Raw genomic sequence first — 57,035 nt, 5'->3', positions numbered from 1 at the left:
GCTCAATCCGAAACCGTGCCCGATCATCGGCATGTCCGATGTCGGCAGTCCGCACATTCCGGCGCTCGGCGCCGATCTCGACATCCGCACCGACGTTCCCCGCTACCGCGTCTGGCGCGACGGCGAGGTGGTGGACGAGCCGACCGACGTGACTAGCTATTGGCGCGACGACCTCGTGACCTTCGTGCTCGGCTGCTCCTTCTCGTTCGAAGAGGCTTTGCTCGATGAAGGCATGCCGATCCGCCACATCGAGCACAATGTGCGCGTCCCGATGTACCGCACCAACATCGCCTGCGGCGAAGCCGGTCCGTTCGCCGGTCCCATGGTGGTGTCGATGCGTCCGTTCAAGCCGGCGGACGCGATCCGCGCGGTGCAGATCACCTCGCGCTATCCCGCCGTGCACGGTGCGCCCGTGCATCTCGGCCATCCGCACCTGATCGGTATCAAGGACATCGCCAAGCCCGACTATGGTGATCCCGTGCCCGTCGCCGACGACGAGATCCCGGTGTTCTGGGCCTGCGGCGTGACGCCGCAATCGGTGATCAATGCCGCGAAGCTTCCGTTTGCGATCACGCATTCGCCTGGCCTGATGCTGGTGACGGATCTGAAGAACAGGACCATGGCCGTGATTTAGGAGGCAGCGTTTGCTGCTTCTTCGGGCTTTACGCTAACCGCCAATCGCTTCATTCGAACAGTCGAAATTCGTAACAGGGGACTTTGCCATGACGATCACTCGCCGCGACGTGCTGTTAGGTGCCACCGCCACTGCTGCGCTGGTGCCGCTCGCCGCACGCGCCCAGACCTCGGAAGTCGTGATCGGCGTCATCTATCCGTTCTCCGGCGGCAGCGCGCAGCAGGGCGTCGACGCGCAGAAGGCCTATGAGACCGCGCTCGAGGTCATCAACAAGGACACCGATTTCGATCTGCCGCTGGCCAAGGGCGAGGGCCTGTCCGGCCTCGGCGGCGCCAAGGTGCGCCTCGTGTTCGCCGACCACCAGGCCGATCCGCAGAAGGGCCGCGCCGAGGCCGAGCGCCTGATCACGCAGGAGAAGGTCTGCGCCATCATCGGCACCTATCAGAGCGCGGTCGCCGTCACCGTCAGCCAGATCTGCGAACGCTACCAGATACCGTTCGTCTCCGCCGACAATTCCTCGCCGAGCCTGCATCGCCGCGGCCTCAAGTACTATTTCCGCGCCGCGCCGCATGACGAGATGTACTCGGCCGCGATGTTCGACTTCTTCGATGCCATGAAGAAGAAGGGCACCAAGATCGAGACGCTGGCGCTGTTCCACGAGGACACCATCTTCGGCACCGACTCCGGCAACGCCCAGGCCAAGATCGCCGGCGAGCGCGGCTACAAGATCGTCTCCGACATCAAGTACCGCGCCAACTCGCCCTCGCTCTCGGCCGAGGTGCAGCAACTCAAGACCGCCAACGCCGACGTGCTGATGCCGTCGAGCTACACCACCGACGGCATCTTGCTGGTCAAGACCATGGCCGAGCTCGGCTACAAGCCGAATGCGATCGTGGCGCAGGACGCCGGCTTCTCCGAGAAGGCGCTGTACGACGCCGTCGGTGACAAGCTCGAAGGCGTGATCTCGCGCGGCACCTTCTCGCTCGACCTCGCGCAGAAGCGCCCGATGGTCGGCAAGATCAACGAGATGTTCAAGGCGCGCTCGGGCAAGGACTTCAACGACCTCACCTCGCGCCAGTTCATGGGCCTGATCATCCTGGCGGATGCGATCAACCGCGCCAAGTCGACCGACGGCGAGAAGGTCCGCGATGCGCTGGCGGCAACCGATATCCCGGGCGAGCAGACCATCATGCCCTGGAAGCGCGTCAAGTTCGACGAGATGGGCCAGAACAACGACGCCGACCCGGTGCTGCTGCAATATATCGGCGGCAAGTTCGTCACCATCTTCCCGCCGCAGGCCGCGATCGCCGAAGCGACCTGGCCGATGAAGTAAGACTTCGGAGAACGGGAGCAACGACGCTAGCTCCCACCCTCATCCTGAGGAGCGGGCGCAGCCCGCGTCTCGAAGGACGAGGGTGGGCCATCCTTCGAGACGCGCGCCGGGGGCGCGCTCCTCAGGATGAGGTCTGAGTGTGGGGGACGATGCAGTGACAGCCCAAGCCATTATCCAGAGTCTCGCGAGCGGCCTTCTCATGGGCCTGCTCTATGGACTGATCGCGGTCGGCCTCGCGCTGATCTTCGGCCTGATGGACGTCGTGAACTTCGCCCATGGCGAGTTCCTGATGATCGCGATGTATGCGAGCTTCTTCCTGTTCGCGTTCTTCGCCATCGACCCCTTGCTGTCGGCGCCGTTGGTCGCCGCGGCGCTGTTCGTGTTCGGGGCGGTGGTCTACCTCCTGATTGTACGCTTCGCCATGCGGGCCAAGGCCAATGCCGGCATGGTGCAGATCTTCTCGACCTTCGGCCTTGCCATCGTCATGCGCGGCCTCGCGCAGTTCTTCTTCACGCCGGACTATCGCAGCATTCCGCAGTCCTGGCTCGGCGGCAAGACGGTGTCGATCGCCGGCATCTTCCTGCCGGAACCGCAGCTGATCGGCGCGCTGGTGTCGATCGCGGCCTTCGCCGGCCTCTACTTCTTCATCCACCGCACCGATTTCGGCCGCGCACTGGAAGCGACGCGTGAAGATCCCGGCGCGGTCGCGCTGGTCGGCATCGACAAGAACCGGGTGTTTGCGCTCGGCTGGGGCCTCGGCGCCGCGCTGGTCGGCCTCGCCGGCGCGATCATGGCGGTGTTCTTCTACATCTATCCCGACGTCGGTGCATCCTTCGCGCTGATCGCCTATGTCACGGTGGCGCTCGGCGGCTTCGGCAGCGTGTTCGGCGCCTTTGCCGGCGGCATCATCGTCGGCCTGGTCGAGGCCACGACCGCGCTGGTGCTGCCGCCCTCGCTGAAATCGGTCGGCATCTATGCGGTCTATCTGCTCGTCGTCTTCATCCGGCCGCGCGGCCTGTTCGGGTCGATGTGATGGACAAGAATTTTGCCGCGCGGCGCCGCCGCGACCTCATCATCGCCGCGGTGCTGGCAGCCCTCGCCGCGCTCGCGCCGCTGTTCATCAAGGACGTCTACGTCCAGAACATCCTGATCCTGACCCTGATGTATGCGGCGCTGTCGCAGAGCTGGAACATCCTGTCCGGCTATTGCGGTCAGATCTCGCTGGGCCACGCGCTCTATTTCGGCATCGGCGCCTACACCACGGAGCTCTTGTTCACCAAGTTCGGCGTGCTGCCCTGGTTCGGCATGCTCGCGGGCGGCGTGATCGCGGCTGTTATCGCGATGGGGCTCGGCTATCCCTTCTTCCGCCTGCGCGGCCATTACTTTGTGATTGCGACCATCGTCATCGCCGAGATCGGCCTGCTGCTGTTCCAGAACTGGGAGTGGGCGGGCGCCGCGATGGGCATCACCATTCCGGTGCGCGGCGACAGCTGGCTGAAATTCCAGTTCCTGCGCAGCAAGCTGCCGTACTTCTATTTCGCGCTGGCGCTGTGCAGCCTCGCCTGGTTCGTCACCTGGTGGCTGGAAGACTCCAAATGGGGCTTTTGGTGGCGCGCGGTGAAGGACAATCCGGAAGCTGCCGAAAGCCTCGGCGTCGTCGTGTTCAACTCCAAGATGGGGGCGGCTGCGGTCTCGGCTTTCCTCGTCGCCATCGGCGGCGCCTTCTACGCGCAGTTCCTGGCCTATATCGATCCTGAAAGCGTCATGGGCTTCCAGTTCTCGCTGCTGATGGCGCTGCCGGCCGTGCTCGGCGGCATCGGGACCCTCTGGGGTCCGGTGCTTGGCGCCGCCATCCTGATCCCGATGACGGAGCTGACGCGGTCCTATATCGGCGGTTCCGGCCGCGGTGTTGACCTCATCGTCTATGGTGCGTTGATTGTGGCGATCTCGCTGGCCTTGCCGCAGGGACTCGTCAGCCTGTTCTCCCGCGCAAAAGCGAAGGGAGCCACGCGATGACCGCGCTCCTTGAAACCCGCGGCGTCTGGCAGCGGTTCGGCGGCCTCGTCGCCAACAGCGATGTCTCGATCTCGGTCGGGCGCGGTGAGATCGTCGGCCTGATCGGCCCCAACGGCGCCGGCAAGTCGACGCTGTTCAATCTCATCGCCGGCGTGCTGCCGCCGACGCAAGGCTCGATCTGGTTCGACGGCGAGGACGTCACCCACATGCCGGCGGCCGCGCGCTGCCAACGCGGCGTCGGACGCACCTTCCAAGTGGTCAAGAGTTTTGAGACCATGAGCGTCATCGACAACGTCATCGTCGGTGCGCTCGTGCGCAACACCGTGATGCGCGAGGCGCGCCGCAAGGCGCATGAGGTGCTGGAGTTCACCGGTTTGGCTGCGCGCGCCGACGTGCTCGCGAGCGATCTCGTGCCGGCCGAGAAGCGCCGCCTCGAAGTCGCGCGCGCGCTCGCGACCGAACCGAAACTGCTGCTGCTCGACGAGGTCCTCACCGGCCTCACGCCGACCGAGGCGCAGACTGGCGTGGCGCTGGTGCGCAAGGTGCGCGATGCCGGCATCACCGTCTTGATGGTCGAGCATGTCATGGAGATCGTGATGCCGCTGGTCGACCGCGCCATCGTGCTCGACCTCGGCAAGGTGCTGGTCGAGGGCAAGCCCGTCGATGTCGTCCGCGATCCCAAGGTGATCAGCGCATATCTGGGAGATCGTCATGCTCAGCGTGCATGAAGTCACGACCGCCTATCAGGGCCTGGTCGCGATCTCCGCGGTCTCGATCGAGGTCCAGAAGGGCGAGATCGTCTGCGTGGCCGGCGCCAATGGCGCGGGCAAGTCGACGCTGCTGAAATCCATTGCCGGCGCCGAGCGTCCGCGCTCGGGCACGGTGACGTTCGACGGCAAGCGCCTCGACGGCATGGCGCAGCACCACATCACGGCCACCGGCATCGCCTATGTGCCGGAGAACCGCCGCCTGTTCCCGCGCCTGTCGGTGCGCGACAATCTCCGCCTCGGTAGCTACCTCTATCGCGGCGAGGCGAATCGCGAGGGGCCGCTCGACCTGGTCTTCAACCTGTTTCCGCGTCTTTCCGAGCGTCTCGAGCAGCGCGCCGAGACGCTCTCCGGCGGCGAGCAGCAGATGCTCGCCATCGGCCGCGCCCTGATGACGCGTCCGCGGCTGTTGATGCTGGACGAGCCCTCGCAGGGCATCATGCCGAAACTGGTCGACGAGATTTTTCAGGCCGTGAAACGCATCCGCGACGCCGGCATGACCGTTCTGATCGTCGAGCAGCGCATGGCCGAGTGCCTCGAGATCGCCGACCGCGCCTACATCCTGCAAACCGGCCGCGTGCTGATGCAGGGCCCGTCGGCCGAGATCAAGGGCAATCCGGACGTGCGCAAGGCGTATCTGGGGCTGTAGCCGCGGAACGTTGGGCGCGCTGGCGCAACATGTTCGGTGTCATCGCCCGCGAAGGCGGGCGATCCAGTATTCCAGAGACGTCAGAGGAATACGGAGAGGCCGCGGCGTACTGGATTCCCCGCCTTCGCGGGGAATGACAGCGGTGGGGGCGCGGCGTTAACCCGCCCATGACACCACGGCGCTAGTGCTCGTGCCCATGCTCCGGCAGGCTCACCCCGAACACCTTCACCAGATCCTTCACCTGCTCCGGCGACAGATACCGCGGGTTCATCCCCCGCAGCAGCAGGTACAGCTTCGCCGTCTCCTCCAGCTCCTCGGTCGCGAACACCGCCGCTTCCAGCGTGTCGCCCGCGACCACCGGGCCGTGATTGGCGAGCAGCACGGATGAGTATTTTCCCGCCAGGCCCTTGATCGCATCCGCCACCGCGGGATCACCGGGGCGGTAATAGGGCACGAGCGCGGTAGCGCCGCATTTCATCAGGTAATAGGCCGTCATCGGCGGCAGCGCGGCGCGCGGGTCGATCTCGGGTAGCATCGAGAGCGCGACCGAATGGGTGGAGTGCAGATGCACGATCGCGCGTGCGCTGCCGCGCGTGTCGTAGAGCGCGGTGTGCAGCGGAACTTCCTTGGTCGGCGCATCGCCCGATACCAGCCGGCCCTGATCATCCAGCCGGGACAGTTTTGCCGGATCGAGGAAGCCGAGCGAGGCATTGGTCGGGGTCACCAGCCAGCCGCCGCCGTCCAGCCTCACGCTGATATTGCCGGAGGAGCCCGGCGTCAGCCCGCGCTCGAACAGGGACCGTCCGAACCGGCAGATATCCTCACGCAGCCTTGTCTCGTGGCTCGTTTCAGTTCTCATGGCCGTCATGCCCGCTTGTCTCACGCTTTGGCAGCGCGGCCAAGCCGTGTTATTCGGTTGCCAAGTCGCCGCAAAGGGCGGCTATTCGGGAAACGTTCAAGGGTCAGTTGCATGTCTGCCTCCACGTCACAAAATCAGCGCATCGCCGTCATCGGGCTCGGCTCGATGGGATTTGGCATGGCGACCTCGCTGAAGCGCGCCGGCCACACCGTGACCGGCTGCGACGTCTCGGCGGACGCTGTGGCGCGTTTCGTGAAGGACGGCGGCGCGGGCGCTAAGACGCCGGCCGAGGCGGCCAAGGGCGCCGACATCGTCGTCAGCGTGGTCGTCAATGCCGCGCAGACCGAAGCGATCCTGTTCGGCAAGGACGGCGTCGCCGAGACCCTGCCAAAGGACGGCGTCTTCATTTCCTCCGCCACCATGGATCCGGACGTGGCGCGGCGCCTCGCAAAGCAGCTCGAGGCGACCGGCCGGCACTATCTGGACGCGCCGATCTCGGGCGGCGCGCAGCGCGCCGCGCAGGGCGAATTGACGATCCTCGCCTCCGGCAGTGCGGCGGCCTTCGCGAAGGCGCGGCCGGCACTCGATGCCATGGCCGCAAAACTCTACGAGCTTGGCGATGCCGCAGGGCAGGGCGCCGCCTTCAAGATGATCAACCAGTTGCTCGCCGGCGTGCACATCGCCGCCGCGTCGGAAGCGATGGCATTCGCGGCCAAGCAGGGCCTCGACATCCGCAAGGTCTACGAGGTGATCACCGCCTCCGCCGGCAATTCCTGGATGTTCGAGAACCGCATGCCGCATGTGCTCGACGGCGATTACACGCCGCGCAGCGCCGTCGAGATTTTCGTGAAGGACCTCGGCATCATCCAGGATATGGCGCGCAGTGCCAGGTTCCCGGTGCCGGTCTCCGCGGCCGCGCTTCAGATGTTCCTGATGACGGCAGCCGCCGGCATGGGCCGCGACGACGACGCCTCGGTGGCGCGCATGTATGCGCAGGTCACCGGCGTCAAGCTTCCCGGCGACAAGTAAGAGGATCTCCAATGCCCCGTTTCGCCGCCAACCTCTCGATGATGTTCACCGAGGTGCCGTTCCTCGACCGCTTCGATGCCGCTGCGCAAGCGGGCTTCACCGCCGTCGAGTTCCTGTTTCCCTACGAGCATCCGGCCGAGGTGGTCGGCGAGCGGCTCAAGCGCAACGGCCTGACCCAGGCGCTGTTCAACCTGCCGCCGGGCGACTGGAATGCCGGCGAGAAGGGCTTTGCCGCGCTCCCTTCGCGCTTCAATGATCTCAAGGCGAGCCTCGAGACGGCGCTGCCTTACGCCAAGGCAACCGGCGTCAAGCGCCTGCATTTGATGGCCGGCATCGCCAACCGCGGCGAGCGCGTCGCGATCGAGGCCTTCTACAAATCGGTGGCCTGGGCCGCGGAGTTCTTCGCCCCGCACGGCATCGATATCGTGCTGGAGCCGATCAACTCCCGCAACGTGCCCGGCTATTTCCTCAACGATTTCGGCTTCGCGCGCGACCTGATCCAGGAGTTGAGGCTTCCGAACCTGAGGCTCCAGTTCGACATCTATCACTGCCAGATCATTCATGGCGACGTCACCATGCGACTGCGCGAGATGATGCCGATCATCGGCCATATCCAGATCGCCAGCATCCCATCGCGCAACGAGCCCGACGGCGAGGAGCTGAACTATCCGTTCCTGTTCGAGGAGCTCGACCGGCTCGGCTATCCCGGCTTCGTCGGCTGCGAATACAATCCGCGCGGCAAGACCACGGATGGGCTCGCCTGGTTCAAGCCTTACGCTGGAGTGAAGCCGTGACGCTTTCGCTTGGCTGCATCGCCGACGACTATACCGGCGCCTCCGATCTCGCCAACACGTTGACGCGCGCGGGCCTGCGGACCGTCCAGACCATCGGCATTCCCGCCGACGACCTCGCGCTCCCCGATGTCGATGCCGTCGTGGTGTCGCTGAAGAGCCGCTCGATCGAGGCTGGCCTTGCCGTATCGCGCTCGCGTGCGGCGGAGGCATGGCTGCGGGGCCGCGGCGCGAGCCATGTGCTGTTCAAGATCTGCTCGACCTTCGATTCCACCGATGCCGGCAATATCGGCCCGGTGATGGATGCCTTACGCGCCGATGGCGGCGAGGGCGTCGTGCTGGTGACGCCGGCCTTTCCCGAGACCGGCCGCACCGTCTACCAGGGCAACCTCTTCGTCGGCGCGGTGCCGCTGAACGAGAGCCCGCTGAAGGACCATCCGCTCAACCCCATGCACGATTCCAACCTGGTGCGCGTGCTGGCGCGCCAGAGCCGGACCCAAATCGGCCTCGTCGATCTCGCCACCGTGACGCGCGGCGCGGATGCCGTGCGGGCGCGGCTGGCCGAGCTCGCGGGCAAGGGCATTGGGGCAGCGATCATCGACGCCGTGTTCGACCGTGACCTCGAGACCATCGGCCTCGTCGCCGCCGGACATCGGCTGTCGGTCGGCGCCTCCGGCATCGGCCTTGGGCTGGCGCGGGCGCTGGTGTCGACCGGCAAGGTCAAATCGGCAGCGACGAGCGCAGAGGCCGGTGCCGCGGTCGGCGGACCGGCGGCCTGCCTTGCCGGAAGCTGCTCGCAGGCGACGCTTCGGCAGATCGCGAATGCCGAAAAGGTCATGCCCGTGCTTCATCTCGATCCGGACCGTATTCTTACGGAAGCGGGCGAGGCGCAGCGTGCGCTGGACTGGGCAAGGCCGCGATTGGCCGAAGGTCCGGTGCTGATCGCATCGAGCTCGACACCCGATCAGGTCGCCGCGCTTCAAGCGCGTCACGGCCGCGACGCGGCGGGCCATGCCATCGAGCAGGCGATGGCCGATATCGCCGAAAGCCTTGTTAAATCAGGTGTCCGGCGCTTGGTCGTTGCCGGTGGCGAGACATCCGGCGCGGTCGTTGACCGGTTGAGAATTCCCGGGTTTCTCGTGGGAGTGGAAATCGCCGCGGGCGTTCCGGTGCTGCGCGCGGTCGGTGCTGGCGGCGATATGCTGCTCGCGTTGAAGTCCGGAAATTTCGGCGGCGCGGAGTTTTTCTCCGATGCGCTTAGGCTCATGCGCTGAGCGCAGAGCATTCTTAGCCCCTCGTTCATTTCTTTCGGTTTCCGTACTTGTGCGGAGTCGTAGTTAACCACTGCTCAGTCGCCTTGTTGTTGGATATCGGCGCCGCACCGTTTGGTTGATGACCATTTCCGGACGCGCCGCCGCGCCAACGCAAAGAGACCGCTTATGCTCGCCAAGATTTCCATCCGCGCCAAGATCATCAGTGTCGTGGCGTTCCTGCTGGTCGCGATGGCCGGCATGGGCCTGCTCGCCGTCATGAAGATGCGGTCGATGAACGCCAATACGGTCGACATCACCATGAGCTGGATGCCGAGCGTACGGGTGCTGGGCGATCTGCGTGCCGGCGTGATCACCTACCGCAACGTGATCCGTGAGCACATGTTGTCGGAAACGCTGGAAGAGAAGCTCGCGGCCGAGAAGACGCTTGCGACCGTCGTCGAGTCCAACACCAAGTTCCGCAAGACATATGAGGCGTTGATCACCTCGCCGGAGGAGCGCGCGCTCTACGACCAGTGGTCCAGGTCTTGGGAGGCCTACAAGAAGGGTACCCAGGAAGTCATGGCGCTGTCGCGCCAGGAGGCCGGCAAGATCCCCCACGAGGCGCACGAGCTGAACACCAAGACGGTCAACAAGATCGGGCTCGAGGCTGACTCCATCCTGGCCAAGGATATCGAGCTGAACACCAAGGGCGGCGATCAGGCAGCGCAGGACGCGGGCGACAGTTATGCCTCCGCCTTCATGCTGCTTTCGATCATCCTCGGTGCTGCCGTCATCGTCGGCATCGGCGTCGGTTTCTATCTGGTCCAAGACGTCTCCAGCGGCATCAACTCGATCACCCTGCCGATGCAGGCGCTGGGCAAGGGCGACCTCTCCGCCGAGGTCCCGCATCGCGGCGAGAAGACCGAGATCGGCGCCATGGCCGACGTGCTCCAGATCTTCAAGGAGGCACTGATCGCCAAGAAGGCCGCCGACGAGGCTGCCGCGGCCGATGCCGAAGCCAAGATCGAGCGCGGCCGCCGCGTCGATAACATCACCCGCGAATTCGAATCGATGATCGGCGAGATCGTCCAGACCGTGTCGTCGGCCTCGACCCAGCTAGAGGCCTCCGCTTCGACGCTGACCTCGACTGCCGACCGCTCCCAGCGGCTTGCGACCACGGTTGCCGGAGCTTCGGAGGAAGCCTCGACCAACGTGCAGTCGGTGGCTTCGGCGACCGAGGAGATGGCCTCGTCGGTCGGCGAGATCAGCCGTCAGGTGCAGGAATCGGCGCGGATGGCGGGCGATGCCGTCGGCCAGGCCCGCGCCACCACCGAGCGCGTCAGCGAGCTCTCCAAGGCGGCGTCCCGCATCGGCGACGTCGTCGAGCTGATCAACACCATCGCCGGCCAGACCAACCTCCTGGCGCTCAACGCCACGATCGAGGCGGCGCGCGCGGGTGAAGCCGGCCGCGGCTTCGCCGTGGTGGCGTCCGAAGTGAAGGCGCTGGCCGAGCAGACCGCGAAGGCGACCGGCGAGATCGGCCAGCAGATCTCCGGCATCCAGGCGGCGACCAACGACTCGGTCGGCGCGATCAAGGAGATCTCCTCGACCATCGAGCGCCTCTCGGAGATTTCGTCGGCGATCGCGGCTGCGGTGGAAGAGCAGGGCGCCGCGACCCAGGAGATCGCCCGCAACGTGCAGCAGGCGGCGCAGGGCACCCAGCAGGTTTCGTCGAACATTACCGACGTGCAGCGCGGCGCCACCGAGACCGGCACGGCCTCCTCGCAGGTGCTGTCGGCGGCGCAGATGCTGTCCAACGATTCGAGCCGGCTCAAGACCGAGGTCAGCAAATTCCTGACCAACGTCCGCGCTGCCTGAGGCGCGAGGCCGTGGAAATCGTGGAAGCGGCGCCCGCGGGCGCCGCTTTTTTACGTCGGGGTAAGCCGTTTCGATCTTCTTCCGGGCGAGCGCTGCATATCTGGAATGCGATTTCGCTGTGCGATAGCAGGGAAGTGACCGCCTCGTAACGCGCCGTGGTTAGCCATTTCGGCGGTGTTCAGGTAAATCAGCGCTAGGAACCGTAGGGGCGTGTTCCCGTGTCCCCTGATTTGGAATTACCTGAGAATGATTGCTCTGGTCCGTATTGCCCTGAGCCGACCCTACACGTTTGTCGTGCTCGCGCTCCTGCTGCTCATCATCGGGCCGCTGGCGGCGCTGCGGACGCCGACCGACATCTTCCCTGATATCCGCATCCCCGTGATCGGTGTGGTCTGGCAGTACACCGGCCTGCCGCCCGACCAGATGTCCGGCCGCATCACGACGCCGTTCCAGCGCGCGCTGACGACGACGGTCAACGACATCGAGCACATCACCGCCAACTCCTATAACGGCTTCGGCATCATCAAGATCTTCTTCCAGCCGAACGTCGACATCCGCACCGCCAACGCGCAAGTCACCGCGATCTCGCAGACGCTGCTCAAGCAGATGCCGCCGGGCGCGACGCCGCCCCTGATCCTGAACTATTCCGCCTCGACCGTGCCGATCATCCAGGTGGCGCTGTCGGGCGAGGGCCTCACCGAGCAGAACCTTGCCGACATCGGCATCAACCAGCTCCGCACGCCGCTGGTCACCGTGCCGGGCGCGGCGATCCCCTATCCGTTCGGCGGCAAGCAGCGCCAGGTCCAGATCGACCTCGATCCCACCGCGCTCCAGGCCCGCGGCCTGTCCGGCCAGGACGTCGCCAATGCGCTCGCAGCCCAGAACCTGATCACGCCGGTCGGCACCCAGAAGATCGGCCAGTTCGAGTACAACATCCAGCTCAACAACTCGCCGCTGAAGATCGACGAGCTCGGCAATCTGCCGATCCGCACCGTCAACGGTGCGATGGTCTATGTCCGCGATGTCGCGACCGTGCGCGACGGCAATCCGCCGCAGACCAACATCGTCCATGTCGACGGCAACCGCTCCGTGCTGATGATGGTGCTGAAGGCGGGCGCGACCTCGACGCTCGACATCATCGCCGGCATCAAGCAGAAGGTGATCGAAGTCAAGGATCAGCTGCCGGATGCGCTGAAGATCGGCTTCATCGGCGACCAGTCGGTGTTTGTCCGCGGCGCGATCGAGGGCGTCGCCTTCGAAGGCGTGATCGCCGCGCTGCTCACCAGCGTCATGATCCTGTTGTTCCTCGGCAGCTGGCGCTCGACCATCATCATCGCGGTGTCGATCCCACTCTCCGTTCTCGGCGCCATCATCATGCTGTCGGCGATCGGCGAGACGCTGAACATCATGACGCTCGGCGGCCTTGCGCTCGCGGTCGGCATCCTCGTCGACGACGCCACCGTGACCATCGAGAACATCAACTACCATCTGGAGCAGGGCAAGCCGGTCGAGCAGTCGATCCTCGACGGCGCCAACCAGATCGTGACGCCGGCCTTCGTCTCGCTGCTCTGCATCTGCATCGTGTTCGTGCCGATGTTCTTCCTCACCGGCGTCGCGCGCTTCCTGTTCGTGCCGATGGCGGAAGCGGTGATGTTCGCGATGATCTGGTCGTTCATCCTGTCGCGCACGCTGGTGCCGACCATGGCGAACTACCTCCTGCAGGCGCATGTCCATCATGAGGGCGAGCCGCCGAAATCGCGCAATCCGTTCGTCTGGTTTCAGCGTGGTTTCGAGAAACGGTTCGAGCGCATTCGCGGCGGCTATCATGATTTCCTTGGCCTTGCGCTGGCGCACCGCGCGGTGTTCGTGATCGGCTTCCTCTGCGTGGTCGGGGCCTCCTTCGCGCTGGTGCCGTTCCTCGGCCGCAACTTCTTCCCGGCCGTCGATGCCGGCAACATCCTGATGCATGTTCGCACGCAAGTGGGCACCCGCGTCGAGGAGACCGCCAACCAGCTCGCCGACGTGCAGAAGGCGGTGCGCAAGCTGATCCCTGGCGAGATCGAGACCATGACCGACAACATCGGCATGCCGATCTCCGGCATCAACATGACCTACAACAACACCGGCGTGATCGGCCCGCAGGACGGCGACATCCAGATCAAGCTCAAGGAAGGCCACAAGCCGACCGAGGAGCACGTGAAGATTCTGCGCGAGCAGCTGCCGCGGCTGTTCCCCGGCGTCAGCTTTGCGTTCCTGCCCGCCGACATCGTCAGCCAGATCCTGAATTTCGGCGCGCCGGCACCGATCGACCTGCAGATCCGCGGCGCCAACATCAACGCCAACTTCGCCTATGCCAACAACCTGCTGGCCAAGGTCCGCAAAATCCCGGGCGTTGCCGACGCGCGCATCCAGCAATCGCCGAACAATCCGACCTTCAACATCGACGTCGACCGCACCCGCGCGCAATATGTCGGCCTGACCGAGCGCGACGTCACCAACAGCCTCGTGGTCAATCTCGCCGGCTCCTCGCAGGTCGCGCCGACCTACTACCTCAACCCCGACAACGGCGTGTCCTATTCGATCGTGATGCAGACGCCGCAATATCAGATCGACTCGCTCAGCGCGCTGCAGACGCTGCCGATCACGGCAGCAGGCAATTCGCAGTCGCCGATCCTCGGCGGCATCGCCGACATCAAGCGCTCGACCTCGAGCGCGGTGGTGTCGCAATACGACATCCAGTCGATGGTGCAGATCTTCGCGACGACCTCGGGTCGCGATCTCGGCGCGGTCGCCGCCGACATCCGCAAGGTGATCGCCGACACCGCCAAGGACGTGCCGAAGGGCTCGTCCGTGGTGCTGCTAGGCCAGGTGCAGACCATGAACAGCGCCTTCACCGGCCTGTTGTTCGGCCTGTTAGGTGCCGTCGTGCTGATCTACTTCCTGATCGTCGTGAACTTCCAGTCCTGGTCCGATCCGTTTGTGATCATCACCGCGCTGCCGGCCGCGCTCGCCGGCATCGTCTGGATGCTGTTCATGACGGAGACAACGCTGTCGGTGCCGGCGCTCACAGGCGCGATCATGTGCATGGGCGTTGCCACCGCCAACAGCGTGCTGGTGATCTCTTTTGCTCGCGAGCGCTACGAGGAGCTCGGCGATCCCGTCGCGGCCGCGCGCGAAGCAGGCTTCGTCCGGTTCCGCCCGGTGCTGATGACCGCGCTGGCCATGATCATCGGCATGGCGCCGATGGCCTTAGGCCTGGGCGAGGGCGGCGAGCAGAATGCGCCACTTGGCCGCGCCGTGATCGGCGGCCTGATCTTTGCAACTTTCGCCACGCTGATGTTTGTTCCCGTGGTGTTCAGTATGGTAAACAAGAAACAAGGCGCCAAAGCCGCCGCCTCATCGGAGACCCCGCATGTCGCCCACTGAACCTCGCTCCCCGGTGTCGCACCGGAAACTGGGCATCTTCGGCGTGGTGGCGCTGATCGCGGCAGGCCTCGCCGTCGGCACCGGCATCCGGGCCCGCGAGGAGCAGGGCTCCAAGCTGAAGGAATGGACCGACGACCAGGCCGTCCCCAGCGTTGCAGTGACCCTGCCCAACGCCAAGTCCCTCAATGCGACCATCGATCTGCCAGGCCGGCTGGAGGCCTATTACCGCGCTCCGATCTTTGCCCGTGTCCAAGGTTATCTGAAGAGCTGGAGCGCCGACATCGGCGCCCGCGTCAAGGCAGGGCAGGTGATCGCCGAGATCGAGGCGCCGGACCTCGACCAGCAACTGCTCCAGGCCCGCGCCGACCTCGCCAGCCAGCAGGCCAGCGCCAGGCTGTCGGAGGCGACGCTGAACCGGCGCAAGACGTTGGTCGCTTCCAACTTCGTCTCCGCGCAGGAGATCGACGAGCGTACCGCCGACCTCTCCAACAAGAACGCCGCGGTCAAGTCGGGCCAGGCCAATGTCGAGCGGCTCGAAGCGCTCGCCGGCTACAAGAAGATCACGGTGCCGTTCGACGGCGTGGTGACCTCGCGCGACACCGACGTCGGCGCGCTGATCAATGCCGGTGGCGGCTCGGGTCCGGCGATGTTCGTGGTGTCCGACATCACCAAGCTGCGCGTCTATGTCAACGTGCCCCAGAACTACGTGCCGGCGATCAAGATCGGCGCCAAGGCCACCATCGCGCTGCCGGAGTATCCGAACCGGACCTTCCAGGCGACGGTGGAAGCCTCATCCCAAGCGGTTGATGTTGCTTCGGGCACCACGCGCATGCAGCTCGGCCTCGACAACTCCTCCGGCGAACTGATGCCCGGCGGCTATGCCAGCGTGAAGCTGAACCTGCAGCGCGACACTGCGCCGCTCAGCATCCCCGCCAGCGCCCTGATCTTCAACGGCAGCGGATTGCGGGTTGCGACCGTCGGCGCGGACGACAAGGTGCTGTTCAAAACCGTGACCATCGCCCGCGACCTCGGCCGCGAGATCGAGCTCGCCTCGGGCATTGCCCCTGATGACCGCGTCATCACCGCTCCGCCGGACGGCCTCTCCGACGGCGATGCGGTGCGGGTCGTGGGCGCCGGCGGCAAGCCGGCCACGGCGTCGGAGAAGCAGCAGCCGAAGAGCTGAGGCGGTCTCGTGCCCCGGACGCCAGTCTCGTAGGGTGGGCAAAGCGAAGCGTGCCCACCATCTTATGTGATCCGGAAAGAATGGTGGGCACGGCGCAGAGCGCCTTTGCCCGCCCTACAAGACCTACGCCACCCGCCACTCCGGCACGCCATCCGCGGCTATCGTGATTTCGCCAATCGAACCCACCGGCGTGCGATCCATGTTCAGCAGATGGGTCAGCGTCGCGCTATCGCCCGCCGGAATCCGCGCCAAGGTGCGTCGGTCGTCTTCCGTCCGCAGCATCACCACGCCGTGCTCGACCTCGCCGCCACGGCCGTAGAGCACCGTAAAGCTCTCGACCTTGCCCTTGCCTGAGGCCTCCGTCACGAACTCCGGCACCGCGCGCTTGTTGCGATCGGCTTCGCCTTGCACGCTCGTCTCCTGCGCCAGCGCCTCGCGCGGCGGCGCCTTCGACACCACCAGCGCGTGGTGCTTGGTGACGAAGCCACCCTGGCCATAGAGCAGGCCGAGACTGGCGCCATCGCGCACCCGCCGCACCATCGCGCAGGCGGCATGCGTCATATAGGTGTTGAGCGGCGCGCCGAAGAAGGTGAGGCCACCGGTCACGGTCGGCTGGACGTCGTCGGAAAGACCCAGCGTCCGCCGCGCCATCTTGGGCACGCAGGGGAAGCAGCTGTAGAGCTCGATCGCGTCGAACTTCTTGCCGTCGCCGCCGGCGAGGTCCATCACGCTCCTGAGCACCGCATTCTGCGGATGGCTCTCGTAAAACTGGTCGCGCAAGAGATAGTCGCGCGGTTCTTCCGCGGAGGCGCCGCCGAGCGGATAGACCAGCTTGTCTTCCGCGACGCCTGCCGCGCGCGCCTTGGCAAGGCTGGTGAGCAGCAGCGCACCGCCCATGTTGACACTGGGATTGGCCACCATGAGCTTGTTGTAGGGCCACGCGATCAGGCGGTTGTCCGCGGTCGGCGTCGTGATCTCCTCAGGCGCATAGCGCCGCTTCAGCCAGGCATTGGGGTTTTGCGCGGCCGCTTCCGAATAGCGCGACCACAGCGTGCCTGACTCCGCCATCGCCTCGCGCGGCGTCTGGCCCCAATGCGCGGAGGAGGCGGCCTCATAGAACGGATAGACCGTGACGGGCCGGAACACGCCGAGCTTCACCGCTAGCGGCTTCTGGAACGCCGCGCCGCGCTTGGGCTCCTCGACGTCATGCGCAAACGGCGTCCATGGTAGCTTTGCGCCCGCGCGCTCGGCCTTGGTCGCGGTCGACTGCGCCTCCGCGCCGCACACCGCCGCCACGGTGCATTCGCCGCGCGCGATGCGCTTGGCCGCCTCGTGGATGTAACGGATCGGGCTCTCGCCGCCGACCGGGCCGTAATAGCAATGCGCCGGCGAGACGCCGAGGCGCTGCGCCAGCAGCTTTTCCGGATCGCGATAGCGCCAGCTCAAGAAATTGACGACGTCGAGCGACTGCACCTCACCGAGCAGCCTTGCGCCGGCATCAGTTTCTGCGCGTCGCAATGCCTGTTCGAGGAGATCGAGCGGCTCGAGGCCTTCGGTTATTTCTTTCGGGCGGTCGACGATCTCGCCGATGCCGACGATGACGGGGATGCGCTCTTCGGGAGTAAGGGAATTGGTCATTTCTTCTTGCTTTACGTTTCGGATCTTGGGCACGCCGTCGCCCTTCGTGGCTCGCTGCGCGGCGCTACGCACCGCGCGGCTCGCACCTCAGGGTGACGGCTACGGGGACAGCGTCATCCTGAGGTGCGAGGTCGGCCGCGCATTTGCGCCGCCGGCCGAGCCTCGAAGGATGGGCCGCGGGCGCTGCTCTGGCCACACACACCATCACTCCGCCACCAGCGCATTCATGTGCTCGACGGCTTCGGCGAAATCTTCCTTGAACTCCTGCACCACGGCGCCTGCCGACTTCACGCTGTCGATCAGTCCCACGCCCTGGCCGACGAAATAGCTGACGAGATCACGCGCCTTCGCATTGCCGCTTGCGGCCGCGCGATCGATCGAATTGAATGCATCGCGGCTGATGATGCTTTGCAGCGGCATCGGCAGCGCGCCCGGGCTTTCCGGCGCGCGGTCCCAGGCATCGGTCCAGACCGAGCGGAGCTGGCGCGCCGGCTTGCCGGTGCGGCCCTTCGAGCGGATCGCATCGCGCGAGGACGCAGCGATCATCTTCTCGCGAAAGATCTCGCTGGTCTCGGCTTCGACGGTCGCGAGCCACACCGAGCCGGTCCATGCGCCCGCGGCGCCCATCGCCATGCAGGCGGCCATCTGCCGCCCCGTCATGATGCCGCCGGCCGCCAGCACTGGTACGTCGCGGATTTTCTTGATCGCCTTGATCACCTCGGGCACCAGCACCATGGTCGAGACTTCGCCGCAATGGCCGCCGGCCTCGGTGCCCTGCACCACGAGGATGTCGACACCGGCCGCGACCTGGCGCAGCGCGTGCTCCTTGGCGCCGACGAGCGCGGCCACAGGGACGCCGTGCGTCTTGCCCATCTCGATCATCGCCTTCGGCGGCACGCCCAGCGCATTCGCGATCAGGCGGATCGGATGATTGAAGGAGACTTCGAGCAGCTCCAGCGCCGTCTTGGCGTCGAACGGCTGCGGCCGGTTGTCGGCGACATCAGTGGTGGTCAGCTCGATATCGTATTTCTTCAGCAGGTCGCGCGTGTAGGCACGGTGCTCCTGCGGCACGCGAGCTTCCAGGCTCTTCCAGGTGACGTCCTTCTCGCCGGCGGTCGAGATGTTTTCGGGGATCAGCACGTCGATGCCATAGGGCTTGCCGTCGACGTGGTCGTCGATCCATTTCAGCTCGCGTTCGAGCGTATCGGGCGTGTGCGCGGTGGCACCCAACACGCCGAAGCCGCCGGCGCGGCTGACAGCGGCAACGACATCGCGGCAATGGCTGAAGGCGAGTAGCGGGAACTCGATGCCCAGCATGTCGCAGATCGGCGATTTCATGGCTCTCTCCCGGCAGCCGCCTTCGTTGCTGTTGTCGCTTTGCGTGCGAGATTGCGCGACGCTAGCCCATCGTCGCCTGCGATGCCATGCCGGATTCGACCCCGCATCTTGCGTGCAGGCGCCGCGCAGTGGACGCACCATTCCGCTCTACAAAATAAGCGGACCAGCGCCGTCCGATTTGCCCCTTGCGCTTTCGTCTCCTTGAGAGAATGCTGGCTCGCAGCAACAGAAAACAAATCAGGGAGCGCCAAGAGATGTCGTCAGCGCAAGCGAATCCGGCTCAGGGTGCGGAAGCCTACGACGTGGTCGTCGTCGGTGCAGGCTTTGCCGGCCTATACATGCTGCACCGGTTGCGCGGGCTCGGCTTCTCGGCACGCGTCTTCGAGCAGGGCGGCGGCGTCGGCGGCACCTGGTACTGGAATCGCTATCCCGGCGCGCGTTGCGACGTCGAGAGCATGCAGTATTCTTACTCCTTCTCCGAAGAGCTCCAGCAGGAATGGGACTGGAGCGAGCGCTACGCGCCGCAACCGGAGATCCTGAAATACGCCAATCACGTCGCCGACCGTTTTGACCTTCGCCGCGACATCCAGTTCAACACCCGCGTCGAGCGCGCCGTGTTCGATGAGCGTGCGAACAGCTGGTCGGTTACGACTTCCGACGGCAGGATCGTTCAGGCGCAGTTCGTCGTGCTCGCCACCGGCTGTCTCTCGAACGCGCGCAGGCCCGACATCAAGGGCATCGAAAACTTCAGGGGGCCCGTCTATCACACCGGCAACTGGCCGCATGAAGACGTCGACTTCACCGGCCTGCGCGTCGGTCTCATCGGCACGGGATCGTCAGGCATCCAGTCGGCGCCCATCATTGCCGAACAGGCGAAACATCTCACCGTGTTTCAGCGCACCGCGAACTTCTCGATTCCCGCCCGCAACGCCGCGCTCACCGACGAGGAGCGCGATGCGTTCCGCAAGAACTATCCGGAGATCCGCCGCTTCGCCCGCGAGGTCGCTCGCAACGGCATCTATGCCGAGCAGCCCGACCGCGGCGCGCTCGACGATGCCGAGGACGTCAGGCGCGCCAAATACAAGGCGCGGTGGGATCATGGCGGGCTCACCTTCATGTACGTCTACAACAATCTCGGTCTCGATCGGGCCGCGAACGACACCGCCGCCAACTACGTCCGCGGCAAGATCGCGGAGATCGTGAAGGACCCTGAGACCGCAAGGCTGCTGCAGCCGAGCAGCCATCCGATAGGCACCAAGCGGATCTGCATCGATACGGATTACTTCAAGACCTTCAACCGGCCGAACGTCTCGCTGGTCGACATCAAGACCAACCCGATTGAGGAGATCACCGCGAACGCGGTCCGTGTCGCAGGACGGGATCACGAGGTCGATGCGCTGGTCATGGCGACCGGCTTCGACGCCATGACCGGATCGGTCGCGAAGATCGACATCCACGGCCGTGGCGGGCAGACGCTGAACCAGAAATGGGCGGAGGGTCCCAAAACCTATCTCGGCCTGATGAGCGCGGGTTTTCCCAACCTCTTCATCGTAACCGGTCCCGGCAGCCCGTCTGTGCTCTCGAACATGATCGTGTCGATCGAGCAGCACGTCGACTGGATCGCGGATTGCCTCGTCCACATGCGCGGGCAGGACCTTGCGACGATGGAGGCGGATAGCGGCGCCGAGGACAAATGGGTCGCCCATGTCAACGAGGTCGCCCATGGCACGCTCTATCCGCAGGCCAATTCCTGGTACATGGGGGCGAACATCCCGGGCAAGCCGCGCATCTTCATGCCCTATATCGGCGGCGTCGGCGTCTACCGCCGCATCTGCGACGAGGTCGCAGCGAAGGGATATGAGGGTTTTGTGATGGAGGCGGAACTGCGGCCGCAGGCGGCAGCGTCATAGAGGCTGTCATTCCGGGGCTCGCCCCGCGGGCGCCTCGGAATGACCGTGGGGAGGGCGCCTGCCATGACGAAACGTAGAGTTGCCCCGCCGGGCAATGCATTTCGGAGGCCTTGCTATCGGCCATCCGCGGTCTAATTAATGCACGCGCATCTTTTTGCCGGAGCCCCCGCATGACCGACGCCCCCGCCTACGTGCCGCCCAAAGTCTGGACCTGGAACAAGGAGAATGGCGGGCAGTTCGCCAGCATCAACCGGCCCATTGCCGGCCCCACCCACGACAAGGAGCTGCCCATCGGCAAGCATCCCCTCCAGCTCTATTCGCTGGCGACCCCGAACGGGGTGAAGGTCACGGTGATGCTGGAGGAGCTGCTGGCGCTCGGCCACAAGGGCGCCGAATACGACGCCTGGCTGATCAGGATCGGCAACGGCGACCAGTTCGGCAGCGGCTTTGTCGACATCAATCCGAACTCGAAAATCCCGGCGCTGATGGACCGCTCGGGTCCGGAGCCGATCCGCGTGTTCGAATCCGGCTCGATCCTGTTCTACCTCGCCGAGAAATTCGGCGGCGCCTTCCTTCCGAAGGAGATCAAGGCCCGCACTGACACCATGTCCTGGCTGTTCTGGCAGATGGGCAGCGCGCCCTATCTCGGCGGCGGCTTTGGCCATTTCTATGCCTACGCACCGTTCAAGATCGAATACGCCATCGACCGCTTCGCGATGGAGGTGAAGCGGCAGCTCGACGTGCTCGACCGTCGCCTCGCCGACAACGAGTACCTCGCGGGGAAGGAGTACACGATTGCCGACATGGCGGTGTGGCCGTGGTACGGCGCGCTCGCCAAGGGGCTGGTCTACGGCGCCGGCGAATTTTTGTCGGTGCAGGACTACAAGAACGTGCAGCGCTGGACCGACCAGATCGCGCAGCGCCCCGCGGTGAAGCGCGGCCGCATGGTCAACCGTGTCTCCGGCGATCCCTCGAGCCAGCTCCACGAGCGGCACGACGCCAGCGATTTCGAGACGAAGACTCAGGACAAGATCGAGCCGGCGACGTAGGTGCCTTTCTTCACCTCTCCCCGCTTGCGGGGAGAGGTCGGATCGCTCTTGCGATCCGGGTGAGGGGGTACAGCTCTCTCGAGCATCTCGCGTGGGGAGAGAAGCCCTTCACCCCAACCCTCTCAGCGCGAGCGAAGCTTGTCGCGGCGCCATAAGAACGGGGCGAGGGAGCGTACCTCCGCCGCGGCGCTACTTCCCCTTCACCCCCTCCGCCGCCGGAAACACCACGCGGTCGTCCGTGCGGCAGTAGCGGTCGGCGAACATGCGGCCGATCGGGTGATAGCGGTCCATGTGCACCCGCATCGCCGTGTCGTCCCACAGCTCGTCGCGGATGTGGAAGTGGATGCCTTCGCCCATGATCAGGCGGCGATCGTCGTTGACGTCGATCAGCTTCCAGAGCTTGCACTCCATCGCCCAGGGCGCGTCGGCGAGCCGCGGCACGGCGATCTTCGACGATGGTGCGAGCCTCAAGCCGAGATAATCGGGTTCGCCGATCTCGGGCGGAAAATCGCCGCTGCTCTCGTGCATGGCCCGCGCCAGCGGTTCGTCGGCGATGTTGACCACGAACTCGCCGGTGCGCTGGATGTTGAGGAAGGTATCCTTGTCCTCGCCATTCGGCTTGCGGTTCGCCGCGAACATGCAGAGCGGCGGATCCTCGCAGAAGGCGTTGAAGAAGCTGAACGGCGCGGCATTGACGACGTCGGTCGGCCCGATTGACGTCACCCACGCGATCGGCCGCGGCAGGATGAAGGACGTCAGCACCTTGTAGCGCTCGCGGGGCGTCAGCTCGCTGGCGGCGTAGTCCATGGTGGCTCCTGGAGGGGCTTGCGTTCTTCACCTCTCCCCGCCTGCGGGGAGAGGTCGAATTCGATCGAAGATCGAATTCGGGTGAGGGGGTACAGGTCCCTCGACGATCTCACGTGTGGGAAGGGGCCCCTCACCCCAACCCTCTCAGCGCGAGCGAAGCTCGTCGCGGCCCCGTAAGAACGGGGAGAGGGGGAGGAGGGAGTCTTCACGCCATGCTCAGCTCGTGCCGGCCGACCACCATCCAGTGCACCTCGTCCGGACCGTCGGCGAAGCGCAGATGGCGCACGTCCTGATACATCTCCGCGAGCGGGGTCCAGTGCGAGATGCCGGTGGCGCCGTGCATCTGGATGGCCTGGTCGATGATCTTGCAGGCGCGCTCGGGCACCATGGCCTTGACCATGGAGACCCAGACGCGGGCTTCCTTGTTGCCGAGCACGTCCATCGCCTTCGCCGCCTTCAGCACCATCAGCCGCATCGCCTCGATCTCGCAGCGGGCCTGCGCGATGATCTGCATGTTGCCGCCGAGATGGGCGATCTTCTTGCCGAAGGCTTCGCGGGTGAGGCCACGCTGCACCATCAGGTCGAGCGCCTTCTCGGCCTTGCCGATGGTGCGCATGCAGTGATGGATGCGGCCCGGTCCGAGGCGGAGCTGCGAGATCTCGAAGCCGCGGCCTTCGCCGAGCAGCATGTTCTCCTTCGGCACGCGCACATTGTTGAAGCGCATGTGCATGTGGCCGCGCGGCGCATGGTCCTGGCCGAACACGTACATCGGCCCGAGCACCTCGACGCCGGGCGTGTCGCGCGGCACCAGGATCTGCGACTGCTGCTTGCTCGGCGCCGCATCCGGATTGGTCTTCACCATCACGATGAGGATCTTGCAGCGGGGATCGCCAAGGCCCGAGATGTAATACTTCTCACCGTTGATGACCCATTCGTCGCCGACGAGCTTTGCGGTGGTCGAGATGTTCTTGGCGTCGGAGGAGGCGACGTTCGGCTCGGTCATGACGTAGGCCGAGCGGATCTCGCCGTTGAGCAGGGGCTTGAGCCACTTCTCCTTCTGCTCCTTGGTGCCGACGCGCTCCAGCACCTCCATGTTGCCGGTGTCGGGCGCCGAGCAGTTCATGGTTTCGGAGGCCAGCGGGCTCTTGCCGAGCTCGGCGGCGATATAGGCGTAGTCGAGATTCTTTAGGCCTTGGCCGGTCTCGTCATCGGGCAGGAAGAAATTCCAGAGGCCTTCCTGCTTGGCCTTGTTCTTGGCCTTCTCCAGCACCTCGAGCTGCTTCGGCGTGAAGCTCCAGCGATCCTCCTTGCCTTCGCCGGCCTTGGCGAACTCGATCGACATCGGCTCGACGGTGTCGCGGATGAATTTCTTGACGTGATCATAGAGCGGCCGGACCTGGTCCGACATGCGAAGGTCGTTCAGCTCGTCGCCGGGATTGAGGGTGTAGTTGGTGGTGCGGGGAATGTAGGCGTGCTTTGTCATTGTTCCTCCCGAAGGCGCTGAGATCGTGTTGGCCGCAACAATAGTCGCAGCGACGCCAAAGTGCGAGCGCGTATTTTCTCACGCGAGCCATGCCATGTGATGGAATTTCGCGAGGGCGTTTGAAATGTTGTTTGAATGGGAGGCGGGCGAGAGACGGCGGGCGCGTGCGTCACTCTCCGCTGTCATCGCCCGACTTGTTCGGGCGATCCAGTATTCCAGAGACAGCGGTGATTCACAGAGAAGCCGTGGCGTACTGGATGCCCCGGTCAAGCCGGGGCATGACAACAGTGGTTGCCGCTAAATCAATTCGGCATCCGGTGCATCGCGCAGATCTTGTTGCCGTCGAGATCGCGCAAATAGGCGATATAGAGCTTGTTCCCCGCGCCCTCGCGGATGCCGGGCGGATTCTCGATCGGCGTTCCGCCGGCCGCGACGCCGGCGGCGTGCCACTTGTCGACCTGCTCAGGCGAGTTGGCGGCAAAGCCGATGGTGCCGCCGTTCGCGCAGGTCGCCGGCTCGCCGTTGATCGGCTTCGTCACCGAGAACACGCCGGTCTTGGTGATGTAGAAGATGCGGTGCCCGTCGACCCTGGCCGGCCGCACCTCGAGTGTGCTCAGTAGGCTGTCGTAGAACGCCTTGGCTTTGTCCAGATCGTTGGTGCCGATCATCACGTGTGAAAACATTTGCCCTGTTCCCCTCTGCGCTTACAAACTCGGAAAACCGTAGGGTGGGCAAAGCGCAGCGTGCCCACCACGACAATGAAAAATGCTTCTGGTGGGCACGGCGCAGGCGCGCCTTTGCCCACCCTACGAAATCTCAAAACGCGGTATAGCCGCCGTCGATCACGAACGTGTCCGCAGTGTGATACGACGACGCCTTGCTCATCAGATACACGGCGATGCCGCCGAAATCGGAGGCCTCGCCGAAGCGCCTTACCGGAATCCGCGGCATCACATTGGCGACGAATTTTTCGTTGGCCATGAGACCTGATGTCATGTCGCTCTTGATCCATCCGGGCAGGATCGCATTCGCGGTGACGCCGTGGCGGGCGAGCTCGACACCGAGCGCGCGCACCAATGCGTTGATGGCGGCTTTGGTCGCGGCATAATGTTCGTTGCGCGCGGTGCCGAAGATCGAGGCGAGGCTCGAGGTGGCAACCAGCCGGCCGAACGGATCGCCGGCATTGGCGCGGTCGGTCATGTGCTTTGCGGCGGCCTGGAACGCGTGGAACACGCCGTCGAGATTGGTCGCGAACATCGTGCGCCATTCGTCCTCGGTGCGCTCGATGAAAGACCTGCGGCCGCCGCCGCCGATGCCGGCATTGGCGAAGCAGCCGTCGACCCGGCCAAACGTGTCGAGCGTTGCCTTCATCGCGGCGTTGACCGAGGCGGGATCGGTGACGTCGCAGACGCGGCTATCGACCTTGCCTGATAGCCCCGCCATGCTCGCGGCAGCGGCCTTGTTCTTGTCAGCATTGCGGCCCCAGATCGAGACGTTACAGCCCTGGCCGGCGAGGGCCTGCGCGATGCCGAGCCCGATGCCGCCATTGCCGCCGGTGATCACGGCGACGCGTCCGGTGAGGTCGAAAATGTTCATGGCGCGTTTCCTGTTCTTGATATGAGGCGCATCAGCCGCTGCGCACAAGATTGCTTGCTATGCTGTGATCACCATGGACAAGGCCGCGACAAAAATCAAATATGCGCCCCGGCAAAACTAAATTCCGGTCTGCGAAACTGGCGCGGTCCGCAACTGACGAGGAAACCATGCAGTTCAAACACGTCACGCTCGATTTCGATGGCTCGGTTGCGATCCTCCGGCTCGACCATCAGGAGGTGATGAACGCGGTCTCCGTGGACATGCTGGGCGGCCTTGCCGAGGCGCTCGACGCGATCGAGGAGAAGAAGGACGATGTGCGCTGCGTCGTGCTAACCGGCGCGGGGCGGGCGTTCTGCACGGGTGCTAATCTGCAAGGGCGCAACAACCAGTCGAAGAAGACCAAGGCCGGCCTGACGCTGGAGACCGGCTTTCATCCCTTCCTCCGCCGCATCCGCAATCTGCACTGTCCGATCGTCACCGCGGTCAACGGGCCGGCGGCGGGCGCCGGCATGAGCTTCGCTCTGCTCGGCGACATGATCCTTTGCGCGCGCTCGTCGTATTTCCTGCAAGCGTTCCGCCGCATCGGCCTGGTGCCGGATTGCGGCTCGACCTGGCTGCTGCCGCGCCTCGTCGGCCGGGCGCGCTCGATCGAATTGTCGCTGATGGGCGAGCGGCTGCCGGCCGAGAAGGCGCTGGAATGGGGCCTCGTCAATCGCGTTTATGACGACGGCGTGCTGATGGAGGAGGCGATGAAGCTCGCGCGCGATCTCGCCAGCGGGCCGACAGTGGCGCTGTCGCTGATCCGCAAGCTCTACTGGGACAGCCCGGAAAATTCCTTCGAGGACCAGCTCAATCTCGAATTCCAGTGCCAGCTGCGTGCCGGCGACACCCAGGATTTCCGTGAGGGCGTCGGCGCGTTCCTGGAGAAGCGCCCCGCGCAGTTCAAAGGCAAATGATCGAGGCGGAGCTTTCGCGCAGCGTCGCGCGCTGGTGTAAGGGCGCGACCGGCGTCACCGGCGCGGCAAAACTGTCGGGCGGCGCCAGTCAGGAGACCTGGCGCTTCGACATCACGCATCCTGACGGGCCGATCGGTGCGATCCTGCGCCGCTCGCCGAAAGGTTATGGCGCGGCTCCCACGCGTGCGGCGGGTCTCGCGGCTGAGGCGCAGTTGATGCAGCTCGCTTACGAGGCCGGCGTGCCGTCGCCGCGCGTGATGCATGTGCTGACGCCGGACGAAGACCTCGGCACCGGCTTCATCATGCAGCGCGTCGAGGGCGAGACCATCGCGCGCAAGATCCTTCGCGATGATGAGTTCGCAGCGGCGCGGCCGCTGCTCGCGCGGCAGATCGGCGGCGTGCTCGCCGGCCTCCATCGGTTGCCGCAGGATAAATTGCCTGAGCTGCGCAGCCGCGGCGCGACCCAGGAGATCTCCGAGTTCGAGCGCGACTATCGCAGTCTGAACTGGCCAAAGCCCGTATTCGAGCTGGCGCTGCGCTGGCTGCGCGACCACGATCCTGGGCCGTCAGTCGAGACCACGCTGGTGCATGGCGATTTCCGCAACGGCAATCTCATCATCGGATCTGATGGTGTCCGCGCGGTGCTGGACTGGGAGCTCGCCCATCTCGGCGATCCCATGGAGGATCTCGGCTGGGTCTGCGTCAATTCCTGGCGGTTCGGTGAGATCGACAAGCCCGTCGGCGGCTTTGGTTCGCGCGAGGAGCTGTTCGCGGGCTATGAGGCCGCCGGCCGCAAGGTCGATGCGGCGCGCGTCAAATTCTGGGAAGTGATGGGGACGCTGCGCTGGGGCATCATGTGCGGCGGCATGATGCAACGGTTCCGCGAGGGGCCGGACCATTCCATGGAGCGCGCCATGATCGGCCGCCGCGCCTCCGAGACCGAGATCGATCTGTTGCGGCTGCTGGCGCCGCGCGGGAGCTGAGAGATGCAGGATGAACCGACGCCGATCGAGCTGACCAAGGCGGTCGCCGATTTCCTCCGGAGCGACATCACGCCGCTGATCTCCGGCCACCAGGCCTTCAAGCTGCGCGTCGCCATCAACATCCTCGATCTCGTCACGCGGCAACTGACGCGGGAAGAGGGGAGCGATGCTGCGGAGGCGGAGCGGCTGCGCGCGCTGCTCGGCATGGATGGCTCCGTCACGGAGCTCAACCGCGTACTCGCCGAGCGTATTGCAAAGGGCGAGGTCGATCTCGCCACGCCGGGGCTAGCCGAGCACCTGTGGGCGACCACGATGGACAAGCTCGCCGTCGATCAGCCGAATTACGCGTCCTACAAGCGGGAGCTTGGCCGCAATCCGTAGGATGGGTAGAACGCAGCGAAACCCATCATCTCGCACCTTGCGCTGTCATCGATGGGTTTCGCTGCGTTCTACCCATCCTACGCACTCTATCCTCCGTCATTCCGGGGCGTCGCGTAGCGACGAGCCCGGAATCCATTCATCCATTTTCACTGACGCTCGATCGATCCTGGGTTCGCGCCAAGTGGGCGCGCCCCGGAATGACCGCGCAAAAGCGCGGTCACTTCCCCATCCATTTCGGCGGCCGCTTCTCCGAGAACGCCTTCGGGCCCTCGATGTAATCCTGCGAGGCCGCCATCGCCTGCACGGCCGGATAGTCGCGCTGCTCCGCGATCGCCTGTTCCAGCGACACGCCGAGCCCGCGCTGGATGGCCTGCTTCGAGGCGCGGATCGACATCGGCGAATTCTTGGTGATCATCTCCGCCCAGCGCAGCGCGGCGGTGAGTGCTTCGCCCTGCGGCACCACCTCGTTGACGAAGCCGAGCTCATGGCCTTCCTTGGCGCTGACATGGCGGGCGGTGAGGATCATGCCCATGGCGCGCTTCAGGCCGATCTGGCGCGGCAGCCGGTGCAGGCCGCCGGCGAGCGCGGCAAGGCCGACGCGCGGCTCGGGCAGGGCGAAGGTCGCATTCTCCGCGGCGATGATGAGGTCGCAGGCGAGCGCGATCTCGAAGCCGCCGCCCATGGCGACGCCGTTGACCGCCGCGATGATCGGCTTGTCGCAATCGAACCGCGAGGTGAGGCCGGCGAAGCCGCCCTTGTCCCAGCCGCGCTTTCCGCCGGCCGCCTGCCACTTCAGATCGTTGCCGGCGCAGAACGCCTTGTCACCGGCGCCTGTGACGATCGCGACCCACTGATCGGGATCGGCGGAGAAATCGTCGAAGACCTTCTGCAGCTCGAAATGCGCATCGGTATGCAGCGCATTGTAGACCTCCGGCCGCGACAGCGTGATGATCGTGATCGGCCCCTTGCGTTCCACTTTCGAAAATTTCAGCTCCATCGCGCGCTCCCGCATTTTCTTCTGAAATGAATATTGGCGTCATACTACCGCGCGTTGGCGCCAGAGCACCATCGAATTGCGCGGGCACGCCTTGCGCATCTGGCACGTCTCGCCTTGCTTGATTTCTGCTTGCTTGACTTGAGCCCGCTCTTCTCACCTTAATCGTGCGAAGCAAGATCGCGCCTAGCGCCTTAACACAAAACGATAAAATCAATCCGGGAGAGAACCTGTGGATTTCTCATTGCCTGCCGATCTCGTCGCCTATCTCGGAGAGCTCGACCGTTTCATCGAACGTGAGATCAAGCCGCTGGAGGAGGCCGACGACAACATCCGCTTCTTCGATCATCGCCGCGAATGGGCGCGCACCGATTTCGAGAATGGCGGTCTGCCGCGCCATGAATGGGAAGCGTTGCTGCGCAAGGCCAAGGATCTCGCCGACGCCGCCGGCCATCTGCGTTTTCCGGTGCCGAAGCAATATGGCGGCAAGGACGGCTCCAACCTCTGGATGGCCGTGATCCGCGAGCATTTTGCCGCCAAGGGCCTCGGCCTGCACAACGATCTCCAGAACGAGCACTCCATCGTCGGCAACTTCCCCGTCGTCACCATGCTCGACCGCTACGGTCGCGACGATCAGAAGGCGATGATCGACGGGTCGATCAAGGGCAAGTACCGCATCACCTTTGGCCTGACCGAGCCGCATCACGGCTCGGATGCCACCCACATGGAGACACGCGCGGTGCCGGCGACCCGCGACAACGTCAAGGGCTGGATCATCAACGGCGAGAAGATGTGGACCACAGGCATGCACGTCGCCACGCATTGCGCGCTGTTTGCACGCACGTCGGGCAATGACGGCGATGCCCGCGGCATCACCTGCTTTCTCATGCCGGCCAAGAGCCCCGGCGTGAAGGTCGAAGAGTACATGTGGACCTTCAATATGCCGACCGACCATCCGCGCGTCAGTTTCACCGACGTGTTCGTGCCGGAGGATGCGCAGTTCGGCGAGGTTGGCCGCGGCCTGTCGCTGGCGCAATGTTTTGTCCACCAGAACCGCATCCGCCAGGCGGCGAGCTCGCTCGGTGCCGCCGTCTACTGCATCAACGAGAGCGTCAAATACGCGCGCGAGCGAAAGCCGTTCGGCCGGGCGCTCGCCGAGAACCAGGCGATCCAGTTTCCGCTGGTCGAGCTCGCCACGCAAGCCGAGATGCTGCGCCTCTTGATCCGCAAGACCGCCTGGGAGATGGACCAGCTCACCGAGGAGCAAGTCGAGCGCACGCTCTCCGACCGCGTCTCGATGTGCAACTACTGGGCAAACCGCCTCTGCTGCGAATCCGCCGACCGCGCCATGCAGGTCCATGGCGGCATGGGCTATTCACGCCACAAGCCGTTCGAGCACATCTACCGCCACCACCGTCGTTACCGGATCACCGAAGGCAGCGAGGAGATCCAGATGCGGAAAGTGGCGGGGTTCTTGTTCGGCTATATGGGGCCGAACAAGCACTGAGACTTGCACCGGTGCCGTAGGGTGGGCAAAGCGAAGTGTGCCCACGATCCCTCGAATACGGAACGAGATGGTGGGCACGGCGCGTTGCGCCTTTGCCCACCCTACGGGATTGCGCACATATCTCTCCCGAGTCGTCCCCGCGAACGCGGCGACCCATAACCCCAGCGAGAAGTTTGAGGCGAGATGGTAACTCCGAGTCTTCGCAAAACCCGATCCTGTGGTTATGGGTCCCGGGTTCGCGCTGCGCGCGCCCCGGGACGACAGCGGGGATCAATTCACCCGTCGATCCTTCCCCGCCCAATACGGCTCGCGCAACTGTCTGCGCAAAATCTTGCCTGACGGATTGCGCGGCAGGGCCGGCAAGAACTCCACGCTCTTCGGCGTCTTGTAGCCGGCGATGCGCTCGCGGGTGAAGTTGATGATGTCGGTGGCGCTCGCCTGCTTGCCCGGCTTCATCACCACGACGGCTTTCACTGCCTCGCCCCATTTATCGTCGGGCACGCCGATCACGGCAGCTTCCGCGACATCAGGGTGATCGCACAGCGCGCTCTCGACCTCGGCGGGGTAGATGTTCTCGCCGCCGGAGATGATCATGTCCTTGATGCGGTCGTGGATGTAGAGGTAGCCGTCCTCGTCCAGGTAGCCGGCATCACCCGTGCGCAGCCAGCCGTCGCCTCGCAGCGTCGCGGCGGTCGCCTCCGGCAGATTCCAGTAGCCGGCCATGTTAGAGCCCGAGCGCGTCGCGATCTCGCCGACCTCACGCGGCGGCAGTGGCCTGCCGTTCGCATCAAGTATCGCGATCTCGATGCCCGGCAGCGCCTTGCCGGCCGAGCGCATCCGCTCAAGCCCCTCGACGTGATCCTCCGGCGGCAGCGCGACGATGGTGCCGGTGGTCTCCGTCATGCCGTACATCTGCACGAAGCCGCATTTGAAGACCTCGATGCATTCCTTCAGCAGCGCCGCCGGAATCGGGGAGGCGCCGTACAGCATGTATTTCAGCCTGGAGAAATCGACCATCCTCGCGCGCGGCTGCCGCACCACGAACTGCATCGCCGCGGGCACCATGAACAGCTTTGTGATGCCGGACTGCTCGAAGAAATCCAGCACCTTGGTCGGATCGAACTCGCGCGCGATGACGCCGCGCGCGCCGTGATAGAGGCCCATCACGCCCCAGCCCGACCCGCCGATATGGAAGATAGGCATCGCGACCAGCGAGACATCGTCGGTCGACCACCGGTTCCACTCCGGCTTGTCCTCGGCATTGCCAGTTTGCACGAGGTTGAGGAAGTTCGCGTGGCTCAGCATCGCGCCCTTCGGCTTGCCCGTGGTGCCCGAGGTGTAGAGCTGGATCGCGATGTCCTTGGTGTCGATCGGCACCTTCCGATCGGTGCCGCTCTGCGCATCCCGCCAGGCTGTAAAATCCTGCCATTCCGGCGAGCCGCCTTCGGTCGTGATGACCGTGCGCACGCCTGGTATCTGGTCCCTGATCTGCGAGACCAGTGTGATGAACTCGGGTCCTACGAACAGCACCGGCGCCTTGCAATCGGCGACGATGAAGGCGACCTCGGGCCCGGCGAGCCGCCAGTTCACCGGCGCCATCACGACGCCCGCCTTCATCGCGCCCATTAGAAGCTCGAAATAGAGATCGCTGTTCTTGCCGAGATAGGCGATGCGGTCACCCTTCTTCACGCCCATCGCGAGAAGCGCGTTGGCGACCTTGTTGGTCTTGATGTCGAACTCGGCAAAGCTGGTGATACGGCCTTCGAACTCATAGGCGATGGCATCGCCGCGGCTCGTCGCGCGCTCGCGCACCATGTCGGCGAGGTTCGCCAATGGCTGTGTGGACATGTTTCTCCCGTGGCGTTTTGTTTTTTATGCCGCCGAGTGTGGCGTCATCCGCGGGCGAAGACAAGATGGGCCGCACTGTCGTCCCGGACAAGCGCGCCTTAGCGCGCGCCGATCCGGGACCTCCGCGCGAGCGCTTGCGCTCGTCGCGATAACCACAGGGAGTGGTTTTGCGAAGACTCGCAGTTGCCTGTCTCGCACTACAACTCTTCCCTGTGGTTATGGGTCCCTGCTTTCGCAGGGACGACAATTGCGGGTGGGGCGAAAGTGTCAGCCACTTACAAGCTTTCGCACATCTACCCCCGCTTCGCCCGGTCCTTCTCGTTCTGCGCCATGATGCTCTCGCGCGCGGCTTTCCAGTCGTCGTCGCTCCAGTCGCGCAGCTGGTAGAAATTGCCGCCCATCGCGAGCGCCTGCGCGCCGTCCATGGCGATGGTCTCGCCGGTGATCCAGTCGCAGCCGCCGGAGATCAGGAACACCGCGAGGTTCTGCAATTCCTCCATGGTGCCGACGCGGCCCATCGGGTTCATCGCCTTGGTCCGTGCACCGGCCTCATCGCCGGGCTTGATGCGCTTGCTCATGCCCTCGGTCGGGATTTCGCCCGGCGCAATGGTGTTGAGGCGGATGCCGTAGCGGCCCCATTCGGTGGCGAGCGACATCGTCATGGCATGGATTGCCGACTTGCTCATCGCCGACGGCACCACGTAGGGCGAGCCGTTGCGCACCCAGGTCACCGTGATCGACACGACATTGCCGGGCTGCTTCAAGGCGATCCAGCGCTTGCCGACCGCATGCGTGACGTAGAACGTACCGTGCATGACGATGTTGGCGACCGCATCGAAACCGCGCGGCGACAGCTCCTCGCTGCGCGAGATGAAATTGCCGGCGGCGTTGTTGATGAGATCGGTCAGCGGTCCGTCGCGGAAGATGTTCTCGATCATCTCCTCGACCGCGAGCGCGTTGCGGATGTCGACGCCGTGGCTGGTGACGCGGCCGCCATACTCGGCCATCAGCTCGGTCGCGGTCTCGTCGCACACGATCTTGCGCCGGCCGCAGATATGCACCTCGGCGCCGAGCTGGAGGAAGCGCGCCGCCATCGACTTGCCGAGCCCGGTGCCGCCGCCGGTCACGAGAATGCGCCGCCCGGCCAGAAGATTTTCCTTGAACATGGCTGTTTCTCCCGTACGGATTGTCAGTTAATTGGTCGATTGACTAAATCCGGCCGCCAGCTTCCTGTAAAGCGGCACTGAACAAGAACAGGGGAGAATTCGTCCATGGAAGAGCGCGTCTCGATTTCGATCTCGGAAGGCGTCGCCGACGTGCGGCTGGTGCGCGCGGACAAGATGAATGCGCTGGATCAGGCCATGTTCGAGGCCCTTGTCGCGGCAACCGAGCGGCTTTCGAAGGAAAAAGGCCTGCGCGTCGTCGTGCTGTCGGGTGAAGGCCGCGCCTTCTGCGCCGGTCTCGACATGGGGCGTTTTGCCGCCATGAAGGAGAAGGGCGGCAACGGAATTCCGGGTGGCGAAAATCGCGATCTCACCAAGCGGACTCATGGCCAGGCGAACTTTCCGCAGCAGGCGGTGTGGGGATGGCGCCAGCTTCCGGTTCCGGTGATCGCGGCCGTGCATGGCGTTGCCTTCGGCGGCGGCTTCCAGCTTTCGCTCGGTGCAGATATGCGCTTCCTCAGCGCAGATGCGCGCATGTCGATCATGGAAATCAAATGGGGCCTCGTCCCCGATATGGCGGGCACGCCGATCCTCGCTTCGCTGGTGCGCGATGATATCCTGCGAGATCTCACCTTCACCGGTCGCATCTTCTCCGCGCAGGAGGCGATGGCTTACGGTCTCGCGACGCGCATCTGCGACGATCCGCGCGCTGCCGCGTTCGAAGTCGCGCGCGAGATCGCCGGCAAGAGCCCTGATGCGATCCGCGCGGCGAAGCGCCTGTTCAACAACCTCTCGGTCGATCCGGGTCCTGCGCTGCTCGCCGAGTCCGTCGAGCAGCAGAAGCTGATCGGCAGCGCGAACCAGACCGAGGCGGTGCGGTCGAATCTGGAGAAGCGCGCGGCGAAGTATGCGGATTAGTCTCCCGTCATTCCGGGCGCCGCGTGAGCGGCGAGCCCGGAATCCATAACCCCGGCTCGTGGTTATGGATTCCGGGCCTGCGCCTTCGGCGCATCCCGGAATGACGAGCGTGGTTGTGGCTACTGTTCTAACCCGACGAAAGATCGGAAAACAATAATGAGCGAAACGTCCCCATTCCTCGGCATCGTCTCCGGCGAGCGTCGTCGCAGCCACGCCGAAGTCGCCAATCGCGCCGACCGCATCGCCTCCGGCCTTGCCAAAATCGGCGTCCGACAGGGCGATTGCGTCTGCATGCTGATGCGCAATGACATCGCCTTCCTGGAAGCCGCCTACGCCGCGATGCGGCTGGGTGCCTACGGCGTGCCGATCAACTGGCACTTCAAGCCGGAGGAGATCAACTACATCCTTGATGACACCGGCACCTCCGTGCTGATCGGGCATGCCGACATGCTGCACGCCTTGCGCGATGCGGTTCCGAAAGCCGTCACCGTGCTCAGCGTGCCGACGCCGCCGGAGATCCTGTCCAACTACAAGATCGATCCCGATCACCTCAAGACGCCGGACTTCGCCATCGATTTCGAACCCTGGCTCGCGCAATTCCAGCCCTATGAGGGTCCGGTCGTGCCGCAGCCGATGAACATGATCTACACGTCAGGCACGACAGGCCATCCCAAGGGCGTGCGGCGCAACGCGCCGACGCCGGATCAGCAGGCCGCCGGCGAGCGCATGCGCGCGATGATCTATGGGCTGAAGCTCGGCGCCCGCGCGATCCTGCCGGGGCCGCTCTATCATTCCGCGCCGAACTCGTTCGGCGTCCGCGCCGGCAAGCTCGGCGGCGCGCTGGTGCTGATGCCGCGTTTCGAGGCGGAGGAGTTTCTCGCGTTGATCGAGAGATACAAGATCGACACCATCTTCACGGTGCCGACCATGTTCATCCGCCTGATGAAGCTACCAGAAGAGGTGCGCAGGAAATACGACGTCTCTTCGCTCCGCCATGTCATCCACGCCGCCGCGCCGTGCCCGGCCGACGTCAAGCGCGCCATGATCGAATGGTGGGGGCCGGTGATCTACGAATTCTACGGCTCGACGGAATCGAGCGCCGTCACCTTCGCGACTTCCGAGGACGCGTTGAGGAAGCCGGGCACGGTCGGCAAGATTTCGCCCGGCGCCGAGCTGCGCTTCATCGGCGAGGACGGAAGCGAGCGCGGCGTCGGCGAGATCGGCGAGATCTATTCCCGCATGGCGGAGCTAGCCGACTTCACCTACCACAACAAGCCGGACAAACGCGCCGAGATCGATCGCGGCGGCTTCATCACCTCGGGCGACGTCGGCTATATCGACGAGGACGGCTACGTTTTCATCTGCGACCGCAAGCGCGACATGGTGATCTCGGGCGGCGTCAACATCTACCCGGCCGAGATCGAATCCGTGCTGCATGCCGTGCCCGGCGTGCATGATTGCGCGGTGTTCGGCATCCCCGATGCCGAGTTCGGCGAGGCATTGATGGCGGTGGTGGAACCGCAGGCTGGCGTCGCGCTCGATGCCGGCGATGTCCGCGCACGGCTGAAGACCTCGCTCGCCGATTACAAAGTGCCCAAGCACATCGAGATCCGCAGCGGGCTGCCGCGCGAAGACTCCGGAAAAATCTTCAAGCGCCGCCTGCGCGATCCCTACTGGGAGCAGGCCGGGCGGAAGATCTGACAATTCAACGAGAACCCGTAGGGTGGGCGAAGCGAAGCGTGCCCACCAAATTCGCTTACGGAGACAGATGGTGGGCACGGCGCAAGCGCGCCTTTGCCCACCCTACGAGACTGCGCGATCCCTATTGGGAGAAGGCGGGACGGAAGATTTGGCGCAGGCGACAGGAGCGAGGGCCGTGCCCGGCGCCCCTAAACCAGCTCCCCGCCCACGAACAGCAGGAACGACCGCCCCGGCACCTTGTAGATGCTGTCGAACTCGAACCGTGCCCCGGATCCGCCGTCGCCGACATTGGTATCGAGCAGCAATGACCAGCACGGGCCGGCCGAAGTGTGCGGCAGCTTGAAGTCGACTTCGCCCTCATAGCTGTTGAGGATGATCAGCACGCTGTCGTCCTCACCGCGGCGCGGGATCGCGGTTTTTCGCGCGCGGCCGTCGAGCACGACGCCAAAGCATTTCAGCCAGCCGGTCTGCCAGTCCGCGCTCGACATCTCGCTGCCATTGGCATTGACCCAGACCACGTCGCGGATGTCGAGCTTGGTGTCGTGCACGCCGGTGAGGAAGCGGCTGCGGCGCAGGATCGGATAGTCACGGCGGAGCTGGATCACGCGCTTGGTGAAGGCGAGCAGCTTCTGCGAATCCTCGCCCATGCTCCAGTCGAACCAGGAGATGTCGCTGTCCTGGCAATAGGCGTTGTTGTTGCCCCGCTGGGTGCGGCCGAACTCGTCGCCGCCGAGCAGCATCGGTGTGCCCTGCGACAGCAGCAGGGTTGCCAGCATATTGCGCTTCTGCCGTTCGCGTAGCGCAATGACGTTCTTGTCGTCGGTCGGGCCCTCGACGCCGCAATTCCAGGAACGGTTGTTGGAATTGCCGTCGCGGTTGCCCTCGCCATTGGCCTCGTTGTGCTTGTCGTTGTAGCTCGCCCAGTCGTTCAGCGTGAAACCGTCATGCGCCGTGATGAAGTTGACGCTGGCCCAGGAGCGGCGGCCGCCCCAGCGGCCGAAGATATCGCCGGAGCCAAGCAGCCGCGTTGCGAGCGCGGAGGGCGGCGCCTCGCCGCGCCAATAGTCGCGCGCGGTGTCGCGAAATCTGTCGTTCCACTCCGCCCAGCCGGGCGGGAAGCCGCCGACCTGGTAGCCGCCGGGTCCGCAATCCCAGGGTTCGGCGATCAGCTTGACGGTCGACAGCAGCGGATCCTGGTCCATTGCCTTCAGGAAGCCGCTCTCCTCGTCGAAGCCGTAGACCTCGCGGGCGAGAATGGTGCCGAGGTCGAAGCGGAAGCCGTCGATATGCATGTGGCCGGCCCAGTAGCGCAAGGAATCCATCACCATCTGGATCACGCGCGGATGGGAGAGATTGACGGTGTTTCCGGTGCCGGTGTCGTTGATGTAGTAGCGCCGACGGTCCGGCAGCAGGCGATAGTAGCTCGCATTGTCGATGCCCTTGAAGGACAGCGTCGGCCCGAGCTCGTTGCCTTCGGCGGTGTGGTTGTAGACGACGTCGAGGATCACCTCGAGCCCGGCGCCGTGCAGCTTCGACACCATCTCCTTGAATTCGCGCAGGCTGTTCGGCACATCGGAGGCATAGCGCGGATCGGGCGCGAAGAAGCCGATGGTGTTGTAGCCCCAGTAATTGACGAGGTTCTTCTTCAGCAGATTGTCGTCGTTGACGAAGGAATGGATCGGCAGCAGCTCGATCGAGGTTATGCCGAGCGAAGTCAGATAGGCGATCAGCTCAGGCGCAGCGAAACCGGCATAGGTGCCGCGAAGGTTCTCCGGCACACCCGGGTGCTTCTTCGTGAAGCCTTTGACATGGGTTTCGTAGACGATGGTCTCGTCCCAATGGACGTTCTGCCGCGCCGCTTCGGCCTGCCAGTCGAAATCGGGATCGACTACGACGCATTTCGGCATGAACGGCGCGCTGTCGCGCTCGTCGAAGGTGAGGTCGTCGCCGCTCTCCATCTTGTAGCCGAACACCGCCGGATTCCAGTTCAGGCTCCCGGCGTGCGCGCGGGCATAGGGGTCGAGCAGCAGCTTGTTCGGATTGAAGCGATGACCGCCGTCCGGCTGATAGGGCCCGTAGACGCGGTAGCCGTAGAAGGTGCCGGGACCGATGCCGGCGATGTAGCCGTGAAAGACCTGGTCGGTATATTCCGGCAGCTCGAAGCGATGTGTTTCTCGCTCGCCGTCGAACAGGCAGACCTCCACCTTGGTGGCGTTGGCGGAGAACACCGCAAAATTCGTGCCCCTGCCGCTCCAATGCGCACCCAGCGGATAAGGCAGGCCTTCCTCGATGATGAAATCGGACATGTGAATCCCCAGGCCCCGATGGCCGCGACGCCAACGCCATCGCCTGCCGAATGTTTCAAGCGGCGTGCCATTCTGGGCGCTACGTGCGTCAATTCAATGAAGCGAGAGCGGGTGACGCGTTTTGAGGCAATGTCTTCGCAGCGATGACTTTCGCACCTATATAGGCGGGGTCATCGACCCGCGGATAAAGCCATGTCCCCCGTTTCCATCCTGCTCAACATTCTCTGGATTCTCATCGGCGGCGCCTGGATGGCGTTCGGCTGGCTGGTGGCTGCGGTCATCATGGCCGTCACCATCATCGGCCTGCCCTGGGCGCGGGCGGCGTTCAACATCGCCGTCTACACGCTGCTGCCGTTCGGCTCGCGCGCGGTCAATCGCTACGACGTCACCGGCGAGAGCGATATCGGCACCGGCCCGCTCGGGGTGATCGGCAACATCATCTGGTTCGTGCTCGCGGGCTGGTGGCTGGCGCTCGGCCACCTCGTGACCGCGCTGGTGCTGGCGATCACCATCATCGGCATCCCCTTCGCATGGGCCCATCTGAAGCTCGCCGGCATCGCGCTCTGGCCGATCGGCAAGGTCATCGTGCCGGCCTAGGGCATGATCCGGAAAAGTGCGACGCGTTTTTCCGAAAAGATCATGCCTAAACAACGACCTAGAGCGCGAGGACGATTATCTTCGCGCTCTAGCCCTCTAGGTGTGCGCCGCCCCCAACTTCGTCTTGCGCTGCGGCAAAAAACTTGCACACTCGGTCAGCCGGGGAGCCATAGGGAGCTCTACTTAAGGGGAGCGAGCCAATGTCCCTCCAGACCATACCATCCGACGCGCCTGATCACCGCTCCAACCGCCCTGAGGACGTTCAGGCGCTGGAGGCGGACGCGCGGCTGCGCGACGATATCCGCCTGCTCGGGCGCATTCTTGGCGACACCGTGCGCGACCAGGAGGGCGCCGACGTGTTCGACCTGGTCGAGCGCATCCGGCAGACCTCGATCCGGTTCCACCGCGACGAGGACCGGCTTGCCCGCCGCGAGCTCGAGCAGATCCTCGACAGCATGTCGACCTCCGAGACGGTGCGGATCGTCCGCGCCTTCAGCTATTTTTCCCACCTCGCCAATATCGCCGAGGACCAGAACAACATCCGCCAGATGCGCGCCGGCAAGGGCGGCGGCTCCGGTGTGCTGGCGGAGACGCTGGCCCATGCCAGGGCCGCGGGCATCAACTCCGACACCTTGCGCAGCTTCTTCAAGAGTGCGCTGGTCAGCCCGGTCCTGACCGCGCACCCGACCGAGGTCCGCCGCAAGAGCACCATGGACCGCGAGATGGAGGTGGCCGCGCTGCTCGACCGCCGCGAGCGGGTCGCGCTGACCGCGGACGAGGCCGCCGCCAGCGATGAGCAGCTCCGCCGCGAGGTGCTGACGCTGTGGCAGACCAATCTGCTCCGCCGCACCAAGCTCACCGTGCTCGACGAGGTCGCCAACGGCCTGTCATTCTACGATTACACCTTCCTGCGCGAGGTGCCGCGGCTGGTCAACGTGCTGGAAGACCGGCTGGAGGAGGGCGGCGAGGCGGCCGCGAGCGAGCTCGCCTCGTTCCTGCGCATGGGCAGCTGGATCGGCGGCGACCGCGACGGCAATCCCTTCGTCACCGCCGACGTGATGCGCGGCACGCTGCGGCTGCAGTCGAGCCGGGTGATGCAGTTCTATCTGAACGAGCTGCACGTGCTCGGCTCGGAACTGTCGATCGCGGCGCATCTCGCCGACGTCTCCGAGGAGCTGCGTACGCTCGCGGAGCGCTCGCCGGACACCTCGCCGCACCGGAGCGGCGAGCCCTATCGTCTCGCAGTCTCCGGCATCTATGCGCGCCTGACAGCCACGGCCGAAAAGCTCGAGGTCGAGATCACGCGCCGGCCGGTCGGCAAGGGCAAGCCTTACGAGAGCGTCAGGGAATTGCAGGCCGATCTCGACGTGCTGCATCGCTCCCTGATCTCCAACAACGCCCGCGTCATCGCCCGCGGCCGGCTGCGGCTGCTCCGCCGCGCGGTGGACTGCTTCGGCTTCCATCTGGCGCGGCTCGACATCCGCCAGAATTCGGCTGTGCACGAGCGCACCATCGCCGAGCTGATGGACGCCGCCAACCCCGGCATGTCCTATCTCGCGCTCGGCGAGGACGCCCGCATCTCGCTGCTCACCAATGAGCTGCGCTCGACGCGCGCACTGGTCTCGCCCTTCGTCAAATACAGCGACGAGACCATGGGCGAGCTCAACGTCTTCCATGCCGCCGCCGAAGCGCATGCGAAGTTCGGCTCGGACGCGATTCCCCAATGCATTATCTCGATGTGCAAGGGCATGTCCGACATGCTCGAGGTCGCGGTCCTGCTCAAGGAAGTGGGGCTCGTCCATCCCTCCGGGCGCAGCGCCATCAACGTCGTGCCGCTGTTCGAGACCATCGAGGATCTGCAGGCTTCCTCCGGCATCATGGACCGGATGCTGTCGCTGCACGACTACCGGCGCCTGGTCGACAGCCGCGGCAGCGTGCAGGAGGTCATGCTCGGCTATTCCGACTCGAACAAGGATGGCGGCTTCGTCACCTCGGGCTGGGAGCTCTACAAGGCCGAGATCGGGCTCGTCGAGGTGTTCGAGCGCCATCACGTGCGCCTTCGTCTTTTCCACGGCCGCGGCGGCTCAGTCGGCCGCGGCGGTGGTCCGAGCTATGATGCCATCGTCGCGCAGCCCGGCGGCGCGGTGAACGGCCAGATCCGCATCACCGAGCAGGGCGAGATCATCTCGTCGAAATATTCCAACGCCGAAGTCGGCCGCAACAATCTGGAGATCCTCGCAGCCGCCACGCTGGATGCGAGCCTGCTGCAGCCGCGCCAGAGCGCGCCGCGCCGCGAATATCTCGCCGCGATGGACGAACTTTCCAACCTTGCGTTCAAGGCCTATCGCGGCCTCGTCTACGAGACCGAGGGCTTTGTCGATTACTTCTGGGCCTCGACTGTCATCAACGAGATCGCGACGCTGAACATCGGCAGCCGTCCGGCCTCGCGCAAGAAGACCCGCGCGATCGAGGACCTCCGCGCCATCCCCTGGGTGTTCTCATGGGCGCAATGCCGCCTGATGCTGCCGGGCTGGTACGGTTTTGGCAGCGCGGTCGAGCAGTGGATCGCGGCGCATCCGCAACAGGGCATGCCGTTCCTGAAAGAGCTCTACAAGGAATGGCCGTTCTTCCGCATGCTGCTGTCGAACATGGACATGGTGCTGGCGAAAAGCTCGATCGCGATCGCCTCGCGCTATGCCGAGCTGGTGCCGGACGAGGGCTTGCGCGAAAAGATCTTCGGCCGCATCCGCCGTGAATGGCATTCCTGCATCGAGACGCTGCTCGACATCATGGGGCAGGACCGCCTGCTGCAAGGCAATCCGTTGCTGGAGCGCTCGGTGCGCCACCGCTTCCCCTATCTCGATCCGCTCAACCACGTGCAGGTCGAGCTTTTGAAGGAGCACCGCGCGCAGAACCCGGACGAGCAGGTGCTGCGCGGGATTCAGCTCACCATCAACGGCATCTCGGCGGGGCTAAGGAATACGGGGTAGGGCGAATAGCGAAATGGCGAATAGCGAATGGAGTCCACTCGCCATTCGCTACTCACCATTCGCCTCACTCAACAGAAATGCGCCCCCTGCGTCTCCACATAGACCGAATACAGCGACTGGCTCGCGGTCATGAACAGGCGGTTGCGCTTCTTGCCGCCGAAGCAGAGGTTGGCGCAGGTCTCCGGCAAGAGGATCTGTCCGATCCGCGCGCCGTCGGCCCCCGAGAACACCTGCACGCCGTCATAGCCGGGGCCAACCCAGCCGGCGCCGACCCAGATGTTGCCTTCGGTGTCGACGCGCAATCCGTCCGGGAAGCCTGATTTGCCCTCGAGCTTCATGTCGATCAGCTTCTTCGGGTTCGACAGCTTGGGTCCGTCGATGTCGTAGGACCACACGACATTCTCCGCTTGCGGATAATGCGTGATGCCGGTGTCGCAGACATAGAGCTTCTTGTAGTCGTGAGAGAACGCAATGCCGTTCGGCTTGAACGGCTCGTCGGCGACTTTCGCGACTTGCCCCGTCTGTGCGTCTAGCCGGTAGACCGCTTCCTTCTGGTACGGCTGGAGCGAGCCGGTATTGGCGAGCTTGCCCTCGTAGATGCTGATCGCACCATAGCCGGGATCGGTGAACCAGATCGCCTTGTCGTTGGGATGCACCACCATGTCGTTCGGGCCGTTGAGCGGCTTGCCGTTCGCTTGCTCGGCCAGCGTCGTCACCGCGCCGTCGTGCTCGTAGCGGACGAGGCGGGTCCGCTCTGCGGTGATCTGGCGTCCCTCGGTGTCGAACGAGTTGCCGTTGGCCTCGTTCGACGGCTTGTGGAACTGCTCGGAGATGTGGCCGTCGTCGTCGAGATAGCGCAGTTGCCGGTTGGCGGGGATGTCGCTCCAGACGAGATATTGCCCCTGCGCATTCCATGCCGGTCCTTCCGCCCACAGGCAGCCGGTGTAGAGCCGCTTGATCGTGGTGTTGCCGACCTTGGCTTTGAAGCGTTTGGGGTCGATGACGAGGATGTCGGGGTCGGGATAGCGCTGCGGCTCGGCATTGGCGCCGAAGTCGCGGGCGTCGGCCTTCGAGGCGAGCAGTGTGGTTGCGGCGACGGTCGCCGCGCCCTTGAGGAGCGTGCGGCGACCGAGACCGCCGGTTGCAATCGTGTCGTCGGAGTTGGTCAGTATTCTTGTCATGGTTTCCTCCCAAAGTTTGTTGGGAGGACACCATTCGCCCGCATTCAGGCATAAAACGGGGCGATCTCTGGACAAGACAACCAGGGATCGCAGCGCAGGGATGCCAAAAATGTGGCTAGACGGAAATCCTTACACGGGGTCCCAGGGGAAGATGTCGGCGGAACGGTCGAGCTTGTAGAACGAGCCCTTCAGCGCCGGCATGCCGTGTTCCGCGATCGACTGCGGCGTCCAGCCTTCGCTCCGGTGCACCGAGCGCAGCGGGCGGTTCTGGCTGAACAGGAACAGCTCGTTCATGCGCGCGCCAAAGATCTGCCCGGTGACGTCCTTGGCGGCATCGGAGAGCAGATAGGCGCAGATCGGCGCGATCTTCTCCGGCCCCATCTGCTTGATCTTCTCGACGCGCGCCTTCTCGGCTTCGGTCTCGGTCGGGATGGTGCCGATCATGCGGGTCCAGGCGAACGGCGAGACGCAGTTGGAGCGGACGTTGAAGCGGCCCATGTCGAGCGCGATCGACTTCGACAGCCCGATGATGCCGAGCTTGGCGGCGGCGTAATTGGCCTGGCCGAAATTGCCGATCAGGCCCGAGGTCGAGGTGAAGTGCACGAAGGAGCCGCTCTCCTGCTCGCGGAAGATGCGCGCCGCGGCATGGCTGACATAGAACGAGCCCATCAGATGCACCTTGATGACGGCCTCGAACGCTTCCACGCTCATCTTGTGGAAGATCATGTCGCGCAAAATGCCGGCATTGTTGACGACGCCGTCGAGCTTGCCGAAATGATCGGTCGCGGTCTTCACGATCTTGCTGGCGGGCACGGCTTCTGCCACCGACTCGAAGTTGGGGACTGCGATGCCGCCACGCTTCTTGATCTCCTCGACCACTTCTTCCGCGGGGGTGGCGCTGGTGCCGGCGCCGTCGGCGGCGCCGCCGGGATCGTTGACGACGACCTTGGCGCCTTCGGCGGCACAGAGCAGCGCGATCTCGCGCCCGATGCCACGGCCTGCGCCGGTGACGATGATGACCTTGTCCTGCAGTGATTTGCTCATGTGGGTTCTCCGCTAGCCGTTCCAATTTCCGCCGTCATTCCGGGGCGCGCCTCTTGGCGCGAGCCCGGAATCCATACTCCCGATCGTGGTTATGGATTCCGGGCCTGCGCCTGACGGCGCATCCCGGAATGACAGCCACTACCTCTCGTTCGTAAACACGATCGTGCCACTCGCCGCGAACATGCCGCCGACGCCGTGGCACACCGAAATCTTCGCGCCAGCCACCTGCGCCGGTGCGATCCCGCGCATCTGGCGCACGCTCTCCTGGAGCGCGTACATGCCGTACATGCCCGAATGCATGTAGGAGAGGCCGCCGCCATTGGTGTTGAGCGGCAGCTTCCCGCCGGGTCGCGTATTGCCGTCCGCGATGAATTTGCCGGTTTCCTCATACGGCATGAAGCCGAGGTCGCCGAGCCCGAACAGCGGTAGATGCGCGAACGCGTCGTAGATCATGAGATGATCGACATCCCCGTGGGCGATACCGGCCTCCTTGAAGGCCAGCGGCCCCGCGGTCTTGAACGCGCGCGAGGAATTGAACGTCTCCATCTGGCTGACCATCGGCGTTTCCACGCTCTCGCCGGTACCCATGATGTAGACAGGCTTCCTTGGAAAATCCCTGGCGCGGTCGGCCGAAGTCAGGATCAGCGCGCCGCCGCCGTCGGTGACGAGGCAGCATTGCAGGAGCCGGAACGGATAGGCGATCATGCGCGAATTGAGGACATCGGCGACCGTGATCGGGTCCTTCATCATCGCGCGCGGGTTCTTCGCCGCCCATTCGCGCTGCACCACGGCCACCGAGGCGAGCTGTTCGTGCGTGATGCCGTAGGTCTTCATGAAGCGCAGCACGGGGATCGGGAACATGCTCGGCGGGCCGTAGACGCCATAGGGCGCCTCGAACTGGCCGTTGAGGCTGTCCGCGGGCGTCGAACGTGGCTGCTTGCCGATCATCGACTTGCCGCTTTCGGCATGGGTGATCAGCACGGTCTTGCAGAGACCAGCCTCGATCGCTGCGGCCGCGTGGCGGACATGCAGCATGAACGAGCAGCCGCCGACCGAGGTGCCGTCGACCCAGGTCGGCTTGATGCCGAGATAGTGGCAGACCTGCTGCGGCGTTTCGACCGCGGTGGCGAAACCGTCGATGTCCAAGAGCTTCAGCCCGGCATCGGCGATGGCATTGAGCGCCGCATCCGCGTGCAGCTGGAGCTGCGACATATTGGGGATGATTCCGAGCTCGGTGGTCTCGGCCGCGCCGACGACGGCAACCTGGTTCTTGCGCATGGTCTTACCCCTTCGCCGGACGGAAGACGGGGAGGGTGATCTTGTCGTCCAGCTCCTGGAACGCGACCTCGAGCTTCATGTCGAGCTCGAGCGCCTCCGGCGTCTGCGGGCAGTCGATGATGTTGCTCATCATCCGCGGGCCCTCGTCGAGCTCGACCACCGCGATGGCGTAAGGCGGCGTGAAGCCGGGCGCGGCGGGCCGGTGGTTGATCACGTAGCTGTAGAGGAAACCCTTGCCACTCGCCTTGAAGATGCTGACCTTGCGCGAGGCGCAGGATGGGCAGAACGGGCGCGGCGGGAAATAGACATGCGCGCAGGCGTCGCAGCGCTGCAGCCGCAGCTCGCCGGCTTTCGTGCCGTCCCAGAAATGCTGGGTTTCCGGCGTCGGTTTCGGTCGCGCGCGCTGCGGTTCGGCCATCTCGGAACGCCCTCCCAGGATTTCTTTTGACAAGGGCAGGCTTGACGCCCGCCTGTTTCGGTCTTGATGCGACAATCGACCATGGCGCGTCAACGGTCCAGCAATGCGCATGCATGCCATCATGCGCACAATGCTTGTGTCGAACTGAGCCAGCGCTATAGATTGCGCGCGCCAATATTCCGTGAGACAGACATGCCCGATTTTCCGACACTGGCGAAACTGGCCGAAGACCTCGAAAGCGGCCGCACCACCTCCCGCAAGCTGGTCGAGGCGTGCATCGCCAAAATCGCCGACCCCGCCGGCGAGGGCCAGCGTGCCTTCATCCATGTCGACAAGGACGCCGCGCTCGCGACCGCGGATGCGATGGACGCCTTGCGCAAGGTCAAGGCGGCGCCGTCGCCCTATGCGGGTATCCCGATCTCGATCAAGGATCTCTTCGACATCAGGGGGCAGACGACGCGCGCCGGCTCCCGTGCGCTCGACGATTCCGATCCGGCGGAGCACGACGCGGCGGCGGTCGCGCGGCTGCGCCACGCCGGCTTCGTGCTGATCGGGCGCACCAACATGACCGAGTTCGCCTATTCCGGCATCGGCATCAATCCGCACTACGGCACGCCGAAGGGCGCCTGGAACCGGGCCGAGGGCCATGTGCCCGGCGGCTCGTCCTCGGGCGCGGCGGTGTCCGTGCTCGACGGCATGGCGCATGGCGCGCTCGGCACCGACACCGGCGGCTCCTGCCGCATTCCGGCGGCCTTCAACGGCATCGTCGGCTACAAGCCGACGCAGCGGCGGGTGCCGCTCGACGGCTCCGTGCCGCTGTCGTACTCGCTCGACAGCATTGGGCCCTTGGCGCGATCGGTCAGCTGCTGTGCCATTCTCGATGCGGTGCTCGCGAACGAGCCGATCGTTCCGCTCAAGCCGCGCCTGGTGAAGGGCATGCGGCTCGCGGTGCCCACCACGGTCGCGCTCGATGATCTCGATGCGGCTGTCGCCGGGACCTTCGAGCGCGCGTTGAAGACACTTTCTGATCATGGCGCCAGCATCGAGCGCATCGAGATGGCGGAGTTCCACGACGTCGGGCCGATGAACGCCAAGGGCGGCTTTGCCGCCTCCGAGAGCTACGCCTGGCACCGCTATCTCATCACCGCCAAGGGTGACGTCTACGATCCCAGGGTCTTCGTGCGCATCATGCGCGGCGAGGCGCAGAGCGCGGCCGATTACATCGATCTCCTCAACGAGCGCCGCTCGCTGATCGCCCGCGTCAACGCGCGCATCGCGCCCTATGACGCCCTGGTGCTGCCGACCACCGCCAACACGCCGCCGAAGATTTCAGATTTGGCCGACGACAAGGCGTTCGCCACGCAAAATCTGCGCGCGCTGCGCAACTGCACCCTGATCAACATGATCGACGGCTGCGCCATCTCGCTGCCGTGTCATCGCGAGGGCGACATTCCCGTCGGTCTGATGCTGGCGGGGGCGGGCGGTTCCGATCGCCGTATCTTTGAACTTGCTGCCGGCATGGAGGCCGTCATTCGTGTTTGATCTCACTTTCACCGTCGACGCCCAGGACACCACCACGCCGCTGACGCTGGCGATCGACCAAATGGTCATCGCCGGCTGGACCGGCCGCGATCCCGTCGCGCGCGACAAGCACATCGCCGAGTTGCAGGAGATGGGCATCGCCCCGCCGGCCTCGACGCCGATCTATTACCGCGCCTCGGCGCGGCGGCTCACCATGGAAGACCGCATCGAATGCACCGGCGGCGATTCCTCGGGCGAGGTCGAGTTCGTGCTGATCGGCTGGCAGGGCCGCATCTTCGTCGGCTGCGGCTCCGACCACACCGACCGCAAGGTCGAGGCCTACAACGTCACGGTCTCCAAGCAGATGTGCGACAAGCCGGTCGCCTCCACGCTGTGGGAGCTGGAGGACGTGCTCGGCCACTGGGACAAGATGATCCTGCGCTCCTACGCCACCATCAAGGGCGAGCGCGTGCTCTACCAGGAGGGCACGCTGGACGCGATGCTGCCGGTGAATGACCTCATCGCGCGAGGTTTCGAGGGCGGCAAGCTGCCCGACGGCTGCGCCATGTTTGGCGGGACCTTTGCCGCCAAGGGCGGCATCCGCTCGGCTGATCGCTTCGACTTCGAGCTGGAGGACCCCGTGCTGAAGCGGACGATCAGGCACGGCTACGACGTGTTGACGCTGCCGGTGCGGGGCTAGCTCCCATCCGGAAATCGGGTGGCTGTGGCTGCCGCGATCTGCCACACCCACTCCTGTCATTCCGGGGCGCGACGTAGTCGCGAGCCCGGAATCCATAACCACGATCGGGAGTATGGATTCCGGGCTCGCGCCAAGTGGCGCGCCCCGGAATGACGGAGTGGATAGGATGAGCGCTAATGGCTATCGCGAAACGTGTTTCCGCCGCTGTCGATGACGCGACCGACCTCACCGCCCACGTCGACACCCTCGACTGGCCGCAGATCACCGCCGAGCTCGACAGCCAGGGCTGCGCCGTCCTGAAGGGCCTGCTCACGCCGGACCAATGCGGCGCCGTCGCCGCGCTCTATCCGGACGACGCGCACTTCCGCAGCCGCATCGTCATGGGCCGCCACGGCTTTGGCCGCGGCGAGTACAAATATTTCTCCTATCCGCTGCCCGACCTGATCGCGCAGCTGCGCCCGGCGCTCTACGCGCATCTTCAAGCCGTCGCCAATCGCTGGAACGAGGCGATGGGGATCGACATCCGCTATCCCGCGAGCCATCCGGCATTCCTGAAGCGCTGCCATGAGGCCGGCCAGACGCGGCCGACGCCGCTGCTGCTGCAATATGAAGCCGGCGATTTCAATTGCCTGCACCAGGACCTCTATGGCGAGCACGTCTTCCCGCTCCAGGTCGCGATCCTGCTGTCCGAGCCGGGCCGCGACTTCACCGGGGGCGAGTTTGTGCTGACAGAGCAGCGGCCGCGCATGCAGTCGCGCGCCGAGGTGGTTCCGCTCACGCAGGGCGACGCGGTTGCCTTCGCTGTGCATCACCGCCCGGTGCAGGGGACACGCGGCACCTATCGCGTTAATCTGCGCCACGGCGTCAGCCGGCTTCGTTCGGGGCAGCGCCACACGGTGGGTGTGATCTTCCATGATGCCAAATGAGCGCTACGATTGATTGGTGATCTGTTCGACAGCGTTGCCGAGGCGCAGCCGTCGCGCGAGGAGATCGCCGACGGCGCCGTGCTGCTGCGCGGCTTCGTCAAGCCGATCGAGAGTGAGCTGATCGACGCCGTGCGCGCCATCGTGGCGCAATCGCCGTTCCGGCGGATGACCACGCCCGGCGGCCATTTGATGTCGGTGGCGATGACCAATTGCGGCGAGCGCGGCTGGATCACCGACCACACCGGCTATCGCTATGATCCGATCGATCCGCGGACCGGCGCGCCGTGGCCGGCGATGCCGCAAGTGCTCCGTGATCTCGCCCGCAACGCGGCGGAGCAGGGCGGCTTCCAGAACTTCGCGCCCGATGCCTGCCTCGTCAATCGCTACGAGCCCGGCACGCGGCTGTCGCTGCATCAGGACAAGGACGAGCTGGATTATTCGGCGCCGATCGTCTCGGTTTCGCTGGGCCTGCCCGCGACCTTCCTGTTCGGCGGCCTCGCCCGCAGCGACAAGCCGCGCCGCTTCCGCCTCGTCCACGGCGATGTCGTGGTGTGGGGTGGCGCCAGCAGGCTCGCCTATCACGGCGTCGCGCCGCTCGCCGAGGGCGAGCATGCGCTGCTTGGACGGAAGCGGATCAATCTGACGTTTCGCAGGACGCGGTGAAGCTTTTCCGTCATTCCGGGATGCGCCGTAAGGCGCAGGCCCGGAATCCATACTCCCGATCGTGGTTATGGATTCCGGGCTCGCGCTACGCGCGCCCCGGAATGACAGAAACTACGGCTTCGGCGGATGAATGAACGCCCACGGGCTGACTTCCGAATCCCTGGTCACCTCGACCGAGATTAGATACGGCCCACCGTGGCTAAGCGCCTTCTCCATCGCCGCCTTGAACTGCTCCGGCGCCGTCACGCGCGCCGCCGCCACACCAAAGGACTCCGCGAGCTTGACGAAATCCGGATTGACCAAATCCGACGCCACCACGCGACCATCAAAACGTTCGCGCTGGTCGCGGCGGACATTGCCATAGGCGTTGTTGTTGAACACCAGCGTCACCACGCCGATGTTGAACTGCACGGCGGTGGCAAGCTCCTGCACGCCGAACATGAAGCCGCCATCGCCGGTGATCGCGACGACCGGCTTGTCGGGATTGGCGACCTTGGCGCCAAGTGCGGTCGGGAAGCCCGAGCCGAGCGTGCCCTGATAGCCCGACGTGATGAAGGTGCGCGGCTCATAGATCGGAAAGCCGTACCAGGAGGCAAAGCCGACCTGCGACAATTCATCGGTGACGATCGCGTTCGCCGGCAGCACCTCACGCAGGATGTTGAGATACGCCATCTGCGGCTGGACGCGCTGGATATCGGCTTGCGCGGCGGCAGTGGCCTCACGGATCGCGGCACGGCGGCCGGCGGTCTTGCTGTAGCCGGCCTTGCTGACGGCGGCGGCGAGATCGGCAGTGGCGGCCCTGGCATCGGCGACGATGGCGATGTCGGAGATGAAGCGCCGCATCTCGACGGGATCGATGTCGATGCGGATGCTCTTCAACCCGTCGGGCCGGTACGGCCAGCGCGACATGGTCGGCAGCTCCAGCCGCGTGCCGATGCCGATCATCAAGTCCGTGTTCGGCCACAGCCTGTAGGCGGCGGCCATGGTGAGGCCGAGCTCATGCGCATTGGAGACGATGCCGCGGCCGCTGCGGAAGGCGACCACAGGCGCATCGATCATCTCGGCGAGCTCGAGGATCTCCGCGCCCGCATCGATCGCGCCGCTGCCGACGAAGATCATCGGCGCCTTGCTGGCCTTGATCAGCGCGGCCGCCTGCTTGATCGTGTCGGGATCAGGCAGCGGCGCGGGCAGCGGCTCCAGCACCTGTGCGGCACAGGTGTCGGCGCGCTGGGTGAAGACGTCCCAGGGCATTTCGACCGAGGCAGGGCCACGCCGGCCTGAGGTCATCTCCTGGAAGGCGCGCGCCACCGTGGTCGGCGCGTTGCCGGGCGTCTCGACGCGGTCGGCCCATTTCACATAGGTGCGCAAGGTCGCGAGCTGGTCCGGCATCTCGTGCAGATGGCCGCGGCCCTTGCCGAGGAACTGCGTCGGCACCTGGCCGGTGACGCACAGCACCGGCTCGTTGCAGCCATAGGCGGTGAGCAGCGCCGCGCTGGCGTTGAGCACGCCGGGGCCGGGCACCACGCTGAACACCCCGGGCCGGCCGCTTGCGCGCGCATAGCCGAACGCCATGTAGCCGCAGGCCTGCTCGTGCCGCGCGCCGATCACCTTGAGCTGGGCCTGGTGGAATGCGTCGAACAGGCCGTAGATCTGCGCGCCGGGCAGGCCGAACACGGTGTCGACCCCGTGAGCGACAAGGCCGCTGACGATCGCTTCGCCGCCGGTGAGGGTGGTCATTGCACTATTCCACTTCCATTGTTGTTCAGGCTTCGTCGACGACACCGTTACGTAAAGAGCCGATGCCCTCGGCCGCGACTTCAATCACGTCGCCCGGCTTGAGGTAACGCGGCGGTTCGAACCGTGCACCGGCGCCGGTCGGCGTGCCTGTCACAATGACGTCACCGGGAACGAGCGTTGCGAAGGTCGAGATATAGCTGATGAGGTAGCGGAACGGAAACATCAGCCGGCTGGTGCGGTCGTCCTGGCGCAGCTCGCCGTTGACATGCGTGGTGAGGCGGATGTCGGCGATCTGGGATTCCTTTGTGTAAGGCACGAGCCACGGCCCTAGGCTGCCGCTGGAATCAAAATTCTTGCCCTGCGTGACGTTGAATTTGGCGTGGCGGAGCCAATCGCGCACCGAGCCTTCGTTGCAGAGCGTCAGCGCGGCGATGTAGTCGAGCGCGGCGCTTTCCGCAATGTGCCGCCCGGGCTTGCCGATCACCAGCACGATCTCGCCTTCATAGTCGAGCTGGTGTGAGGCGCGCGGACGTACCAGCGGCGTGTCGTGGCCGACGAAGGAGCGGGGCGAGCGCATGAACATGCTCGGATATTTCGGCGCGTCCTGGCCGTCCTTGTACTCGGCGTTGCGATCAGGATAGTTGACGCCGATGCAGATGATCTTTTCCGGTGCAGGGATCGGCGGCAGCCAGGTGATATCGCCGAGCGCGTGATCCGGCGCGCGGCTGGCGGCTTCTTCCGCAAGGCTTGCGAGCTTTCCGGCCGCGATCACCTCGCGCAGCGTCGGATAGTCTCTTGCGTAGCGCGCGGAGAGATCGACGATGCCGCCCTCCAGGACGGCGCCGTAGCTGACATCACCCTTGACGGAATAGGTGGTGAGGCGAGGGAGTTTCATTGGCGATCTATCTCTCTGTCGTCCCGGCGAAAGCCGGGACCCATACCGCGGAATCTATCGATTGGATGAGGCAGGAGTACCGAACAACGGGTCTTCGCCAAACTCCGCCCTGTGGTTATGGGTCCCTGCTTTCGCAGGGACGACGGGGAGAGAGGCTTTGTCTGTCAGCATCAGTCCGCCACCAGCACGTCGGCCACGAACTTCGGCTCGCGCACGGCCTGGTCTGTGAACGGCGAGCCCTGCTCGAACCAGGAGCGCGGCGCCGGTGCGCCCCACAGCGTCTGGCGGCGCGGATCGCGCAGCGACCAGCGCAGCGGCTCATGGTCGTGATCGCCGGTAAAGTAATCGCTGGTGTAGAGCTCGAGGCGGTGGCCATCGGGATCGCGCACGTAAAGGAAGAACGCATTCGAGATGCCGTGGCGTCCGGGGCCGCGCTCGATGTTCTTCACGAACCCTTGCGAGGCCATGACGTCGCAGAGATGGATGATGTTCATCGCCGTCGGCGTCCAGTACGCAAAATGGTGCAGCCGCGGGCCCTTGCCGTTGGTGATGGCGAAATCGTGGACGTTGCCCTTGCGATGCATCCAGGCCGCGGCGATGCGGCCGTTCGGCCCGTCCTCCTCGGCATATTCGGTGAGGCGGAAGCCGAGCCGCGCATAGAAATCGACGGTGTCCTGCACCTCGGCGGCAAAGACGTTGAAATGGTCGAGCCGCTGCGGGTGGCAACCGCGGTAGAGATCATAGCGGCGCAACAGATGCGGCCGGCGGTCCATCGATGCGTAGAGCTCGATCTGGAAGCCGAAGGGATCGGTGAACTGCAGCGTGCGGCCCTGGAAGGGCTGGTCGACGAAGGAATAGCCAAGACTGTTCTCGGAGAGGAACGCGGCGGCCTTGTCGAGATCCTTCTCGTTGCCGACCTTGAAGCCGAGCCGGTTGCAGGCCGGCACGGCCGCTTTCCGCAGCACCAGCGAATGATGCTGATGCTCCTCGGCGGCACGCAGGTAGACGACCTTGTCGTCGGCGTCCTCGACATGCATGCCGACAGTCAACTCGTAGAACTCGCGGCTCAGCTTCAGATCGGTCACGTCGAGCACGACGTGGCTGGAGCGGATGATGTTGAACGGCGGCTCAAAGACGTGTTGCGGTACGGGCATTTGCGGCTCCCCTCGGTCCTGTCATTCCGGGGCGGCTCGAAGAGCCGAACCCGGAATCCATCGTGCAGCAGTGTCGGTGGATGAATGGATTCCGGGCTCGCGCTACGCGCGCCCCGGAATGACGATCAAATTCCCAGCTTCTGAATCTTGTGCGTGCCCCGCGCCAGCGAGACGTGCTTGGTTTCCATGTAGAAGTCGAACGAGTAATCGCCGCCGTCGCGGCCGATACCGGAGGCCTTCATGCCGCCGAACGGCGTCGGCAGATGGCGGACGTTCTCCGAGTTCAGCCAGATCATGCCGGCCTCCAGCGCGTCGGCGACGCGCAATGCGCGGCCGACGTCGTTGGTCCAGACATAGCCGGTGAGGCCATAGCGGATGTCGTTGGCGATCTCGATCGCGTCCGCCTCGTCCTTGAACGGCAGCACGGTGAGGAAGGGGCCGAACACCTCCTCCTGCGCCACGCGCATCTTGCCGTGTGCGCCGGTCACCAGGGTGGGCTCGACATAATGTCCGCCGCCGGGGCCGTCATAGGCCTTGCCGCCGACCGCAATCGTGGCGCCGTCCTGGCGCGCGACGTCGAAATAGGAGCACACCTTTGCGAGATGCCGTTCGTGGATCAGCGGCCCGATCTCGGTGGCGGGGTCGAGGGGATGGCCGACCTTCAGCGCCTTCACGCGCGCGGTCAGCTTCTCCACGAACTTGTCCGCGATGCTCTGCTGGATCAGCAGGCGGCTGGAAGACGTGCAGCGCTCGCCGTTGAGCGAGTAAATCATGAACACGACGGCATCGAGCGCGCGGTCGAGATCGGCGTCGTCGAAGACGATGACGGGGTTCTTGCCGCCGAGCTCGAAATGCACGCGCTTCAGCGTCGGCGCGCCCTGAACCATGATGGCGGAGCCCGTCGCGCTCTCGCCGACGAAGCCGATCGCCTTGATGGCGGGATGCTCGGTCAGCGCCTTGCCGGCTTCCTCGCCAAAGCCGTGGACGGTGTTGAGCACGCCGTCGGGCACGCCGGCTTCCTTGACGAGCCTTGCCAGAATGCTCGCCGTCACCGGCGACCATTCGGCCGGCTTGTGCACGACGGTGCAACCGGCCGCCAGCGCAGGGGCGATCTTCCAGGTCGAGAGCATGAACGGCGTGTTCCACGGCGTGATCACGCCAACCGGGCCGATCGGCACGCGGGTCGAGATATTCCAGTGCTCGTCGCTCGGCGTGTTGAGGCCGTCGCGGGCCTCGGCGCATTTGTCGGCGAAGAAGCGGAAATTCTCGGCGGCGCGGATCGCGGCCTTCGCCATGAAGCGATAGGCCTGCCCGGTGTCGATGCATTCGAGCACCGCGATGTCTTCGGCGTTGTCCTCGATCGCGTCGGCGACACGATGCAGCAGCTTGCGTCGCATCGCCGGCCCCATGTCGCGCCAGGACTTGAAGGCGAGAGCAGCGGCGGTCGCGGCTGCATCGATGTCCTCGGCATTACCGCGCGCGACGCTGGCGAGCACAGCGCCATCGACCGGCGACTTGGTCTCGAAGGTCTCGCCCGAGATCGAGGCGACGGTCTTGCCGTCGATCATGTGGCCGATGCCGTCGGCCCGCAGCTTCCTTAGGAGCGGCGCGACGCGGTCGCGATTGGCCTGGAACACATCGGCTTTCGGGATGGGCTTATCCATGTGCGGCCTCCACTTTCAGGGCGTCGTGGATGTTGTTGCGCTTCCAGCTGGTGTCCTTGTCGTTGATCTGCATGTCGAACGACAGGGCGAACTTGCTGGCGGCGAAGACGGGATCGAGATGCTTCGACAGCGCCTGAAACACGTGCTCGCCGGCTTTCTGGCGGGTCGGCAGATCCCGGCCCTCGCCGATGCGCAGCACCATGTCGAGAAAGCCGTAATCCTGCCGCGCGTCCGCAATCGCGTAGTGCTCGCATTTGATCGCGCGGACGCGGATGCCGCCGAGCGGGAAGATGCCGGTCTCGACCGCGGCCTTGCGCACGACCTCGCAGACCGCTGCGATGTCGAGGCGGCGATCGAGATTGGCCGAATATTCGATCGTGAAATGCGGCATCGCGGTTTCACTCCCTGTATTTTTATCGCTCAGGCGAAGTAGCAGCTGACAGAGCCGTAGGCGCCATAATCGGCCTGAATTGTGTCGCCCTTGCGGGTCTCGATCGGACGGATGAAGGAGCCGGCGAGCACGACCTGTCCTGGCTCCAGCGCAAGACCAAGCGGCGCGATCTTGTTGGCGAGCCAGGCCACGGCAGTGGCGGGATGATTGAGCACGCCGGCGGCGAGCCCCGTCTCTTCCAACTGGCCGTTCCTGAAACACAGCGCGCCGATCCAGCGCAGGTCTGCATCGAGCGGACGGATCGGCCGTCCCCCGAGCACGATGCCGGCATTCGCCGCATTGTCGGCGATGGTGTCAAAAATCTTTCGCGTCGCCTTGGTCTTGGGATCGACGCGCTCGATCCGCGTGTCCAAAATCTCCAGCGCCGGCACCACGAAGTCGGTGGCATTCAGCACGTCGAACATCGTGCAGTTGGGCCCAGCGAGCCGCTTGCTCATGACGAAGGCGAGCTCGGCCTCGACGCGCGTCGCGATGAAGCGCTCGGTCGGGACAAGGCCGCCATCGGCGAAGAACATGTCGTCGAGCAGCACGCCGGAATCCGGCTCGTCGATGTTGAGCGCGCTCTGCATCGCCTTCGAGGTCAGGCCGATCTTGTGGCCTTTGACGATGCGCCCCTCCGCGATCTTGACGTCGACCCAGGCCTTCTGAATCGCGTAAGCGTCAGTGATGGTGATCTCAGGAAAATCCTGCGAGAGCTGCCGGATCTGCGTGCGGGTCTTCTCCGCCTGGTGCAGACGGTTCGCGCAAGCTTGGATATCGTCGTTGGAAAGCGCCATTTGTGATCTTACAAATCGTGGTGCCTGGAGATATTTAACATGTTAAGTGAATGCGTCAAACGGAATCTGGCTTTGTTGCACTGCAAACTTTTGCGGGGTGAAAGGACGCCATGACGAAGAGACCGGGTGATCCGGCAAACGGTGGTACGCCTGCCGCGCGGCAGGTGCCGATGCGCGACTTCTCGCGCTCGCTGCCGATGTCGCTCTTGCGGGCGCGCGAGGCCGTGATGCGGCAGTTTCGCCCCTCGCTGCGGGAACACGGCCTCACCGAGCAGCAATGGCGCATCCTGCGCGCGCTCGCGGCCATCGAGGCGGTCGAGGTCACGGAACTCGCGCGCACCGCGTTCCTGCTCGGGCCGAGCCTGTCGCGCATCCTGCGCGATCTCGAGGCGCGCCATCTGATCGAGCGCAAGACCGCGAAGAACGACCAGCGCCGCAGCATGGTCTCGATCTCGAAGGAGGGCGTGAAGCTGATGGCCTCCGTCGCGCCGACGTCGGAAGCGATCTATGCCGAGATCACGCGGCGCTTCGGCGCCCACAAGCTCGCCGAATTGCAGGACATGCTCGGCGAGTTGGAAACGTGCCTCGCTTCCACGGATGCGCGTGACGATTTCACGGACGAAACGTAGCGGCAAATTTGCATG

General features: G+C 64.8%; 48 protein-coding genes (1 of these 48 running past the window's edge). 27 read left to right on the top strand and 21 right to left on the bottom strand.

The genetic code is table 11. The features are described 5' to 3' along the window. The 6 genes from BRAGE_RS0124160 to BRAGE_RS0124135 form a co-directional block, all read left to right on the top strand. Positions 1-634: the 3' portion of a putative hydro-lyase gene (locus BRAGE_RS0124160; RefSeq protein ID WP_027558614.1), read on the top strand. 182 nt of this gene lie to the left of the window's left edge; only the last 634 of its 816 coding nucleotides appear in the window; its start codon lies beyond the left edge, outside the window; it ends in the stop codon at positions 632-634. Positions 635-722: 88 nt separating this feature from the next. Next, positions 723-1,967, top strand: a complete 1,245-nt coding sequence (locus tag BRAGE_RS0124155) for an ABC transporter substrate-binding protein (RefSeq protein WP_027558615.1) — start codon at positions 723-725, stop codon at positions 1,965-1,967. Between the two features lie 199 nt (positions 1,968-2,166). After that, positions 2,167-3,000 carry a branched-chain amino acid ABC transporter permease gene (locus BRAGE_RS0124150; protein WP_231164374.1) on the top strand — a complete coding sequence of 278 codons (834 nt, stop codon included), beginning with the start codon at positions 2,167-2,169 and terminating at the stop codon, positions 2,998-3,000. Beyond that, positions 3,000-3,983, top strand: coding sequence for a branched-chain amino acid ABC transporter permease (locus BRAGE_RS0124145; RefSeq protein ID WP_027558617.1), 984 nt, complete (start codon positions 3,000-3,002; stop codon positions 3,981-3,983). The genes BRAGE_RS0124150 and BRAGE_RS0124145 overlap by 1 nt, the downstream gene beginning before the upstream one ends. Then, entirely contained in the window at positions 3,980-4,711 is a 732-nt protein-coding gene (locus tag BRAGE_RS0124140) for an ABC transporter ATP-binding protein (protein WP_027558618.1), read from the top strand. Before BRAGE_RS0124145 ends, BRAGE_RS0124140 begins: the two co-directional genes overlap by 4 nt. Next, positions 4,695-5,399, top strand: a complete 705-nt coding sequence (locus BRAGE_RS0124135) for an ABC transporter ATP-binding protein (RefSeq protein ID WP_027558619.1) — start codon at positions 4,695-4,697, stop codon at positions 5,397-5,399. The genes BRAGE_RS0124140 and BRAGE_RS0124135 overlap by 17 nt, the downstream gene beginning before the upstream one ends. A 181-nt stretch (positions 5,400-5,580) precedes the next feature. Here the strand turns inward: BRAGE_RS0124135 and BRAGE_RS0124130 are convergent, their stop codons facing one another. Then, positions 5,581-6,267: an aldolase gene (locus BRAGE_RS0124130; RefSeq protein ID WP_027558620.1), complete on the bottom strand. Its 687-nt coding sequence runs from the start codon at positions 6,265-6,267 to the stop codon at positions 5,581-5,583. Between the two features lie 102 nt (positions 6,268-6,369). Here BRAGE_RS0124130 and ltnD point away from each other — a divergent pair, with 102 nt between their 5' ends. The 6 genes from ltnD to BRAGE_RS0124100 all read left to right on the top strand — a co-directional run bounded on the left by ltnD (position 6,370) and on the right by BRAGE_RS0124100 (position 15,818). Continuing rightward, a complete protein-coding gene (gene ltnD / locus BRAGE_RS0124125) occupies positions 6,370-7,287 on the top strand; it encodes an L-threonate dehydrogenase (protein WP_027558621.1) in 918 nt (305 codons plus the stop codon). A gap of 11 nt (positions 7,288-7,298) precedes the next feature. Then, positions 7,299-8,081: a 2-oxo-tetronate isomerase gene (otnI, locus tag BRAGE_RS0124120; RefSeq protein WP_027558622.1), complete on the top strand. Its 783-nt coding sequence runs from the start codon at positions 7,299-7,301 to the stop codon at positions 8,079-8,081. Beyond that, positions 8,078-9,352: a 3-oxo-tetronate kinase gene (gene otnK / locus BRAGE_RS0124115; protein ID WP_027558623.1), complete on the top strand. Its 1,275-nt coding sequence runs from the start codon at positions 8,078-8,080 to the stop codon at positions 9,350-9,352. Before otnI ends, otnK begins: the two co-directional genes overlap by 4 nt. Positions 9,353-9,517: 165 nt before the next feature. Continuing rightward, complete coding sequence (locus tag BRAGE_RS0124110) at positions 9,518-11,209, top strand: methyl-accepting chemotaxis protein (RefSeq protein ID WP_027558624.1); 1,692 nt, start codon at positions 9,518-9,520, stop codon at positions 11,207-11,209. Between the two features lie 246 nt (positions 11,210-11,455). After that, on the top strand, positions 11,456-14,635 hold the full coding sequence (locus BRAGE_RS0124105; RefSeq protein ID WP_027558625.1) for an efflux RND transporter permease subunit: 3,180 nt from the start codon (positions 11,456-11,458) through the stop codon (positions 14,633-14,635). Further along, positions 14,622-15,818: an efflux RND transporter periplasmic adaptor subunit gene (locus tag BRAGE_RS0124100; protein WP_027558626.1), complete on the top strand. Its 1,197-nt coding sequence runs from the start codon at positions 14,622-14,624 to the stop codon at positions 15,816-15,818. The genes BRAGE_RS0124105 and BRAGE_RS0124100 overlap by 14 nt, the downstream gene beginning before the upstream one ends. A gap of 123 nt (positions 15,819-15,941) precedes the next feature. Here the strand turns inward: BRAGE_RS0124100 and BRAGE_RS0124095 are convergent, their stop codons facing one another. After that, positions 15,942-17,456, bottom strand: a complete 1,515-nt coding sequence (locus BRAGE_RS0124095) for an acetyl-CoA acetyltransferase (protein WP_027558627.1) — start codon at positions 17,454-17,456, stop codon at positions 15,942-15,944. Positions 17,457-17,660: 204 nt separating this feature from the next. Next, on the bottom strand, positions 17,661-18,794 hold the full coding sequence (locus tag BRAGE_RS0124090; RefSeq protein ID WP_027558628.1) for a nitronate monooxygenase: 1,134 nt from the start codon (positions 18,792-18,794) through the stop codon (positions 17,661-17,663). A 254-nt stretch (positions 18,795-19,048) separates the two neighbouring features. On the opposite strand from BRAGE_RS0124090, the gene BRAGE_RS0124085 reads away from it, so the two are divergent. Both BRAGE_RS0124085 and yghU read left to right on the top strand, forming a co-directional pair. Next, the gene (locus BRAGE_RS0124085) at positions 19,049-20,704 is read left to right on the top strand and encodes a flavin-containing monooxygenase (protein ID WP_027558629.1); all 1,656 of its coding nucleotides are present in this window, start codon (positions 19,049-19,051) and stop codon (positions 20,702-20,704) included. A 170-nt stretch (positions 20,705-20,874) separates the two neighbouring features. Continuing rightward, a complete protein-coding gene (yghU, locus tag BRAGE_RS0124080; protein ID WP_027558630.1) occupies positions 20,875-21,753 on the top strand; it encodes a glutathione-dependent disulfide-bond oxidoreductase in 879 nt (292 codons plus the stop codon). 189 nt (positions 21,754-21,942) lie between these two features. Here yghU and BRAGE_RS0124075 read toward each other — a convergent pair whose 3' ends face one another. From BRAGE_RS0124075 to BRAGE_RS0124060, 4 genes are all read right to left on the bottom strand, one after another. Next, the gene (locus BRAGE_RS0124075) at positions 21,943-22,560 is read right to left on the bottom strand and encodes a flavin reductase family protein (protein ID WP_027558631.1); all 618 of its coding nucleotides are present in this window, start codon (positions 22,558-22,560) and stop codon (positions 21,943-21,945) included. A gap of 205 nt (positions 22,561-22,765) precedes the next feature. Then, entirely contained in the window at positions 22,766-24,043 is a 1,278-nt protein-coding gene (locus BRAGE_RS0124070) for an acyl-CoA dehydrogenase family protein (protein WP_027558632.1), read from the bottom strand. A 302-nt stretch (positions 24,044-24,345) separates the two neighbouring features. Then, positions 24,346-24,726 carry a VOC family protein gene (locus BRAGE_RS0124065; protein ID WP_027558633.1) on the bottom strand — a complete coding sequence of 127 codons (381 nt, stop codon included), beginning with the start codon at positions 24,724-24,726 and terminating at the stop codon, positions 24,346-24,348. 133 nt (positions 24,727-24,859) lie between these two features. Then, complete coding sequence (locus BRAGE_RS0124060) at positions 24,860-25,639, bottom strand: SDR family NAD(P)-dependent oxidoreductase (protein WP_027558634.1); 780 nt, start codon at positions 25,637-25,639, stop codon at positions 24,860-24,862. A gap of 167 nt (positions 25,640-25,806) precedes the next feature. On the opposite strand from BRAGE_RS0124060, the gene BRAGE_RS0124055 reads away from it, so the two are divergent. From BRAGE_RS0124055 to BRAGE_RS0124045, 3 genes are read left to right on the top strand one after another with little or no spacing between them, the layout of a single operon-like run. Then, complete coding sequence (locus BRAGE_RS0124055; protein ID WP_027558635.1) at positions 25,807-26,595, top strand: enoyl-CoA hydratase/isomerase; 789 nt, start codon at positions 25,807-25,809, stop codon at positions 26,593-26,595. Further along, positions 26,592-27,578 carry a phosphotransferase family protein gene (locus tag BRAGE_RS0124050; protein ID WP_027558636.1) on the top strand — a complete coding sequence of 329 codons (987 nt, stop codon included), beginning with the start codon at positions 26,592-26,594 and terminating at the stop codon, positions 27,576-27,578. Before BRAGE_RS0124055 ends, BRAGE_RS0124050 begins: the two co-directional genes overlap by 4 nt. Positions 27,579-27,581: 3 nt before the next feature. Further along, complete coding sequence (locus BRAGE_RS0124045; RefSeq protein ID WP_027558637.1) at positions 27,582-27,959, top strand: DUF6285 domain-containing protein; 378 nt, start codon at positions 27,582-27,584, stop codon at positions 27,957-27,959. A gap of 217 nt (positions 27,960-28,176) precedes the next feature. Here BRAGE_RS0124045 and BRAGE_RS0124040 read toward each other — a convergent pair whose 3' ends face one another. Further along, a complete protein-coding gene (locus BRAGE_RS0124040) occupies positions 28,177-28,956 on the bottom strand; it encodes an enoyl-CoA hydratase-related protein (protein ID WP_027558638.1) in 780 nt (259 codons plus the stop codon). 229 nt (positions 28,957-29,185) lie between these two features. Between BRAGE_RS0124040 and BRAGE_RS0124035 the strand changes: the two genes are divergently transcribed. Then, positions 29,186-30,460 carry an acyl-CoA dehydrogenase family protein gene (locus tag BRAGE_RS0124035; protein ID WP_027558639.1) on the top strand — a complete coding sequence of 425 codons (1,275 nt, stop codon included), beginning with the start codon at positions 29,186-29,188 and terminating at the stop codon, positions 30,458-30,460. Between the two features lie 270 nt (positions 30,461-30,730). Here the strand turns inward: BRAGE_RS0124035 and BRAGE_RS0124030 are convergent, their stop codons facing one another. Further along, the gene (locus BRAGE_RS0124030) at positions 30,731-32,308 is read right to left on the bottom strand and encodes a fatty acid--CoA ligase (protein WP_027558640.1); all 1,578 of its coding nucleotides are present in this window, start codon (positions 32,306-32,308) and stop codon (positions 30,731-30,733) included. Positions 32,309-32,601: 293 nt separating this feature from the next. Next, positions 32,602-33,474, bottom strand: a complete 873-nt coding sequence (locus BRAGE_RS0124025) for an SDR family oxidoreductase (RefSeq protein WP_027558641.1) — start codon at positions 33,472-33,474, stop codon at positions 32,602-32,604. Positions 33,475-33,579: 105 nt separating this feature from the next. Here BRAGE_RS0124025 and BRAGE_RS0124020 point away from each other — a divergent pair, with 105 nt between their 5' ends. Together BRAGE_RS0124020 and BRAGE_RS0124015 are read left to right on the top strand one after the other, a co-directional pair. Then, positions 33,580-34,389, top strand: a complete 810-nt coding sequence (locus BRAGE_RS0124020; RefSeq protein WP_027558642.1) for a crotonase/enoyl-CoA hydratase family protein — start codon at positions 33,580-33,582, stop codon at positions 34,387-34,389. Between the two features lie 156 nt (positions 34,390-34,545). Continuing rightward, complete coding sequence (locus tag BRAGE_RS0124015) at positions 34,546-36,090, top strand: acyl-CoA synthetase (protein ID WP_027558643.1); 1,545 nt, start codon at positions 34,546-34,548, stop codon at positions 36,088-36,090. A gap of 188 nt (positions 36,091-36,278) precedes the next feature. Here BRAGE_RS0124015 and glgX read toward each other — a convergent pair whose 3' ends face one another. After that, complete coding sequence (gene glgX, locus BRAGE_RS0124010; RefSeq protein ID WP_027558644.1) at positions 36,279-38,396, bottom strand: glycogen debranching protein GlgX; 2,118 nt, start codon at positions 38,394-38,396, stop codon at positions 36,279-36,281. Positions 38,397-38,588: 192 nt separating this feature from the next. Between glgX and BRAGE_RS0124005 the strand changes: the two genes are divergently transcribed. Next, complete coding sequence (locus BRAGE_RS0124005; RefSeq protein ID WP_027558645.1) at positions 38,589-38,993, top strand: YccF domain-containing protein; 405 nt, start codon at positions 38,589-38,591, stop codon at positions 38,991-38,993. Positions 38,994-39,193: 200 nt separating this feature from the next. Then, positions 39,194-41,983 carry a phosphoenolpyruvate carboxylase gene (ppc, locus tag BRAGE_RS0124000; RefSeq protein ID WP_027558646.1) on the top strand — a complete coding sequence of 930 codons (2,790 nt, stop codon included), beginning with the start codon at positions 39,194-39,196 and terminating at the stop codon, positions 41,981-41,983. A gap of 68 nt (positions 41,984-42,051) precedes the next feature. On the opposite strand, the gene BRAGE_RS0123995 is transcribed toward ppc, so the two are convergent. The 4 genes from BRAGE_RS0123995 to BRAGE_RS0123980 all read right to left on the bottom strand — a co-directional run bounded on the left by BRAGE_RS0123995 (position 42,052) and on the right by BRAGE_RS0123980 (position 45,904). Then, positions 42,052-43,164: an SMP-30/gluconolactonase/LRE family protein gene (locus BRAGE_RS0123995; RefSeq protein WP_027558647.1), complete on the bottom strand. Its 1,113-nt coding sequence runs from the start codon at positions 43,162-43,164 to the stop codon at positions 42,052-42,054. 129 nt (positions 43,165-43,293) lie between these two features. Then, positions 43,294-44,208 (bottom strand): SDR family oxidoreductase, encoded by a 915-nt coding sequence (locus BRAGE_RS0123990; RefSeq protein ID WP_027558648.1) that lies wholly within the window; start codon positions 44,206-44,208, stop codon positions 43,294-43,296. A gap of 138 nt (positions 44,209-44,346) precedes the next feature. Beyond that, on the bottom strand, positions 44,347-45,486 hold the full coding sequence (locus tag BRAGE_RS0123985; protein ID WP_027558649.1) for a thiolase C-terminal domain-containing protein: 1,140 nt from the start codon (positions 45,484-45,486) through the stop codon (positions 44,347-44,349). A gap of 4 nt (positions 45,487-45,490) precedes the next feature. Next, positions 45,491-45,904: a Zn-ribbon domain-containing OB-fold protein gene (locus BRAGE_RS0123980; RefSeq protein ID WP_027558650.1), complete on the bottom strand. Its 414-nt coding sequence runs from the start codon at positions 45,902-45,904 to the stop codon at positions 45,491-45,493. Positions 45,905-46,096: 192 nt separating this feature from the next. On the opposite strand from BRAGE_RS0123980, the gene BRAGE_RS0123975 reads away from it, so the two are divergent. The 4 genes from BRAGE_RS0123975 (at position 46,097) to alkB (ending at position 49,714) form a co-directional block, all read left to right on the top strand. Beyond that, positions 46,097-47,446 carry an amidase gene (locus tag BRAGE_RS0123975; protein ID WP_027558651.1) on the top strand — a complete coding sequence of 450 codons (1,350 nt, stop codon included), beginning with the start codon at positions 46,097-46,099 and terminating at the stop codon, positions 47,444-47,446. After that, the gene (locus BRAGE_RS0123970; protein WP_027558652.1) at positions 47,439-48,125 is read left to right on the top strand and encodes a DUF2848 domain-containing protein; all 687 of its coding nucleotides are present in this window, start codon (positions 47,439-47,441) and stop codon (positions 48,123-48,125) included. Before BRAGE_RS0123975 ends, BRAGE_RS0123970 begins: the two co-directional genes overlap by 8 nt. A gap of 176 nt (positions 48,126-48,301) precedes the next feature. After that, the gene (locus BRAGE_RS0123965) at positions 48,302-49,051 is read left to right on the top strand and encodes a 2OG-Fe(II) oxygenase (protein WP_027558653.1); all 750 of its coding nucleotides are present in this window, start codon (positions 48,302-48,304) and stop codon (positions 49,049-49,051) included. Positions 49,052-49,060: 9 nt separating this feature from the next. Beyond that, a complete protein-coding gene (gene alkB / locus BRAGE_RS0123960) occupies positions 49,061-49,714 on the top strand; it encodes a DNA oxidative demethylase AlkB (protein WP_027558654.1) in 654 nt (217 codons plus the stop codon). A gap of 111 nt (positions 49,715-49,825) precedes the next feature. Here the strand turns inward: alkB and BRAGE_RS0123955 are convergent, their stop codons facing one another. The 6 genes from BRAGE_RS0123955 to hpaH all read right to left on the bottom strand — a co-directional run bounded on the left by BRAGE_RS0123955 (position 49,826) and on the right by hpaH (position 56,391). Continuing rightward, entirely contained in the window at positions 49,826-51,451 is a 1,626-nt protein-coding gene (locus tag BRAGE_RS0123955) for a thiamine pyrophosphate-dependent enzyme (protein ID WP_027558655.1), read from the bottom strand. Positions 51,452-51,476: 25 nt separating this feature from the next. Continuing rightward, positions 51,477-52,346, bottom strand: a complete 870-nt coding sequence (locus BRAGE_RS0123950) for a fumarylacetoacetate hydrolase family protein (protein ID WP_027558656.1) — start codon at positions 52,344-52,346, stop codon at positions 51,477-51,479. Between the two features lie 170 nt (positions 52,347-52,516). Next, positions 52,517-53,500: a 3,4-dihydroxyphenylacetate 2,3-dioxygenase gene (gene hpaD / locus BRAGE_RS0123945; RefSeq protein ID WP_027558657.1), complete on the bottom strand. Its 984-nt coding sequence runs from the start codon at positions 53,498-53,500 to the stop codon at positions 52,517-52,519. A gap of 125 nt (positions 53,501-53,625) precedes the next feature. After that, on the bottom strand, positions 53,626-55,164 hold the full coding sequence (gene hpaE / locus BRAGE_RS0123940; protein ID WP_027558658.1) for a 5-carboxymethyl-2-hydroxymuconate semialdehyde dehydrogenase: 1,539 nt from the start codon (positions 55,162-55,164) through the stop codon (positions 53,626-53,628). After that, positions 55,157-55,555, bottom strand: a complete 399-nt coding sequence (locus BRAGE_RS0123935; protein WP_027558659.1) for a 5-carboxymethyl-2-hydroxymuconate Delta-isomerase — start codon at positions 55,553-55,555, stop codon at positions 55,157-55,159. The genes hpaE and BRAGE_RS0123935 overlap by 8 nt, the downstream gene beginning before the upstream one ends. 29 nt (positions 55,556-55,584) lie before the next feature. Continuing rightward, positions 55,585-56,391, bottom strand: coding sequence for a 2-oxo-hept-4-ene-1,7-dioate hydratase (hpaH, locus tag BRAGE_RS0123930; protein WP_027558660.1), 807 nt, complete (start codon positions 56,389-56,391; stop codon positions 55,585-55,587). A 110-nt stretch (positions 56,392-56,501) separates the two neighbouring features. On the opposite strand from hpaH, the gene hpaR reads away from it, so the two are divergent. Further along, positions 56,502-57,020 (top strand): homoprotocatechuate degradation operon regulator HpaR, encoded by a 519-nt coding sequence (hpaR, locus tag BRAGE_RS0123925; RefSeq protein ID WP_027558661.1) that lies wholly within the window; start codon positions 56,502-56,504, stop codon positions 57,018-57,020. Positions 57,021-57,035: the final 15 nt, after the last annotated feature.

The organism is Bradyrhizobium genosp. SA-4 str. CB756, assembly GCF_000473125.1.
GTDB classification, from domain to species: Bacteria; Pseudomonadota; Alphaproteobacteria; order Rhizobiales; family Xanthobacteraceae; genus Bradyrhizobium; species Bradyrhizobium arachidis.
The sequence above is the reverse complement of the archived record's forward strand: the minus strand, read 5'-3'. Positions and strand labels throughout refer to the sequence as shown.

Bases quoted from the DNA above. Each gene is read 5' to 3' on its own strand.
- BRAGE_RS0124155 (WP_027558615.1), top strand. From the start codon at position 723: ATGACGATCACTCGCCGCGACGTGCTGTTAGGTGCCACCGCCACTGCT.
- BRAGE_RS0124150 (WP_231164374.1), top strand. From the start codon at position 2,167: ATGGGCCTGCTCTATGGACTGATCGCGGTCGGCCTCGCGCTGATCTTC.
- BRAGE_RS0124145 (WP_027558617.1), top strand. From the start codon at position 3,000: ATGGACAAGAATTTTGCCGCGCGGCGCCGCCGCGACCTCATCATCGCC.
- BRAGE_RS0124140 (WP_027558618.1), top strand. From the start codon at position 3,980: ATGACCGCGCTCCTTGAAACCCGCGGCGTCTGGCAGCGGTTCGGCGGC.
- BRAGE_RS0124135 (WP_027558619.1), top strand. From the start codon at position 4,695: ATGCTCAGCGTGCATGAAGTCACGACCGCCTATCAGGGCCTGGTCGCG.
- BRAGE_RS0124130 (WP_027558620.1), bottom strand. From the start codon at position 6,267: ATGACGGCCATGAGAACTGAAACGAGCCACGAGACAAGGCTGCGTGAG.
- ltnD (WP_027558621.1), top strand. From the start codon at position 6,370: ATGTCTGCCTCCACGTCACAAAATCAGCGCATCGCCGTCATCGGGCTC.
- otnI (WP_027558622.1), top strand. From the start codon at position 7,299: ATGCCCCGTTTCGCCGCCAACCTCTCGATGATGTTCACCGAGGTGCCG.
- BRAGE_RS0124110 (WP_027558624.1), top strand. From the start codon at position 9,518: ATGCTCGCCAAGATTTCCATCCGCGCCAAGATCATCAGTGTCGTGGCG.
- BRAGE_RS0124105 (WP_027558625.1), top strand. From the start codon at position 11,456: ATGATTGCTCTGGTCCGTATTGCCCTGAGCCGACCCTACACGTTTGTC.
- BRAGE_RS0124100 (WP_027558626.1), top strand. From the start codon at position 14,622: ATGTCGCCCACTGAACCTCGCTCCCCGGTGTCGCACCGGAAACTGGGC.
- BRAGE_RS0124095 (WP_027558627.1), bottom strand. From the start codon at position 17,456: ATGACCAATTCCCTTACTCCCGAAGAGCGCATCCCCGTCATCGTCGGC.
- BRAGE_RS0124090 (WP_027558628.1), bottom strand. From the start codon at position 18,794: ATGAAATCGCCGATCTGCGACATGCTGGGCATCGAGTTCCCGCTACTC.
- BRAGE_RS0124085 (WP_027558629.1), top strand. From the start codon at position 19,049: ATGTCGTCAGCGCAAGCGAATCCGGCTCAGGGTGCGGAAGCCTACGAC.
- yghU (WP_027558630.1), top strand. From the start codon at position 20,875: ATGACCGACGCCCCCGCCTACGTGCCGCCCAAAGTCTGGACCTGGAAC.
- BRAGE_RS0124075 (WP_027558631.1), bottom strand. From the start codon at position 22,560: ATGGACTACGCCGCCAGCGAGCTGACGCCCCGCGAGCGCTACAAGGTG.
- BRAGE_RS0124070 (WP_027558632.1), bottom strand. From the start codon at position 24,043: ATGACAAAGCACGCCTACATTCCCCGCACCACCAACTACACCCTCAAT.
- BRAGE_RS0124065 (WP_027558633.1), bottom strand. From the start codon at position 24,726: ATGTTTTCACACGTGATGATCGGCACCAACGATCTGGACAAAGCCAAG.
- BRAGE_RS0124060 (WP_027558634.1), bottom strand. From the start codon at position 25,639: ATGAACATTTTCGACCTCACCGGACGCGTCGCCGTGATCACCGGCGGC.
- BRAGE_RS0124055 (WP_027558635.1), top strand. From the start codon at position 25,807: ATGCAGTTCAAACACGTCACGCTCGATTTCGATGGCTCGGTTGCGATC.
- BRAGE_RS0124050 (WP_027558636.1), top strand. From the start codon at position 26,592: ATGATCGAGGCGGAGCTTTCGCGCAGCGTCGCGCGCTGGTGTAAGGGC.
- BRAGE_RS0124045 (WP_027558637.1), top strand. From the start codon at position 27,582: ATGCAGGATGAACCGACGCCGATCGAGCTGACCAAGGCGGTCGCCGAT.
- BRAGE_RS0124040 (WP_027558638.1), bottom strand. From the start codon at position 28,956: ATGGAGCTGAAATTTTCGAAAGTGGAACGCAAGGGGCCGATCACGATC.
- BRAGE_RS0124030 (WP_027558640.1), bottom strand. From the start codon at position 32,308: ATGTCCACACAGCCATTGGCGAACCTCGCCGACATGGTGCGCGAGCGC.
- BRAGE_RS0124025 (WP_027558641.1), bottom strand. From the start codon at position 33,474: ATGTTCAAGGAAAATCTTCTGGCCGGGCGGCGCATTCTCGTGACCGGC.
- BRAGE_RS0124020 (WP_027558642.1), top strand. From the start codon at position 33,580: ATGGAAGAGCGCGTCTCGATTTCGATCTCGGAAGGCGTCGCCGACGTG.
- BRAGE_RS0124015 (WP_027558643.1), top strand. From the start codon at position 34,546: ATGAGCGAAACGTCCCCATTCCTCGGCATCGTCTCCGGCGAGCGTCGT.
- glgX (WP_027558644.1), bottom strand. From the start codon at position 38,396: ATGTCCGATTTCATCATCGAGGAAGGCCTGCCTTATCCGCTGGGTGCG.
- BRAGE_RS0124005 (WP_027558645.1), top strand. From the start codon at position 38,589: ATGTCCCCCGTTTCCATCCTGCTCAACATTCTCTGGATTCTCATCGGC.
- ppc (WP_027558646.1), top strand. From the start codon at position 39,194: ATGTCCCTCCAGACCATACCATCCGACGCGCCTGATCACCGCTCCAAC.
- BRAGE_RS0123995 (WP_027558647.1), bottom strand. From the start codon at position 43,164: ATGACAAGAATACTGACCAACTCCGACGACACGATTGCAACCGGCGGT.
- BRAGE_RS0123990 (WP_027558648.1), bottom strand. From the start codon at position 44,208: ATGAGCAAATCACTGCAGGACAAGGTCATCATCGTCACCGGCGCAGGC.
- BRAGE_RS0123985 (WP_027558649.1), bottom strand. From the start codon at position 45,486: ATGCGCAAGAACCAGGTTGCCGTCGTCGGCGCGGCCGAGACCACCGAG.
- BRAGE_RS0123980 (WP_027558650.1), bottom strand. From the start codon at position 45,904: ATGGCCGAACCGCAGCGCGCGCGACCGAAACCGACGCCGGAAACCCAG.
- BRAGE_RS0123975 (WP_027558651.1), top strand. From the start codon at position 46,097: ATGCCCGATTTTCCGACACTGGCGAAACTGGCCGAAGACCTCGAAAGC.
- BRAGE_RS0123965 (WP_027558653.1), top strand. From the start codon at position 48,302: ATGGCTATCGCGAAACGTGTTTCCGCCGCTGTCGATGACGCGACCGAC.
- BRAGE_RS0123955 (WP_027558655.1), bottom strand. From the start codon at position 51,451: ATGACCACCCTCACCGGCGGCGAAGCGATCGTCAGCGGCCTTGTCGCT.
- BRAGE_RS0123950 (WP_027558656.1), bottom strand. From the start codon at position 52,346: ATGAAACTCCCTCGCCTCACCACCTATTCCGTCAAGGGTGATGTCAGC.
- hpaD (WP_027558657.1), bottom strand. From the start codon at position 53,500: ATGCCCGTACCGCAACACGTCTTTGAGCCGCCGTTCAACATCATCCGC.
- hpaE (WP_027558658.1), bottom strand. From the start codon at position 55,164: ATGGATAAGCCCATCCCGAAAGCCGATGTGTTCCAGGCCAATCGCGAC.
- BRAGE_RS0123935 (WP_027558659.1), bottom strand. From the start codon at position 55,555: ATGCCGCATTTCACGATCGAATATTCGGCCAATCTCGATCGCCGCCTC.
- hpaH (WP_027558660.1), bottom strand. From the start codon at position 56,391: ATGGCGCTTTCCAACGACGATATCCAAGCTTGCGCGAACCGTCTGCAC.
- hpaR (WP_027558661.1), top strand. From the start codon at position 56,502: ATGACGAAGAGACCGGGTGATCCGGCAAACGGTGGTACGCCTGCCGCG.